Source organism: Massilia rhizosphaerae (assembly GCF_016093545.1).
Classification (GTDB): domain Bacteria; phylum Pseudomonadota; class Gammaproteobacteria; order Burkholderiales; family Burkholderiaceae_D; genus Telluria; species Telluria rhizosphaerae.
Map to the genome: position 1 here is coordinate 171,694 of NZ_JADKYX010000010.1, position 50,130 is coordinate 221,823.

General features: G+C 68.2%; 35 protein-coding genes and 1 pseudogene (1 of these 36 only partly in view). 16 read left to right on the forward strand and 20 right to left on the reverse strand.

Features of this window, described 5'->3' with window-relative positions:
- The 4 genes from ISF28_RS16390 to ISF28_RS16405 all read right to left on the reverse strand — a co-directional run.
- A protein-coding gene (locus ISF28_RS16390) for a glycoside hydrolase family 88/105 protein (protein ID WP_229519134.1) crosses the window boundary here: on the reverse strand, positions 1-182 show its 5' end (the start). It extends 1,060 nt beyond the left edge of the window; only the first 182 of its 1,242 coding nucleotides appear in the window; it begins with the start codon at positions 180-182; its stop codon lies beyond the left edge, outside the window.
- Positions 179-2,887 carry a glycosyl hydrolase gene (locus ISF28_RS16395; protein WP_198118241.1) on the reverse strand — a complete coding sequence of 903 codons (2,709 nt, stop codon included), beginning with the start codon at positions 2,885-2,887 and terminating at the stop codon, positions 179-181. Before ISF28_RS16395 ends, ISF28_RS16390 begins: the two co-directional genes overlap by 4 nt.
- Before the next feature lie 70 nt (positions 2,888-2,957).
- Positions 2,958-4,253 (reverse strand): L-rhamnose catabolism isomerase, encoded by a 1,296-nt coding sequence (gene rhaI / locus ISF28_RS16400; RefSeq protein ID WP_198118242.1) that lies wholly within the window; start codon positions 4,251-4,253, stop codon positions 2,958-2,960.
- 77 nt (positions 4,254-4,330) lie between these two features.
- Positions 4,331-6,439, reverse strand: a complete 2,109-nt coding sequence (locus ISF28_RS16405) for a bifunctional rhamnulose-1-phosphate aldolase/short-chain dehydrogenase (RefSeq protein WP_198118243.1) — start codon at positions 6,437-6,439, stop codon at positions 4,331-4,333.
- Between the two features lie 341 nt (positions 6,440-6,780).
- Between ISF28_RS16405 and ISF28_RS16410 the strand changes: the two genes are divergently transcribed.
- The 6 genes from ISF28_RS16410 to ISF28_RS16435 all read left to right on the forward strand — a co-directional run bounded on the left by ISF28_RS16410 (position 6,781) and on the right by ISF28_RS16435 (position 13,755).
- Positions 6,781-7,683 (forward strand): DeoR/GlpR family DNA-binding transcription regulator, encoded by a 903-nt coding sequence (locus ISF28_RS16410; RefSeq protein WP_198118244.1) that lies wholly within the window; start codon positions 6,781-6,783, stop codon positions 7,681-7,683.
- Positions 7,680-8,687: a rhamnose ABC transporter substrate-binding protein gene (gene rhaS, locus ISF28_RS16415; protein WP_198118245.1), complete on the forward strand. Its 1,008-nt coding sequence runs from the start codon at positions 7,680-7,682 to the stop codon at positions 8,685-8,687. The genes ISF28_RS16410 and rhaS overlap by 4 nt, the downstream gene beginning before the upstream one ends.
- Before the next feature lie 157 nt (positions 8,688-8,844).
- Positions 8,845-10,395, forward strand: coding sequence for a sugar ABC transporter ATP-binding protein (locus ISF28_RS16420; protein WP_198118246.1), 1,551 nt, complete (start codon positions 8,845-8,847; stop codon positions 10,393-10,395).
- Positions 10,392-11,390 carry an ABC transporter permease gene (locus ISF28_RS16425; protein ID WP_198118247.1) on the forward strand — a complete coding sequence of 333 codons (999 nt, stop codon included), beginning with the start codon at positions 10,392-10,394 and terminating at the stop codon, positions 11,388-11,390. Before ISF28_RS16420 ends, ISF28_RS16425 begins: the two co-directional genes overlap by 4 nt.
- The gene (locus ISF28_RS16430) at positions 11,387-12,406 is read left to right on the forward strand and encodes an ABC transporter permease (RefSeq protein ID WP_370663448.1); all 1,020 of its coding nucleotides are present in this window, start codon (positions 11,387-11,389) and stop codon (positions 12,404-12,406) included. The genes ISF28_RS16425 and ISF28_RS16430 overlap by 4 nt, the downstream gene beginning before the upstream one ends.
- Positions 12,407-12,411: 5 nt before the next feature.
- Complete coding sequence (locus ISF28_RS16435; RefSeq protein ID WP_198118248.1) at positions 12,412-13,755, forward strand: FGGY-family carbohydrate kinase; 1,344 nt, start codon at positions 12,412-12,414, stop codon at positions 13,753-13,755.
- Positions 13,756-13,830: 75 nt separating this feature from the next.
- Here ISF28_RS16435 and ISF28_RS16440 read toward each other — a convergent pair whose 3' ends face one another.
- From ISF28_RS16440 to ISF28_RS16450, 3 genes are read right to left on the reverse strand one after another with little or no spacing between them, the layout of a single operon-like run.
- Positions 13,831-14,241, reverse strand: a complete 411-nt coding sequence (locus ISF28_RS16440; RefSeq protein WP_198118249.1) for an STY0301 family protein — start codon at positions 14,239-14,241, stop codon at positions 13,831-13,833.
- A complete protein-coding gene (locus ISF28_RS16445) occupies positions 14,238-14,723 on the reverse strand; it encodes a BPSL0067 family protein (RefSeq protein ID WP_198118250.1) in 486 nt (161 codons plus the stop codon). The genes ISF28_RS16440 and ISF28_RS16445 overlap by 4 nt, the downstream gene beginning before the upstream one ends.
- A 12-nt stretch (positions 14,724-14,735) precedes the next feature.
- Positions 14,736-15,230: an Hcp family type VI secretion system effector gene (locus tag ISF28_RS16450; RefSeq protein ID WP_198118251.1), complete on the reverse strand. Its 495-nt coding sequence runs from the start codon at positions 15,228-15,230 to the stop codon at positions 14,736-14,738.
- A 172-nt stretch (positions 15,231-15,402) separates the two neighbouring features.
- Here ISF28_RS16450 and ISF28_RS16455 point away from each other — a divergent pair, with 172 nt between their 5' ends.
- The gene (locus ISF28_RS16455; protein ID WP_198118252.1) at positions 15,403-15,879 is read left to right on the forward strand and encodes a YbaK/EbsC family protein; all 477 of its coding nucleotides are present in this window, start codon (positions 15,403-15,405) and stop codon (positions 15,877-15,879) included.
- Positions 15,880-15,885: 6 nt separating this feature from the next.
- Here ISF28_RS16455 and ISF28_RS16460 read toward each other — a convergent pair whose 3' ends face one another.
- Together ISF28_RS16460 and ISF28_RS16465 are read right to left on the reverse strand one after the other, a co-directional pair.
- Positions 15,886-18,168, reverse strand: coding sequence for a putative bifunctional diguanylate cyclase/phosphodiesterase (locus ISF28_RS16460; protein ID WP_198118253.1), 2,283 nt, complete (start codon positions 18,166-18,168; stop codon positions 15,886-15,888).
- Positions 18,169-18,299: 131 nt separating this feature from the next.
- A complete protein-coding gene (locus tag ISF28_RS16465) occupies positions 18,300-22,109 on the reverse strand; it encodes a beta-galactosidase (protein WP_370663449.1) in 3,810 nt (1,269 codons plus the stop codon).
- A 231-nt stretch (positions 22,110-22,340) separates the two neighbouring features.
- On the opposite strand from ISF28_RS16465, the gene ISF28_RS16470 reads away from it, so the two are divergent.
- The 5 genes from ISF28_RS16470 to ISF28_RS16490 all read left to right on the forward strand — a co-directional run bounded on the left by ISF28_RS16470 (position 22,341) and on the right by ISF28_RS16490 (position 28,246).
- Positions 22,341-25,334: a TonB-dependent receptor gene (locus ISF28_RS16470; RefSeq protein ID WP_198118254.1), complete on the forward strand. Its 2,994-nt coding sequence runs from the start codon at positions 22,341-22,343 to the stop codon at positions 25,332-25,334.
- Positions 25,335-25,404: 70 nt separating this feature from the next.
- Positions 25,405-25,785, forward strand: a complete 381-nt coding sequence (locus ISF28_RS16475; RefSeq protein ID WP_198118255.1) for a glyoxalase superfamily protein — start codon at positions 25,405-25,407, stop codon at positions 25,783-25,785.
- Between the two features lie 116 nt (positions 25,786-25,901).
- Entirely contained in the window at positions 25,902-26,774 is an 873-nt protein-coding gene (locus ISF28_RS16480) for a PhzF family phenazine biosynthesis protein (protein WP_198118256.1), read from the forward strand.
- Between the two features lie 66 nt (positions 26,775-26,840).
- Positions 26,841-27,197: a TfoX/Sxy family protein gene (locus tag ISF28_RS16485; protein WP_198118257.1), complete on the forward strand. Its 357-nt coding sequence runs from the start codon at positions 26,841-26,843 to the stop codon at positions 27,195-27,197.
- 71 nt (positions 27,198-27,268) lie between these two features.
- Positions 27,269-28,246, forward strand: a complete 978-nt coding sequence (locus ISF28_RS16490) for a family 43 glycosylhydrolase (protein ID WP_198118258.1) — start codon at positions 27,269-27,271, stop codon at positions 28,244-28,246.
- 15 nt (positions 28,247-28,261) lie between these two features.
- Here the strand turns inward: ISF28_RS16490 and ISF28_RS16495 are convergent, their stop codons facing one another.
- From ISF28_RS16495 to ISF28_RS16505, 3 genes are read right to left on the reverse strand one after another with little or no spacing between them, the layout of a single operon-like run.
- The gene (locus ISF28_RS16495; RefSeq protein ID WP_198118259.1) at positions 28,262-29,026 is read right to left on the reverse strand and encodes a hypothetical protein; all 765 of its coding nucleotides are present in this window, start codon (positions 29,024-29,026) and stop codon (positions 28,262-28,264) included.
- Positions 29,027-29,066: 40 nt separating this feature from the next.
- Positions 29,067-29,852, reverse strand: a complete 786-nt coding sequence (locus ISF28_RS16500; protein WP_198118260.1) for a DUF2491 family protein — start codon at positions 29,850-29,852, stop codon at positions 29,067-29,069.
- A 5-nt stretch (positions 29,853-29,857) separates the two neighbouring features.
- A complete protein-coding gene (locus ISF28_RS16505) occupies positions 29,858-30,637 on the reverse strand; it encodes a hypothetical protein (protein ID WP_198118261.1) in 780 nt (259 codons plus the stop codon).
- Between the two features lie 82 nt (positions 30,638-30,719).
- Here ISF28_RS16505 and ISF28_RS16510 point away from each other — a divergent pair, with 82 nt between their 5' ends.
- Positions 30,720-31,211, forward strand: a complete 492-nt coding sequence (locus ISF28_RS16510) for a phage regulatory CII family protein (protein ID WP_198118262.1) — start codon at positions 30,720-30,722, stop codon at positions 31,209-31,211.
- Here ISF28_RS16510 and ISF28_RS16515 read toward each other — a convergent pair whose 3' ends face one another.
- The 7 genes from ISF28_RS16515 to ISF28_RS16545 form a co-directional block, all read right to left on the reverse strand.
- Positions 31,212-31,640, reverse strand: a complete 429-nt coding sequence (locus ISF28_RS16515) for a hypothetical protein (protein ID WP_198118263.1) — start codon at positions 31,638-31,640, stop codon at positions 31,212-31,214.
- 96 nt (positions 31,641-31,736) lie between these two features.
- Entirely contained in the window at positions 31,737-32,765 is a 1,029-nt protein-coding gene (locus ISF28_RS16520; protein WP_198118264.1) for a glycoside hydrolase family 43 protein, read from the reverse strand.
- Positions 32,766-32,781: 16 nt separating this feature from the next.
- The gene (locus ISF28_RS16525) at positions 32,782-33,828 is read right to left on the reverse strand and encodes a family 43 glycosylhydrolase (protein ID WP_198118265.1); all 1,047 of its coding nucleotides are present in this window, start codon (positions 33,826-33,828) and stop codon (positions 32,782-32,784) included.
- 122 nt (positions 33,829-33,950) lie between these two features.
- The gene (locus ISF28_RS16530; protein ID WP_198118266.1) at positions 33,951-37,259 is read right to left on the reverse strand and encodes a DUF8487 domain-containing protein; all 3,309 of its coding nucleotides are present in this window, start codon (positions 37,257-37,259) and stop codon (positions 33,951-33,953) included.
- A gap of 2 nt (positions 37,260-37,261) precedes the next feature.
- Positions 37,262-40,978 carry a TonB-dependent receptor gene (locus ISF28_RS16535; RefSeq protein WP_198118267.1) on the reverse strand — a complete coding sequence of 1,239 codons (3,717 nt, stop codon included), beginning with the start codon at positions 40,976-40,978 and terminating at the stop codon, positions 37,262-37,264.
- A gap of 259 nt (positions 40,979-41,237) precedes the next feature.
- Positions 41,238-41,951, reverse strand: a complete 714-nt coding sequence (locus ISF28_RS16540) for a GntR family transcriptional regulator (protein ID WP_198118268.1) — start codon at positions 41,949-41,951, stop codon at positions 41,238-41,240.
- Between the two features lie 3 nt (positions 41,952-41,954).
- Complete coding sequence (locus ISF28_RS16545; protein WP_198118269.1) at positions 41,955-44,879, reverse strand: glycoside hydrolase family 2 protein; 2,925 nt, start codon at positions 44,877-44,879, stop codon at positions 41,955-41,957.
- 227 nt (positions 44,880-45,106) lie between these two features.
- Here ISF28_RS16545 and ISF28_RS16550 point away from each other — a divergent pair, with 227 nt between their 5' ends.
- A complete protein-coding gene (locus ISF28_RS16550) occupies positions 45,107-45,916 on the forward strand; it encodes an NAD-dependent epimerase/dehydratase family protein (RefSeq protein WP_198118270.1) in 810 nt (269 codons plus the stop codon).
- A gap of 165 nt (positions 45,917-46,081) precedes the next feature.
- On the forward strand, positions 46,082-46,831 hold the full coding sequence (locus ISF28_RS16555) for a FadR/GntR family transcriptional regulator (protein WP_198118271.1): 750 nt from the start codon (positions 46,082-46,084) through the stop codon (positions 46,829-46,831).
- A 7-nt stretch (positions 46,832-46,838) separates the two neighbouring features.
- Here the strand turns inward: ISF28_RS16555 and ISF28_RS16560 are convergent, their stop codons facing one another.
- Positions 46,839-49,748, reverse strand: a complete 2,910-nt coding sequence (locus ISF28_RS16560) for a TonB-dependent receptor plug domain-containing protein (protein WP_198118272.1) — start codon at positions 49,746-49,748, stop codon at positions 46,839-46,841.
- A 286-nt stretch (positions 49,749-50,034) separates the two neighbouring features.
- On the opposite strand from ISF28_RS16560, the pseudogene ISF28_RS16565 reads away from it, so the two are divergent.
- Positions 50,035-50,130, forward strand: a pseudogene (locus ISF28_RS16565) (5-dehydro-4-deoxyglucarate dehydratase); the annotation flags it as partial.

The window sequence follows — 50,130 nt, forward strand, 5'->3', positions numbered from 1 at the left end:
TCGCCGAAGTGGCGGGCCGTGTCCTTGTCGATGACGGCCTGCATGGCCGGCGTGGGCAGCGGGTAGCCGGGTGCGGCGTCGGCCAATGCCGGCAGCGCCAGCGCCAGCGCGACGTGCGCGGCCAGCAGGGTAAGTCGTCGGGTCGAGTTCATGTCGTTCCTGTCCTGATTCGTGTGGATCATCGTGCGTCCGCGCCCAGCAACTTGACGGGCCCCAGCAGCCCCGCCGGCTGCGGCGCGACCAGCGCCGTGTCCTGCGGGACGAAACGCTGGCCGTAGCGGGCCCACAGCAGGCGGTAGTCCGGCAGCGCATGGCCAGCGAGGGCATTCAGCGCGAGATTGCCCACGCGGACCTCGATGCGGTTGCGGCCCCGCTGCAGAAGACCGGTAACGTCGACGGCATACGGCGGATGCCAGACGGCGCCCGCGTGACGACCATTCACATAGACCTGGGCCGCCTCGCGCACGGGGCTGTCGAACATCGCGCGCATGCCGGCCGGGACCTTCGGCGTCGAGTCGAGGGGCGTGCCGGGGCCGAAATCGAGCACGATGCGGGGCGACTTCAGTTGCGCGGCCGTGAGTTCGACGTCTTTCTCGTAAGTGGCGACGCCGGAAAAATTGCGCGTGGCCGCATCGATCGTCCACGAGCGCAGCGTGTCCAGATGCCGCGCTTGCGCCTGGCAGGGAAAGTGCAGCGACCAGCCGCGGCCCAGGTCCGCGATCTCCGTCGTGGCGGCGACGGGGGCGCGTGGCGCGGCCGGCAATGCGTCGGCCAGCACGAGCACGCGCGATTCGTAGGGGGCGAGGTCGAGCCGGGCCGGCAAGGTGGCGGCCGTCATGCGGCCGCTGTCCGGATCGATCCAGGCTGCCGCGCGGCGCGCCGACGCGAAAGTGGCCTCCGCATGCACGGGGCGGTTGCTCGTGTTGGCGATGAAGTAAAGGTCCGCGTCGCGCAGCTTGCGGCGCACGAAGCCGACGTCGGACGTCTGCGCGGACAGCTTCATCTCCGGCGCCAGCATGGCCGCCAGCGCCGCGCCGACGGCCTCGTCGTCCGCCACGACGCGCACGTTCGGCTGCGCGAACAAGGCCTTCGCCTTGGCCGCGACGCTGGCCGAGACGCGCGCCGCGTCGAGATAGCCGGGCGCCAGCGACGGCGCGCCGCCCACCGCGACGATCTTGCCGCCGCCGCGCACGTAGGCCGCCAGCTTGTCGATCACCTCGGGCGCGAGCCGCGTCACGTGCGGCATCACGAGCACGGGATAGTGCACGCCCAGCGCGAGGATCGCCTCGGCATCGATATAGTCGAGGTTCTGGCCCGCGTCGAGGATCTGCGCGGTGAGCGCCGGCGTCACGTAGGCGTGCATCTCGGCCGACAGCGACACCTTGCCCGGAACGAGGGCCGCGTACACGTCGTCGTTCGGCAGCAGCACGGCGACCTGGTTCGCGGGCTCGCCCTGGCGCATCAGCCAGCTCATGCGCGTCAGGTAGCCCGTCACGTCGGGCATCACGTTCCACCACGGGTTGTGGTCGTTGAAGACGGCGGCCGCGTAGAAGGAATAGCCCGGCTCCGGCGTGCCCGGCGGCGTGTACGGCCAGCCATGGCCGACGAACTGGTTGACGCCCTCGAGCAGCATGCGGTCCGCTTCCGCCTTCATGTCCAGCGGCGTCGCGGCGAACGCGGGCGAGTGCAGCCACGTCCACGTCTCGGCCGAGATCACGGGACGGCCGTACAGATGCCCGGCGGACGTGGCCAGGCGGGTGAACGAGAACTGGCGGAACTGCGGCCCCTCGCCTTCCGGCAGCGCGACGAGGCGGTTGCTGGACAACGACACGGCCGGCTCGCCATACGTCTGCGAACGGAACCGGGTGCCGTGGGCCTTCGCCCAGTCGTCGATGGGCGTCAGATAGCACTCGTTGGCCAGCTCCGTCTGCGTCAGCGCCCAGTCGTGGCGCACGGCCGCCGCATCCGGCCCCTGCCCCGTGAACACGGCCGGCAGGTGCGGCACGATGTCGTAGCCGCGCCGCCGCTGGAATTCGGCTGCGAAGTCGTCGGTCCAATCCGTGTTGTAGACCTCGAGGCTGTCAGAGAACACGGCATACGGCGGCGTGTCGCCGAACGCCTTCATCAGCGGTTCGGCCACGGCGGCGAGGTGGTGCTCGACGGCCTTGCGGCTCAGGTGATCGAGCACGAAACCTTCCGCGCCCACGGCCGCGCGCTTGACCTGCTGGCCCGTGCGGCTGGCGATGTAGGCGACGACCTTGCGCGGCCGGTCCGCCGGCGCGATCGACACGCGCCCGTCCGGCCCGCCCTTGACCTGCAGCGGCTTCAACGCCTCAGGCATCAAGTCCGCGCCGACGAACGCCGCGACCAGGTGCTCGCCGCCCATCACGGCCGGCAGCGCGAAACTGGAAGCGCCCGCCGGCACGTCGACGACGGCCTGGCGCAGGCGCGACGCAGCCTCGTCGACCGTGACGTGCGGTCCGCCGTACGGCCAGCCGCTGGCCAGCGTCATGTCGACGCGCAGGCCGTTGGCGCGGCCCGTGCGGTTGGCGAAGCTCACGGCGTCGAGGAATTCGGGCGACAGGTAGGGCGCGTTATGGATGCCGCGCGCGGCGTCGTCCAGCGCCATCGGATACACGGGCTGGATCTCGAAGCCGCCGATGCCGCCGGCCTTCATCGCGAGGATCTCGCGTTCCAGCTCGGGTTTCGCGACGGCGGGGCCGAACCACCACCAGCGCATCATGGGGCGGGCGTCCGGTGGGGGCGCCCCCAGGTGCGCGGCGACGTCGGCGAAGCCGGCCGACGGCGCGGCGTGCACGGTGTGTGCGGCAAGGGCGCACGACAGCGCGCCCGCCAGTAATGCGATGCGCGGGAAGCGCTGGCTCATGCGGGAACTCCTGGGACGGTGGGCGAAAAGCGCCGCGGCGAGCGGCACCTGCTGCATGAACGGCAGCGCGTTACACGATCCCGCTGCCGCTCGCCCCCGCCTTGGCCGGACGGTTTGCCGCCGCGCGGTCGCGGTAGCCGCTCTCCCGGTAGCATGCCACCGGGTCCGCCGCGCCGCCCGCGCGCACGCGCGCCATCGCGAGGATCGGCGACACGTCCGTGCGGAACGCGGCCTTGAGCGCCTGCGCGCACGACAGCACGTCGTTGGCTTCCTGCAGCGCGGCCAGCTCGGCGCGGTCGACGAGCGCCGCCTGTACGTATGCGCGCTGCACCTCGACGGCGCTGCTCATCAGGCTTTCGATGGGGTCCGTCACGTTGTGCGACTGGTCCAGCATGTACGCCGGCGCGAACGACGGGCCTTCGCGCAGCGCGGCGTCGGCCAGCTCGTTGAAGACCAGGAACAGCTGGAACGGATTGATCGAACCCGAATCCAGGTCGTCGTCGCCGTATTTGCTGTCGTTGAAATGGAAGCCGCCCAGCTTGCCGAACTGCGCGAGGCGCGCGACGATCATCTCGATGTTCGTGTTCGGCGCGTGGTGGCCCAGGTCGACGAGGCATTTCGCCTTGGGCCCCAGCGCCGTCGCGCACGCGAAGCTCGTGCCCCAGTCGGCGATGGTCGTGGCGTAGAAGGCCGGCTCGAACAGCTTGTGCTCGATGAAGACGTTCCAGTCGTCCGGCAGCGCGGCGTAGATCGAGCACATGCTGTCCAGGTAGCGTTCCAGCGCGCCGCGCAGATTGTGCTGGCCGGGGAAGTTGGCGCCGTCGCCGACCCACACGGTCAGCGCCTTCGACCCGAGCGCGCGGCCCAGTTCGATGCAGTCGATGTTGTGGGCGACGGCCTGCGCGCGGGTGGCGCTGCTGGTGGCCGTCAGGCTGCCGTATTTATACGTGTGTTCCTGGCTCTGCTGGTCCTGGAAGGTGTTCGAGTTCACGGCGTCGAATGCGAGACCCAGCGCATCCGCCTGCTGGCGCAGCTCGTTCGCGTCCGTCGGCCGGTCCCACGGGAAGTGCAGCGACACGGACGGCGTCGCGCGCGTGAGCTGGTTGATCGCGGCGCAGTCGTCCAGTTTCTCGAACACGTTGCGCGGCTCGCCGCGGCCGGGAAAGCGCGCGAAGCGGGTGCCGCCCGTGCCCACGCCCCAGCTGGGCACGGCCACGGCGAAGCGCTGCGCGAGCGCCGTCAGCGCCTCGATGTCCCGGCCGCGCCGCGCCAGCATGCTGCCCAGCGCGTCATAATCGGCCTGCAGCCCGGACGCGAGCTTGTCGTTGTGTGCCGCCACCAGTCCGGCATCGATGAGGGTCGTCATGTCGTCTCCTGTCGTCGGCGGCGCCGCGACCTGCGGCACCGCGCGTTTTTTTGAATATATCTTATCGCGTGAATATCTTATCGCGTGAACGCCGCCGCGTTGCCGGCATCGACGTTCAGCACGTTGCCCGTGCTCTTGCCCGACTTTTCGCTGGCGAAGAAATACACGGCTTCGGCGATATCTTCCGGGAACACGCTCTTTTTCAGCATGCTGCGCTTGCGGTAGAACTCCTCGACGTCGTCCAGGTCGATCTTGTTGGACGCCGCGCGCTCTTCCTTCCACTTGCCGTCCCAGATGCGCGAGCCGCGGATGACGGCGTCCGGATTGACGACGTTGACGCGGATGCCGTGCTCCGCGCCTTCCAGCGCGATGCAGCGGGCCAGGTGGATCTCGGCCGCCTTCGCCGTGCAGTAGGCGGACGCGCCGGCGGAGGCGACGAGGCCGTTCTTGCTGCCCACGAAGATGATGCTGCCGCCCAGGCGCTGCTGCTTCATGATCTGGAACGCGTTGCGGCTGACGAGGAAGTAGCCGGTGACGAGGATGTCCTGGTTGCGCTTCCAGACGTCCAGCGACGTCTCGTCCAGCGGCGCGGCCGACGCGATGCCGGCGTTCGACACGAGCAGGTCGACGCCGCCGAAACGCAGCGCGGCGGCGGCGAGCATGCCGCCCACCTCGTCCTCGCTCGTGACGTTGGCCTGCACGATCGCGACGTTGTCGCCGCCGGCCACCTTGACGAGGTCCTGGCGGGCCGCGTCCAGCGCATCGCCGTCGATATCGGTCAGCATCACGCACGCGCCTTCCTGCAGCAGCTGGCGCGCCACGGCCTGGCCGATGCCGCCCGCGCCGCCCGTCACGAGCGCGATGCGGCCCGCGAGGCTCTTCGGCTTGGGCATGCGCTGCAGCTTCGCCTCTTCCAGCAGCCAGTATTCGATGTCGAACGCTTCCTGTTCCGGCAGGCCGACGTATTCGTCGACGCCGTTCGCGCCGCGCATCACGTTGATCGCGTTGACGTAGAATTCGCCCGCGATGCGCGCCGTCGCCTTGTCCTTCGCGAACGACAGCATGCCCACGCCCGGGATCAGGTAGATGATCGGATTCGCGTCGCGGACCTTCGGCGAGGTGGCGCGCTTGCAGCGCTCGTAGTACGCCGTGTAGTCGGCGCGGTAATCGCTCAATGCCTGATCGAGGCCACCCACCAGACGATCGAAATCGGGCGCGGCCGGATCGAAGTCGAGCACCAGCGGACGGATCTTCGTGCGCAGGAAGTGGTCCGGGCACGAGGTGCCCAGCGCGGCCAGCGGCGCCAGGTCGGCGCTGCAGACGAATTCCAGCACGGCGTCGGAATCGTCGAAGTGACCGAGCTTGTACTCCTGCTGGCTGATCTTCCCGCGCAGCAGCGGCATCAGGCGGGTGACGAGGGCCGCGCGCGCGTCGGCCGCCAAGGGCGTGGCGACCTGGCCGCCGAACACGGGCTGCTTCACGTTCGCGTCCAGCCATTCCTCGGCGCGCTTGATCATCGCCAGCGTCGTCTCGTAGCACGACTTGGCGGTGTCGCCCCAGGTGAACAGGCCGTGGCCTTCCAGGATGATGCCCTTCAGGTGCGGCTGTTCCTGCGACAGCTTCTCCAGTTTCAGCCCGAGGTCGTAGCCGGGACGCTGCCACGGCAGCCATCCCAGTTCGCCCTCGAAGATCTTGTCGGTCAGCGCGCGGCTGTTCCTGCACGCGGCGATCGCGATGACCGCGTCGGGATGCATGTGGTCGACGTGTCGACGCGCGATGTAGGCATGCAGCGGCGTGTCGATCGACGCCGCGCGCGGGTTCAGGTTGAACGTGCAGTGCGGCAGGTAGCCGACCATCTCGTCCTCGTGTGCGAGGCCGCGGTAGCGCGCCTTCAGGGCCTGCAGCTTGTCCATGTACAGGGTCGAAAAGCCGTCCAGCTTGATCGAACCCAGGTCGCCGCCCGAGCCCTTCACCCACAACACCTCGACCTGCTCGCCGCTGAGCGGATCCGTCATCGCGATCTTGGCCGACGTATTGCCGCCGCCGAAGTTCGTGATGCGCAGGTCGGAACCGAGCAGGTTGGAACGGTACAGCAGTAGTTCCGGTTCGCTCAGCGTTGCCGCGTGCTGGTCGTCCCAGCGCGACGCGATCGGTTCCTTGTGCCTAGTGTCGCTCATTGCACCCATTAATAACTCTCCATATGCGTTGTGTGTCGTCGCTCGACGGCGATCCCGTCTCCTTCGGCCGCCGTGGCGCTCCACGGTCGCGGCATCCGGCACAGTAGAATTCAGCGGCCCAAGCAGTGTCAACGCGGAATCGCTCAACATCGTGAGCAAGAACGATTTAATCATCCGGTTGATCGAAACGCGCGTTTGCGCGCTGCCGGACGGCCAAATAATCAATTGTTTGATCATTTAACGATTGACGACCTTTCAACTCCTCATTACTCTTTTTCCCAGACAGCGCGGCCACCGGCAAGACGCTGTTCCGCCGCAACACAAAAACAGACGGCATCAGGAGGAGACAAATGGTGAATCACAAACGCCGCAAGCGTTTGCTGAAACTGCTCGCCGAGCATCAGACGGCGACGGTCCAGCAGCTCGTCGAATGGCTCAACGCGTCGCCGGCGACGGTCCGGCGCGACATCAGCTGGCTCGCAGCCCGCAACCTGCTCACCCGCACCCGTGGCGGCGCGGAGAACCTGCTTCCCAAGAAGCGCCAGTTCCCGCTGTCGAGCGAAACGTTCCAGAACAACATCCAGTGCTATGCCGCCCGCAAGCGGGCCATCGCGCGCCACGCGGCCGGCATGTGCACGGAAGGCGAAACGATCATCATCAACGGCGGCACGACGACGTTCATGATGGCCGAGTTCCTGGCCGATAAACATCTGAAGATCCTGACCAATTCGTTCCTGATGGCCGAGCGCCTGCTCGTCTCCAGCGAGAACGAGATCATCGTCCCGGGCGGGAAAGTCTACCGCGAGCAGAACGTGATCCTGTCGCCGTTCGACAACGACATCACCCAGCACCACTACGCCGGCAAGATGTTCATGAGCGTCTACGGCCTGTCCCTGCTGGGCCTCATGGAAGCGGACCCGCTGCTGATCCAGGCCGAGAAGCGCCTGATCAGCCAGGCCGAGGAACTGATCGTGCTGGCCGACAGCTCCAAGTTCGCGCGCAAGGCGGGCCTGATTTTGTGCGGCCTCGATCGCGTGTCGACCGTCATCACGGACACGGGCGCCTCCGACAAGGCCGTGCAAACGCTCGAACAATACGGCGTCAAGGTCGTCACCGTCGAACCCGACGAAGTGGCGCCGGACGTCGGTGCACCTTTTTTTAACCCGCAGTTCGACCTGCAGTCGGCCGCGCTGTTCCACCTGGACGCGCAGCTCGACCCGCGGCTGGATTCGCAACTGGAGGCCGCGCATTGAAAGTCAAACACCTGTTGGTCGCGCTGGCGGCCGTCGGCATCGTGGCCGGCCTTGCGGCCTGCGGCCAGAAGAAGCCTGAAAAGACGCGCATCGCGATGGTCGTCAAGAACCTCGGCAACGGCTTTTTCGACGCGGCCCACACGGGCGCCGACGAAGCCGCGAAGCAGCTCGGGGACGTCGAGGTGATCTACACCGGCCCGACGACGCCCAGCGCCGAGGGCCAGATCGAGATCATCAACTCGCTGATCAGCCAGAAGGTCGACGCCATCGTCATCTCCGCCAACGACCCCAACGCGCTGGTGCCGATCGCGAAGAAGGCGATGCAGCGCGGGATCAAGGTCGTCTCGTTCGACAGCGGCATCGCGCCCGAGGGCCGCCAGATGCAGCTGGATCCGTCGAACGCGGACCTGATCGGCGCAAAGCTGATCCAGATGGCGGCCGACGAGAGCGGCGGCGCGGGCGAGATCGCGATCCTGTCCGCCTCGGCCCAGGCCACGAACCAGAACATCTGGATCGGCGTGATGAAGAAGGTTCTGGAGAAGCCCGAGCACGCCAAGCTCAAGCTGGTGGCGACCGTGTACGGCGACGACCAGTCCGACAAGAGCTACCGCGAAGCGATCGGCCTGCTGCGCAGCCACCCGGATCTGAAGGTCATCATCGCCCCGACCACGGTGGGCATCGTCGCCGCCAGCAAGGCGGTGGCCGACGAACACCTGATCGGCAAGGTCTACGTGACGGGCCTCGGCCTGCCGTCCGAAATGGCGGGCCACGTGAAGAGCGGCGCCGTGAAGGAATTCGCGATCTGGAACCCGATCGACCTGGGCTACGCGGCCACGTACGCCGCCGACCAGTTCGTGAAGGGCAAGGCCGAGGCGAAGCCGGGCGCCAGCGTGTCCGTCGGACGCCTGGGCAGCGTGACGCTGGACGCCAACCGCGAAGCCGCGCTGGGCCCGCCGTTCACGTACGACGCGACCAACGTCGACAAGTTCGCGAAGCTGTTCTAAGAGCTTATCCGAGTAGGGTGGGCGGCCCCCCGCCCACCAAACGTATGCGTCGCCGTAACGCATGGTGGGCACAGGGGTGCCCACCCCACTGGGATACCCTCTAAGCCGTACGTAAAAAAACACGGTCGTTCATGCGCCAACAAATACGCATTTCCTTATGCCAGCCACCTACACTCCAAGCCCCGAAGCTGATGCGCCCCCGGTCCTGCAACTGACCGGCATCAGCAAACGCTTCAACGGCATCCACGCCCTGAACGGCGTGAACATCACGATCCGCGCCGGCGAATGCATGGCCCTGGTCGGAGAGAACGGCGCCGGCAAGTCCACGCTCGTCAAGACCCTCACCGGCATCTACCGGCCCGACGCCGGCGCGATGGCGCTGGACGGCCGCGCCGTGTCGTTCGCGAGCCCGCAGGAAGCGATGGCCGCCGGGATCACGGCCGTGCACCAGGAAACCGTCATGTTCGACGAATTGTCGGTGGCCGAGAACATCTACGTCGGCCGCCAGCCCGTGCGGGCGGGACGCATCGACTGGGGCCGCATCGAGGCCGAGGCAGAGGCCCTGTTCGCCCGGCTGGAAGTCGCGCTGCCCGTCAAGGCGCGGGTGAAGGACCTGTCCGTCGCCCAGCGCCACTTCGTCGAAATCGCCCGCGCCCTCGCCCAGGATGCGCGCGTCGTCATCATGGACGAGCCGACGGCCGCCCTGTCGCAGCGCGAGATCCGCGAGCTGTATCGCATCATCGAACAACTCAAGGCCGCCGGCACGGCCGTCATCTTCATCTCGCACAAATTCGACGAGATCTTCGAAGTGGCCGACTGCTACACCGTGCTGCGCGACGGCCAGTTCGTCGCCGAGGGGCGCCTGGCCGACATCACGGAGCAGGAACTGGTCGCGCTGATGGTGGGCCGCGCCGTGCACCAGGCCTACCCGAAGCTCGACGCCGAGATCGGCGCGCCGCTGCTCGTCGTGCAGAACCTGTCGCACCCCACCGAATTCGACGACGTCAGCTTCACCCTGCGGCGCGGCGAGATCCTCGGCTTCTACGGACTGGTCGGCGCCGGCCGCTCGGAAGTGATGCAGGCCCTGTTCGGCCTGACGCCGGACGTCACCGGCTGCATCACGCTGGACGGCAAGCCGGTGACGCCGCGCTCGCCCAGCGACGCGATCCGGCTCGGCCTCGCCTACGTGCCGGAAGACCGCCAGCACCACGGCGCCCACCTCACGCTGCCGATCCAGCACAACATCACGCTGCCGATCCTGTCGCGCCTCGGCTTCTTCCTGCGCCGCCACGCGAAGCAGGAAACCGCCATCGCGCGCCATTTCGCGGAACAGCTGGAGCTTAAGGCGAGCCACCTCACGCAGCACGTGGCCGAGCTCTCCGGCGGCAACCAGCAGAAGGTCGTCCTCGGCAAATGGCTGGCGACGGATCCGAAAGTGATCATCCTCGACGAGCCGACGAAGGGCATCGACATCGGCTCGAAAGCGGCCGTGCACCGTTTCATCGGCCAGCTGGTGGCGCGCGGCCTGTCCGTGATCCTCGTGTCGTCCGAACTGCCGGAAGTGCTGGGCATGGCGGACCGCATCGTCGTCATGCACCACGGCCGCGTGCAGCGCGAATTCCTGCGCGGCGAGGCGACGCCGGAAGCCGTCGTCGCCGCCGCCTCGGGCCTGGCCCTCGACCCAACCACGGCACCGGAGGCCGCATGAACCTCTTCAAGCAAAGAGAACCGCTGCTGGCCGCGATGATCGTGCTGCTGGTGCTGGCCGTCGGCCTGCGCGAGCCCGCGTTCCTTTCCCTCGATTCGCTGGCCAACGTCGTCACCGACAGCACCTTGCTCGTGATGCTGGCGCTGACGCAGATGCTCGTCATCGTCACGCGCGGCGTGGACCTGTCCGTCGCGTCGAACCTGGCGCTGTCCGGCATGGTCGCCGCGATGCTCGGCGCCCACGTGCCCGGCCTGCCGCTGCCCGTCATCATGCTGGCCGCCGTCGGCACGGGCCTCTTGCTCGGTCTCGTCAACGGCTGGCTGATCGGCTACCTGGAACTGCCGCCCATCGTCGTCACGTTGGGCACGATGAGCGTCTACCGCGGCGCCGTGTTCGTGCTGTCCGGCGGCGCGTGGGTGTCGGCGCACCAGATGCCCGCCCACTTCATCGCGTTCCCGCTGGACAGCCTACTCGGCCTGCCGCACCTCGTGTGGATCGCGGCCGGCACGGTCGCCGTCATGGCCTGGGTGGCACGGAGCACCCGCTTCGGGCGCGACCTGTACGCCATCGGCAATGCGCCGCAGTGCGCCGGCTACATCGGCATCGCCAGCAACAAGCGCCTGCTGTGGACGTACGCGCTGTCCGGCGCCGTCGCGGGTCTGTGCGGCTACCTGTGGGTGGCGCGCTATGCCGTCGCCTACACGGAGATCGCCTACGGCTTCGAATTCACCGTGATCGCCGCGTGCGTGATCGGGGGCGTTTCCATCGGCGGCGGCGTCGGCACGGTGCTCGGCGCCACCCTGGGCGCCCTGTTCCTCACCGTGATCGGCAACGCGCTGCCCGTGCTGCAAGTCTCGCCGTTCTGGCAGAGCGCCCTCACCGGCCTCGTGATCCTCGTCGCCGTCCTGATCAACGCCCGCGGCGCCGGCCGCCGCAGCCGCCAGATCCTGCCGCTGCACGGCACCGAGGCCCAACCCAACCGGAGTGCCGCGTGAACCCGACCACCGCCATGCCAACCGATTCCAAGCCGTCCTCGCGCTACACCATCCTCGACCGCGAAACGCCGCGCCTGAAACACGTCCTCGCGCGCTGGGAAACCCTATTGGGGCTGCTGTTCGTGGCCGTCTTCGCCGCCGACAGCATCGTGCTGCCGCACTTCCTCGACCTGTACAACCTGTTGGACGGCACCCAGAACTTCAGCGAGAAAGCGTTGATCGCGCTGCCGATGGCCTTGTTGATCATCTGCCGCGAGATCGACATCTCGGTCGCCGGCACGCTCGCGCTGTCGTCCGTCGCGATGGGTCTCGCGCACGGCGCGGGCTTCCCGCCCGCCAGCCTGCCTCTCGTCGCGCTGGCGACGGGCACCGCGTGCGGCTTCCTGAACGGGGTGCTCGTCACGCGCTTCGCGCTGCCGTCGATCGTCGTCACCATCGGCACCGTGTCGCTGTTCCGGGGCCTGGCCAGCGTCGTCCTCGGCGACAAGGCGTTCACCGGCTATCCGCAGCTGATGGCCGACTGGGGCCAGGGCTACTTCTTCGGCATCGTGCCGCGCGAATTCGTCGTGCTGCTCGTGTGCGCCGCGCTGTTCGCGCTGCTGCTGCACACGACGCGCTGGGGCCGCCGCATCTACGCCATCGGAAACAACCCGGAAGCGGCGCGCTTTTCCGGCATCGCCGTCGACCGCTACCGCCTCGCGCTGTTCATGCTGACGGGCGCGATGGCCGGCCTCGCCGCCTTCCTGCTGACGGGGCGCATCGGCAGCACGCGTCCGAACATCGCCACCGGCTGGGAGCTGGAAGTGATCACGATGGTGATCCTGGGCGGCGTCAGCATCGCGGGCGGGTCCGGCACGATCGCCGGCGTGATGCTCGCCGTGCTCACGATGGGTACCGTCACGTACGGGCTGGCGCTCGCCAACATCCCCGGCATCTACATGACGATCGTCGTCGGCGTGCTGCTGCTCGCGACCATCGCGCTGCCGAAACTGCTGCGCATGCGGCGCGCGAGGTAGCTTCCATGCACGACGCCCTGATCGTCCTCGACATCGGCAAGACGAACGCCAAGCTGGCGCTGATCGACGCCACCGGCCGCGTGCTCGCGGAACGGCGCCGCCCGAACGCCGTGCGCACGGACGGACCGTATCCGCACCTCGACACGGACGGCCTGTGGGACTGGCTGCTGACCGCGTGCCGCGCCTTCGCCGCGCAGGCGCGCGTGACGGCCATCGTTCCCGTCACGCACGGCGCGACGGCCGCGCTGGTCGACGACACGGGCCTCGTGCTGCCCGTGCCCGACTACGAGGCCGAGTTGCCGGGCCTGGACTACGCCGCGCTGCGCCCGCCGTTCGAGGAGACGCTGTCGCCGGGGCTGCCCGCGGGCCTGAACCTGGGCCGCCAGCTCGCCTGGCTGCAGGCGCGCTTCCCGGACGCGTTCCGGCGCGCGCGCCACATCCTCATGTATCCGCAATACTGGGCCTGGCGCCTGTGCGGCGCGGCCGCGTCGGAAGCGACGTCGCTGGGCTGCCATACCGACTTGTGGAATCCGCGCACCCAGGCGTATTCGAGCCTCGTGGACCGCATGGGCTGGACGGCCCTCATGCCGCCGCCGGCGTCGGCGCACGCCGTCCTGGGCACGCTCCGTCCCGAAGTCGCCGCCGCCACGTGGCTGCCACCCGATTGCGCCGTCCTGTGCGGCATCCACGACAGCAACGCGTCGCTGCTGCGCTACCTGGGCAAGGGCGAAGGCACCGTGCTGTCGACCGGCACGTGGGTGATCGCCGCCGCCTTCGGCACCTCGCTGGACAATCTGCGCGAACAAGCGGACATGCTGGCCAACACGAACGCGCTGGGCCGGCCCGTCGCCTGCATGCGCTTCATGGGCGGGCGCGAATTCGGCGAGCTGGCCGGCGCGTCTCCCGTACCGTGCGATTTCGCGGACGTCGAACGCCTCGTCGCGCGCGGCACGCTGGCGCTGCCCTGCTTCGCATCGACCGGCGGCCCGTTCGCGGGCCGCGCCGGCCGCATCGACGGTCCGCCGCCCGCGGACGCGCGCGAACGCTATGCGCTGGCCACGTTGTACTGCGTGCTGGTGACGGACTACTGTCTCGACGCGCTGGGAGCAAAGGGCCCGCTGGCCGTCGAAGGCAGTTTCACGGCGAACCCGTGGTTCGGGCCCCTGCTGGCGACGCTGCGGCCGGCGCAGCCGGTGTCCTATTCGGACGACGCGAGCGGCACCACGTGCGGCGGCTGGATGCTGCGCTACCGGGACGCCGCGCCGCCGGGGGCGAGTACCGCGATCGCGGCGCGGGCGCCGTCAGGACTGGACGTGTATCGGGCGCGCTGGCGCGCCGCATTGGGCTGAACGCGGTGACGGATTTCGTAGAGACATCGGTACTCGTGCGGATTCGACTTTCATCTGATGTGAATATCATCGAAGTCATTGGTGTACGCAGGTAGCGGTAGCTGTCCAAGTGCTCTTGGCCGGTGCCTGGTTTTTGCCCACCCGAACCCGTACGGTGCAGCGTCCAACTTGAGGTGCGAGCTTCATCCACCATTGGGTTCCCGGCCATCCCATGTCGGCTTTGGTGCGCTTCCTGCCACCGTACAGGCATATTAGCCATGCTTGTTCATCATCAGCGAAACCGTAGCGAGCATCGTACCCGCCTGCGACCTTCTCTTCGTCGCCATGAAGAAAACCGTTGCCGTGAAGTTCACCCGACATCATTGAAGCGCCAGTTAACGGCATTGTGGCGGCATTCTTGCCGGGATAGACCTGCGGACAAGTGTAGACTTCCGCATTCACAACTGTACAAGAGAACGCCAATACCGCGGACAAGAGCGTCTTCACGGAACCTCCACGACGTAAAAATCATTCGCATTGTCACAAGGCGATCTGCCACTTAGCCTTGCCTGTTCGGGCGTAAAAGCCCGTACTGGGCGCGGACCAGGCACATGCGGCAGCGCCCCGGAACTCCATTGGTCGAACATCCAAATCCGACTAGGCTTTCCTGTCGCAACGCTGTAACCGTCGCCTCCCATGAACAACGTCGCGTGATATCCGTGGGCGTTCGGATAGATCATTTTGCCGTCCGTGGACACAAAATTGGCGATAACAGTACCGGGCTTTAAGGTTCTGGCGACATCAACCACGCGCTCCCCCGGTCGCCATCGACTAGTGTGCCCGACGCTCGTTAATTCCTGCGGGAGCCTGGCACATTGCCCATCAGCGATGAACGTCTGTACATGGGCCTTTTCATCCTTGGCCTGCTGCTCTGCCCATTTCTTCAACAGCGCACTAAAGTCACCAGAGTACACAACCGGGTGTGGCATATTGCCTCCCGGTTAAGCGGCGACCTTGTTCGCGGCTGAATCCCAGCCGCCTGCCGTGCTACCACCTGCGCCGCCCGAAATCTTCTGCTGGGTGTATGTACATTTAAACTTGGAGGATGCCAAATGCACGTTTTCCGTAATAATCCCTCCGCTACTGCTGGTCGGAGTGACGTTGGAAATCATGACGTTCTCAAGCACGATTTCAAAATACTTGACGCGAGCACCATCGCCATCGGCCCGGAAGAACTCGAATTTGGCTTGCGGGATGGTTTTCCCCATCGCGCAGGTCTGGAAGAGCACTGGGGATGTAATATCTGCCAGCTTTTCAAAGCTGACTTCGTGAATATCAGCCTTGCCGCTCGTATGCCCTCCAGCCGTCGAGACGGCCGTGGCTCTCGGCTGGCTTACGCCCCATCGCACGTTGTGAATCTCTATCCATCCGCGATGTTTGTCGTCTTGCGATTCGCCCTTGATGTCCCCGATCTGAAGATAAGCGTCGATTGCCATGTTTGCCCCCATGAGAAGTTGAGCAACGATTCTTGCCCAGCTACGTTGATGCAACATTAATAGAGGACAGAAAGGGGAGAGAGGCGGATCAAGCAGCACATTACCGTTTCACATACGATTGTAGCGTGGTCCCGATGGTAGACTGGAGGGATTTCACATCCCCGCCATCCCGATGAGCCTCGCCTCCGTCACCACCTTCTTCGCCGCCCACGCGCCCGACATCGCCGTCGAGCGCTATGCCGCCAGCACCGCGACCGTCGCCCTCGCCGCCGCCGCGTTGGGCGTGACGCCTGGCCAGATCGCCAAGACGCTGTCGCTGCGCCTGGACGACGAGGTCGTGCTGCTGGTCGCGCGCGGCGACGCCCGCGTGGACAACCGCAAGTACAAGGATCGCTTCGGCCAGAAGGCCCGTATGCTGAACCTGGACGAGGTGGAACGGGAGACCGGCCACCCCGTCGGCGGCGTGTGCCCGTTCGGCCTGGCGCGGCCGCTGCGCGTGTTCTGCGACGTGTCGCTGCGCGCGTTCGATGTCGTGTTTCCCGCCGCCGGCGCGCCCGATGCGGCCGTGCGCGTGACGCCCGACAGGCTGGCGTTGCTCACGCACGCCGAGTGGGTCGACGTGATGCAGGCCGTGGCCGTCGCGGCGTAGGCCGCGTCAGACGCCGCGGCCCAGCCGCGCGATCAGGTCCGCCAGCGGCAACGGCCGGCAATACAGATACCCCTGCATGCACGGCCGCCCGTTCTCCGCGAGGAAGCGCGCCTGCGCTTCCGTCTCGATGCCTTCCGCCACGACGCGCAGGCCCAGGTGGTCGGCCATCGCGAGGATCGTCTGCACGATCGCCGTGCCGTTGGCGTCGTGCGGCGTGTCGCGCATGAAGCTCTTGTCGATCTTGAGTTCGTACAGCGGCATCTTCTTGAGGTAGCCCAGGCTCGAATAGCCGGTGCCGAAATCGTCGATCGAGAAGCGGATTCCCAGCGCCGCCAGCTCGCGCATCTTCTCCGTGATGACGTCGAAGTCTTCGACGAGCAGGCCCTCCGTCACCTCGAACACGAAGGCCTGCGGCGCCACGCCCGACTGCTCGAGCGCGGCGCACACCTGCGCCACGAACTCGGGCTGGCGGAACTGGCGCGGGCTGACGTTGATGGACAGTTGCAGCGGATGCCCGGCCTGCTCCAGCGCCAGGCGCGCCTCGCAGGCCTGGCGCAGCACCCACAGGCCGAGGGGCACGATCAGGCCCGTCGTCTCCGCCACCGGAATGAAGATGTCGGGCGGGACGAACGTGCCGTCGGCGCGGCGCCAGCGCATCAGCATCTCGGCGCCGACCGGCTGGCCCGCATGGTCGACCTGCAGCTGCAGGTGCATCGCCAGCTCGCCGTTGTCGAGCGCCGCGGACAGGTCGCGGCCCAGGGTCAGCTGGCGTTCGGCCGCGGCCAGCATCGGCGTCTCGAACATGGCCACGCCGTTGCGGCCCGCGGCCTTGGCATGGTACATGGCGAGGTCGGCATCGCGCAGCAGGTCGGCGACCGACTGGCCCGCACGCGTGGGCAGCGCGACGCCGATGCTGGCGGTGGAGTGGTAGCTCTGGTCGTCGATGACGACGTCCTCGGCCAGCGCCGCGCAGATCTTGTCGGACACGGCCAGCGCGGCGGCCGTCGCCGCGGCGGCGTCCTGACCGAGGCCGTCGAGCAGCACGACGAATTCGTCGCCGCCCAGGCGCGCCACCGTGTCGCCCTTGCGCACCAGGTTGGCGAGACGCTTCGCCATGTGCTTGAGCAGGGCGTCGCCCGTCGCGTGGCCGCGCGCGTCGTTCACGTGCTTGAAGTTGTCCAGGTCGATGTACAGCACGGCGCCCAGCCCGCGGCCGCCATTGGCCGCCCCGACCATCGCATCCAGCCGCTCCGTCATCAGGCGCCGGTTCGGCAGGCCCGTGAGGACGTCGTAGTACGCGAGGCGGTGGATGGCGTCGGCCGAGTGGCGGCGCTCGGTGATGTCGCGGCCCACCACGACCCAGTGGCTGATGCGGTTCGCGTCGTCCATGAACGGCATCAGTTCCATCTCGACCCAGTACGGATCGCCGGACTTCGTGTAGTTGACCAGTTCCGCCGTCGCGCGCTGGCCGTTGCGCATCGATTCGACGATGCGGTCCACGACGGCCGGATCCGTGCCCGGGCCGTGCAGCACACGCATGCTGCGGCCGACGATGTCGGCGTCGCTGTAACCCGTGCGGCGCTGGAACGCTTCGTTGGAAAAGATGATGGGCTGTTCGCGGTCGGGCGTGTCCACCGCCTTCGCGATGAGCACCATGTCGTTCAGGCGCGCCAACGCGGCCGACGTCAGGCGCAGTTCCGCGTTCAGCGCCTGCAGCGCGTCCTGGCCCCGCTCGAGCGACTTGGCGAAGCCGCGCGCATCGTCCAGCGACCGCGACAACCCCTTGAGCAGGGTGCCGCACGTGAGCGTGAGCAGCGCGCCCACGCAGGTGAAATTCAAGGTCACGAGGAGCGCCGTCACGAACGGGTCGTGGCCCATGTCCACGAGCGCGGACGGGAAGTGGCCGATCCCGAGGACGAGGATCACGGCGCTCGCCGCCAGCGCCACCAGGGACGGCGCGGTGCCGAGCAGGATCGCCGCCAGCACGGGCGGCGCCATCAGGTAGTTCTGGCTGATCGGCCCCACCTTGAGCATGAGGCAGATGGCCACCATGTAGATGATGGCGAGGAAGTTCAGGACGCGGAACGTGTACGGCAGCCGCTCCAGCCGCCACAGCGCGCACAGCCACGCGAGCGCGACGCCGTCCATCACCGCCACCGCCCAGACGCCGTGGCGCAGCACCACCGTCACGCTGGGCACGGCGGCGATCGTGCCGAGGACGAGCACTATCGCCAACAGACGCGAGAAGATCCGCGCGCGCCATTGTGCGATATCGTCTAACCCTAGCATCAACCAGTATCCTCGCGGCGCGCCCGGAGGATCCGGCCCGGCCAATGTTCTTGTGAAGAAACATTGTAAGGGCCGCCCCCAGGGCTGTCACCTTCTTTGCCGCGGGGTGTTGCTGCGGTGTGACTGGCAGTTCAATAACTCGCGCCGGACCGCCCGCTTCCCGCGTCGGCCGCCACGCCGCCCCGCACCGCGCGCAACACCACGAGCCGCACCGGCTCCAGCGCGTTGGCGGGCTTGCCGTCCGTCGTCACGGCGAGCGCGATCGTGTTGTCGCCGTCGGGATGCAGGATGCCGGGCGGGATCACGAACACGCGCTGCGGCCCCACGTGGGCGATGAACTGCCCCATGTTCCAGCCGTTCACGAAGATCAGCGCGCGGTTCTCGCGGCCGGAACGGGGGCGGCGCGTGTCGCCGAACGCGAGGCCCAGCTGCACGTCGTGTCCGCGCGGCAGGTCCAGCTTCACGTGCGTGCGCAGCCAGTAGGTGCCGGGACCGGGCGGCGCGGCGCCGACGCGCGTCCGCATCCATCCGTCTTCGCGCGCGCCCGGCAGGTGCCAGCCGGCGCGTTCGCCGTACAAGCCGCCGTCGTTGAGCGGACCGCGCATGCGGTCGACGCTGTCCTCGCCGCCAGGATTGCCCTGGATGCGCCAGCGGATCGGCACGGCGAAGCGCGCACCGCCCGGGGACGTCAGCGACGCGGCGATCAGGCCGCGCGCCTCGCGGTGCGCGTCGTCCGCCATCAGGTCCCAGTTGTGCGAATCGTTGCGCACCATGACGGCGACGACGTGCGGTCCGGGCGCCAGCCGGCCGAGGTCGAAGCGCACGCTGTCCGTCGTTTCCGGGAACGAGCGTCCGGTATCCAGCTCGTGCTGGCCGAGGAAGCGCCCGTCGACCCACGCCTGCAGCATGCCCGCGCCGCCGCCGCCGTAGAACAGGTCCAGCCGGTTGGCGGCGGGATCGGCCGCGTCGAAGCGGCCGCGGTACCACACGTCGCCGTGGTGGAAGCCGTAGTCGCTCATCGCCAGCGTCGGCTGGCCGCGTTCCGGCTGGGTCCACGTCTGCGCGGCCGACGGATGATTGTCCACGCGCTGCCAGGCGGCGTCGTCGAAGCCCGGCTGCGCTTCCGGGCTGTCCATGCGCCGCACCCATGTCAGCTTGCCCAGGTCGGGGACCGTCACCCGCGCCGGTCCCGCCAGCGTGCCCGCGCGCAGGCTGCCGTCCGGCTGGCGCGTCAATGTCAGGTCCGCGCCGTTGAAACTCGCCGCGTCGATGGCGGGTCCCCAGATCTCGAGCGGACTGTCGTGCTCCGTGTCACCTGTCAGATGCAGCCGGCCGCCATCGATGCGCGCCGTGCGCACGAGCGCCGGCGTCAGTTCGAGCACGCGGCCGGCCGCGGTGTCCTGGGTCCAGAAGCGCTGCGACGTGGCCTCGTCCGCGATCAGCAACAGCAGCGGCGCGCGCCCGCCGCCCGTGACGCGCACGCGCGCCAGGCCCGTGTGTACGTAGTCGAGCTTCAAATCGCCGCGCGCCGCGTCGAACGCCGCCTGCACGTCGCCGGCCAGCACCTCGACCCTGGGCGCGGACGCGTAGCGCAGCACGGTTTCGCCGGCCTCGCCGTCGCGGCCGTGCAGCAGGACGATGTCGCGCGCGCCGTCGCGCATCTGCGCCTGCAGCTCGGACGTCGAGAACACGAGATGCTGACGCTCCATGTCGTACGCCGCCAGCAGCATCTTCGCGTCCTGGCCGTTCAGGCGCGACGCCACGCGGTAGCGGCCGTCGCGCGTCTCGAGATCGAACGCGAACGCGTCGTCCGTCAGCAGGTCGGAGGGGCCGTGCACGGCGAACAGCACGTGCGCGCCCAGTTCCGCGTTGACGTTGTGGTAGAGCCGCATGCGCGGCGACGTCGTCGCGATCGCCGGCCCCTTGTCCATGCGGGCCAGCACGGCGCCGGCGGCCTGCACGAACATGCCCTGCTGCTTGAGCGCCAGCGCCTTCGGGCGCAGGCCGCGGTCTTCGGAAATCGGCGCGCCGTAGTCGTAGGACGTGTACACGATGGGGCCCGGCAGCCAGCCCCACGACGTGCCGCCGAACGCCATGTAGAGATTGTGGATCGTGATGCGGTTGATGAGGTTCGTCCCGTAGAACACGCGCTCGTAGCCCTTGCCCTGGCGCCGCGCCGTGCAATCGTAGGTGCCGTTCGAGCCCCAGTAGTCGAACCAGCCCGCGCCCACCTCGGCCGCGAAGCCCGGCGTGCCGGGAGAACTCCGCGCGCCGGCCTTCGGTCCCGGCGCCGCGTAGATGCCCCAGTCGGGCGCCTTGTTCGGCCGCGCCGGATCGGCGTGGACGTCGCAGCTGCCGCCCGGATAGCCGTCGAACGCGTACAGGTCCGTCGGTCCCGGATGCGCCCACGGCGCGCTGGAATCGCGCGGCGTCCAGTCGGGCAGGCGGCCGGCGGCGTTGTGGAAGAACGGGACCGTGATGCCGTCCGCGCGCGCCTTGGCGGCCAGGTGCGCCATCTGGCGCGCATGCTTGGGCTCGACCTTGCCCAGCTCGTTCTCGAGCTGGTAGGCGATGACGGTGCCGCCGCCCGTCGTGATCTGGTGGCGCGCGACGATGGCGTCGATCTGCGTCATCCATTCGTCGACGGCCGAGAGATAGGCCGGATCGTCCGTGCGCGCTTCGGCGCGGCTGCGGAACATCCAGCCGGGGAAGCCGCCGCCGGACAGTTCGGCGTTGACGTACGGGCCCGTGCGCGCGATCACGTACATGCCCTCTTCCTCCGCCATCTCCAACAACCGCTCGACGTTGCGCACGCCGGAAAAATCGTACGCGCCCGGCGCCGGCGAGTGGTACGCCCAGTCGAAGTAGAACGATACGGCATTGAAGCCCAGCGCCTTCATCTTCTGGAGCACGTCGCGCCAGCGCGCGGGATCGGGCAGCCGGAACGGGTGGAACTCGCCCGACCAGACGACCACGCGCTTGCCGCCGATGGTGAGCGAGTACGGATCCCAGCCGACCCGCTGCGGCACGCCGGCGGGACGCACTGCAGCCGCGACCTCGTCCGCCCGCGCCGCCAGCAGGTCCGGCGCGGCGACGTCCGCCGCGACGCCGCGCAATGCCCGCTTCGGCGACCACGTGCGCAGCCCGTCCCGGCTGTCGGCCTGCCAGGCGTGGCCGGCGGCGTCGGCGAAGACGGCGCGCCAGCTCCCGTCGGGCAGGCGCGCGAGGCTGGCGCCGCCGGCCGTGGATCCCCAAGCGTCGATGCCGCGCTCCACGGTCCACGGACCGGCCGCGTCGCGCGCCCGCGCCAGCGTGAGGACACCGTCGCCGCGTCGCCGCGCCAGCGCCACATAGCCCTCGCCGTCGGCCGCGACGGCCGCGTCCTCGAAACCGTCCTGCAGTCCGGCCATCGGCTGGGGCGCCGGCCACGCCGCCAGCGCGGCATCGGGCGTCAAGAGCCATGGCCGGAACGCCGCGCCGCCTTGCGCCAGCGCCACGACGAGCCGCAAGCTGCCGTCGCGCGCCAGCAGCCAGCACGGCGCGCGCACCTGTCCCGGCAGCGGCACGGTACGCACGAAGGTCCAGTGCCGCAGGTCGGTCGACCGCGCCAGGCCGATTTCCGCGCCGGCGCCGCCCGCGTACGCGACCCAGTACGCCCCGTCGTGGCGCACGATGGCGGGGTCGCGCAGCATGCCGCGCGGCGGCGCGTACGCCTCGGAGGCCTGCGTGACGAATGCGCCGCCGGCGTCCGAGCGGAACACGCTCAGGCGGTCCGGCAAGCCCGGCGCGACGGCGGCCATCAGCCACACAGTGTCCGCCGCGGCGCGTGCGTCCTGCGGTTGCGCCGTCGCCGCCACGCACAGGACGGCCGCGCACATGGCGGCGAAGAAGCGTGCGAGGCCGGCACGCGGCAGCGCGCGCCGTGACGGGGAACTGGGCACTGATCGTCTCCTTTGCTGGTGGATCGCGCACGCGCTGAGCGCAAACGCATGCGGGCTGCCCGTATTGTGCAGCCTGCGCGAGCACCGTTGTCGATTCGCCATGCAAGCGCTCAAGAACGTGATTATTACCGCGAACGCCTGGCCGCGACGATTCGCGGCGCGATGCTTGGCGCTACCATGCCCCGGCAATATGACCATCCGAGTCATCGATAACAACATGGAGACTGCACGATGCATTTGACTGGACACCCTCGAACCCTGCAACCGCGCGCACGCCGCACCGGCATCAGCCTGGGCGTGCTGGCGATGCTGGCCTCGCTGCATGCGCACGGCCAGGAAACGGCCGCCGCCGCCGATGCCGCCGGCAAGGCGCCGGAAAGCGTCGTCGTCGTGACGGGCTTTCGCGCGAGCCTGAACAGCGCCCTCAACACGAAGAAGAACAGCGACGGCATCGTCGACGTCATCAAGGCCGAGGACATCGCCAAGTTCCCCGACGCGAACCTGGCGGAATCGCTGCAGCGCGTGCCCGGCGTGGCGCTGGCGCGCGGGGACGGCGGCGAAGGCAAGCAGATCACCGTGCGCGGCCTGAACGCGGGCTTCACGCGCGTGCGCATCAACGGCATCGAGGGCGTGGCGGCGACCGGCGCGTCCGACATCAACGGCAGCACGAACCGCGGCCGCGGCTTCGACTTTTCCGTATTCGCATCGGAGCTGTTCAACAGCCTCGAGGTGCGCAAGACGTCGGAGGCGGACATCGAGGAAGGGTCGCTCGGCGCCACGGTCGACCTGCGCACGGCGCGGCCGTTCGACTTCAAGGGACGCACGTTCAGCGTGGGCGGCCAGGAAAGCCACAACTCCGTCTCCGGCAAGACCCAGCCCCGCGTGACGGCGCTGCTGTCGGACCGCTGGGACACGGGCATCGGCAAGGTCGGCGCGCTGCTGTCCGCCGCGTACTCGAAGCGCCGCGCCACCGAGGAAGGCTACGAGGCCGTGGACCTGCTCAGCGCGAGCTTCGACGGCGGATTCTGTTCGCCCGTCGGCGTCGCGCCGCAGAACCCGCGCGACGACGCCGTCAAGGGCATCACGGCGACGACGTGCGGCACGGGCATGCCGCGCGCGACGGATCCGACCGCGTACAACGACGTCATGGGCCGCAAGGACAATTACGGCGGCACGGTCGCCAATCCGGCCGCCGGCTCGGGCGCGTTCGCCCCGCGCATCCCGCGCTACCGCCGCTCGCAGACGGATTACGAACGCACGGGCATCACCAACTCCTACCAGTGGCGCAACCGGGACAGCGAGCTGAATCTGGATCTCATGGTCGGCAAGTTCGCCAACAAGCGCTACGACAACTACATCGAGGCGATCTCGTTCGGCCGCAACCTGGGCTCGAACGGCAAGCCGCAGACGTCGATCCTGGACGCGCACTTCGACCAGAACGGCAGCTGGGACTACGGCAAGTTCGACGGCGTCGACGTGCGCACCGAGGGCCTGCTGGACGTCTACACGACCAAGTTCCGCCAGCACGTCCTGTCCGGCAGCCACCGCTTCAGCGACACCGTGAAGGCCGACTTCATGGCCGGTAACTCGAACTCGAACCTGAACGAGCCGACGCGCGCCACCGTGCAGTTCGACGCGCCGAACGTGAACGGCTTCTCGTGGGACTTCCGCGACAACCGCAACGTACCGGCCCTGAATTTCGGCATGGACGTCGCGAACCCCGCCAGCTTCCAGTTCGCCCCGCCGGACGCCGCCGGCAACGTGCGCGGCATGTTCGTCGGCCGCTACCTGGACACGACCAACAAGCTGCAGACCCAGGCCGCCAACCTGCACTGGGAAATCAACGACCACCTGACGAGCCACTTCGGCATCTCGAGCCGCAAGAACATCTGGACCAACTACGAGGTCGGCGACAGCGCCACCGGCGTGGCGCTGCCGGCCGGCGTGTCGATGGCCGACATCTCGCGCCAGATCAGCGGCTTCGGGTCCGGCCTGGACGGCGCCGGCGTGCCGTCGTCGTGGGCGGCCGTCGACCTGCCCAAATTCCTCGGCGTCGTCAACACCGAATGCCATTGCGACGCGGTGCTGGGGTCGCAATACAACTACCTCACGCAGACGAACCGCCGCGTGGAAGAAGACATCGACGCGCTGTACGGCATGGTCGACTACAACTACGACTTCGCGGGCATCACGTGGCGCGGCAACGTCGGCGTGCGCGGCGCCGAGACCAAGGCGACGTCCACGGCGATGATCAACGTGCAGGGCCGGCTGCAGCCCAACACGGGCACGAAGAAATACCGCGACTGGCTGCCCGCCTTCAACCTGACGGCCCAGCTGCCGAAGAACGTGTACCTGCGCTTCTCGGCCGGGAAGACGCTGTCGCGTCCCGAGTACACCGACCTCGCGCCGAACGCCACCGTGTCGCCGATTTCGCAATCGGTCTCGATCGGCAACCCGAACCTGGATCCGATCCGCGCCAACACGTACGACTTGCAAGCCGAGTGGTATTACGCGAAAAACGCGATGGTCTCGCTCGGGCACTTCCGCAAGGACATCAAGAGCTTCATCCAGAGCGTCAACGAGCGCGTGCCCTACAACACGCTCGGCCTGCCGAACGAACTGCTGATCCTGAACGGCTGCTCGCTGACGGGCGCCCCGATCTGCCAGACCTTGCCCACGACGGAGGTCAACGTGAGCCGCAAGGTCAACACGGCGGGCGGTCCGCTCAAGGGCTGGGAATTCAATCTGCAGGCGCCGTTCAGCTTCCTGCCCGGCTTCTGGAGCAATTTCGGCCTGCTCGCGAACGCGACGCGCGTGAAGTCGCGCATCACCTACATCACCCGCGTGGACAATCCGGCCACGCCGCAGAACGAGCAGCTGACGCAGGTGGCGGACTTCACGGGCCTGTCGCCGCGCACCCACAACCTCACGCTGTACTACGAGGACGCGAAGTTCAGCGCGCGCGTGTCGGCAGCGCACCGCTCCCGCTATATCTACGCCGTGCTGGGCGACGTCAGCGGCGCCGACTTCACGATGGTGGACGGCTCGACCAATATCGACATGAGCCTGTCGTACAACCTCACGCCGCAACTGCGGCTGTCGCTGGAAGGCCAGAACCTGACCGACACGCCGCTGCGCTACGGCCGCGACACGCAGCGCGACGACACGCTGCTGTACGTGCACTCCGGCCGCACGTTCGTGCTGGGGCTGAACTACAAGTACTGACGACCCAATCGGGCATGCGCGCGCGGAGATTCTGGTATCCTATCGTTTTTACTGCTTTCTCCCGCGCGCCATGTACACCTTGTCCCGCGTCACCCCCATCCTGCGCATCTTCGATGAAGCGAAAGCGCGCGAATTCTACGTCGATTTCCTCGGCTTCAAGGTCGACTGGGAGCACCGCTTCGACGAAGGCGATTTCCCCGTCTACATGCAGGTCTCGCTGGGCGATTGCGTGCTGCACCTGTCCGAGCACTACGGCGACGGCAGCCCGGGCGCGTCGATCCGCATCGCCGTGAAGGATCTCGACGGCTACCACGCCACCCTGCTGGCCAAGGAATTCAAGTATGCACGTCCGGGCATCCAGACGATGCCGTGGGGGACGCGCGAGATGACGGTCCGCGATCCGTCGTCGAACCGCCTGTCGTTCGAAGAAACGATCGCGCCCGCGGCCTGACCGGTACACTTTGCGCCGGACCGGCAGTACAGTGCCGGTGACATTCGGCCGACTGTTCCTGTCTGCGCCGCGCCCCGCCGCGTAGACTCTGCACATCCCGACACCGCGAGAGTCCCATGGCACGCCACCCCTTCAAGACCGTCGACGTTTTCACCGCCACCCCGTTCCAGGGCAATCCGCTCGCCGTCGTGTTCGACGCGGACGATCTCTCCACCGAACGGATGCAGCAAATCGCCAACTGGACGAACCTGTCCGAGACGACGTTCGTGCTGCGGCCGACACGGCCCGGCGCCGACTACCGCGTGCGCATCTTCACGCCCCACGCCGAGCTGCCGTTCGCCGGGCATCCCACGATCGGCACGGCGCATGCATTGCTGGAAGCCGGCGCGATCGCACCGCGCGCCGGCCGCCTCGTCCAGGAATGCGCGGCGGGCCTGGTCCCACTGGACGTGCGCCACGCGGACGACGGCGCGCGCTGGCTGTCGTTCACGCTGCCCCCGCACACGATCGCCCCGCTGGACGCCGCGCAGGCGGCCGAACTGGCGCAGATCCTCGGCACGCCCCTCGTCGCCCCGCCCTGCCTCGTCGACGCCGGCGCGCGCTGGGTCGTCGCGCAGCTGCCAAGCGCCGCCGCCGTGCTGGCCGCCGCGCCGGACCTCTACCGCATGAAGGCCAGCGACAGCGCGGCCGGACGCACGGGCGTGGTGGTCTTCGGCCCGCACGCGCCGGACGCCGCCGCCCGCATCGAAGTGCGCGCGTTCGCGCCGGCGCACGGCATCGATGAAGATCCGGTCTGCGGCAGCGGCAACGGCGCCGTCGCCGCCTACCTGCGCCACACGGGCCAGGCCGAGGCGTTCGGACGCGACTTCCTGTCCAGCCAGGGCGCCGCTGTCGGCCGCGCCGGCATCCTGCGCCTGACCATCGCCGCGGACGCGATCGGCGTCGGCGGCAGCGCCGTCACCTGCGTGGAAGGCCACCTCACGTTCTGATCGCACTTGATCGCAGGCCCCGTTCCGGCTAGGCTGGCGGCTCGATTCACGAGACCGGGGAACGGCATGGCAACGGACAAGAGCTTCATCGACTACGTGGCGGAAGTGGTGGGACTGGGCGCGCGGCTCACGCACCGGAAGATGTTCGGCGAGTACGCGCTGTACGTGGACGACAAGGTGGTGGCCTTCGCGTGCGACGGCAGCCTGTTCGTCAAGCCGTCCGAGGCGGCGGCGCGGCTCGCGCCCGACCTGCCGCAAGGGCCGCCCTATCCCGGCGCGAAGGATTATCCGATCGGCGACGAATTGCTCGACGACCCGGAGGCGCTGCGCCGCCTGCTGCTCGAAACGGCCGCGATCATGCCCCCGCCGAAGCCGAAGAAGCCGGCCGGGGCACGCGCAAAACGGACGCCCGGCCAATCTTAGTTATCGATATCATCCGGTACGCAACCTGTGCTAGCATGCGGGTTCGTTCACTTTTTCGCCCACGAGCCGCCATGCACATGTCACGCCGTCTGTTCACCTTCGCCGCCCTCGTTCCCGCCCTGTCGATCGCCCTGGCCGCGCACGCGGCCGCGCCGGAGACGGGCCGGCCCATCGCCTCCCGCTTCAACGCCGACCCGTCGCCCCACTGGTTCCCGGACGCGCACGGCGACAAGTTCTACCTCTACGCCACGGACGACGCGTCGAACTCCGGCAAGTACTGGGATTCCGTCACGTGGCGCCTGTACACGTCGCCGGACATGAAGACGTGGCATGACGCCGGCGTGCCGCTGGCCGTCACCGTGTTCAAATGGGCGCGGCCGGACGCCAAGGCCTGGGCGCCGGAGGCGGCGTACCGCAACGGGAAGTATTATTTCTATGCGCCCGTCGGCGGCGACAAGATCGGCGTCGCCGTGTCCAACCGGCCGGACGGCGGCTTCGCCGACGCGCGCGGCACGCCGCTCGTCGACCGGGAACGCGACGTGAACGCGGGCGACGAGCCGATCGATCCGGCCGTCTTCATCGACAAGGATGGGCAAGCCTATATGTACTTCGGCACGCGCGTGCCGAAGGTCGTGAAGCTCAAGCCCGACATGATCTCGCTGGACGGCCCGATCCGGATCGTGAAGATCGACGGCCTGTCCGCGTCCGACACGAAGAAGAAGTACGGCGAGGCGCCGTTCATGCACGAACACAACGGCGTCTACTACTTCACGTTCTCGTCCGGCTGGCCGGGCCAGATCCTGTACGCGACGGCCAGTTCGCCGATGGGCCCCTTCACGTACCGGGGCGTCGTCATCGACTACCTCAAGATCTCGACGAACCACCAGGCGATCCTGGAACACGGCGGCAAGAGCTGGATCTTCTACCACGACGCGCTGCTGCCGGGCGGCGGCGGCTACCGCCGCTCGATCGCCATCGCGCCGCTGGAATACGGCGCGGACGGCACGATCAAGCAGGTGGCGATCAAGCCCGGCCAGCCGAACGACTGACCGGGGGAGCGCCGGTCAGGCCGGCGCCTTGGCGGACAGGCGCTTGAGGCGCTCCAGCGCGCTCTCGCCGGCCGTCTCCGGCTGGCTGACGGACTTGCGGATCGCATCGAGTTCGGCCTGCTGGTCGAGCGGCTTCTGGCCGATGTCGGCGACGATGCGCAGGCCCGACGCTTCGTTCGTCACGGCCTCGGCGCGGCGGGTCAGCGCGGACAGCGCCGTCGAGTTGCCGCGCATGCTCGTCAGGCCGGCCAGCTGTTCCTGGCGTTCGAGACGCAGTTCCTGCAGCTCTTTCTGGGCCTTGGCCGCGGCCAGGGCCTGCATCGCCTTCTTCGCCTGGGCGTCGAATTCGGCCAGCTGCTTGGACAGCGCGTCGACGATCTTCTGCAGCTCGTCCATATAGGCCTTCGCGTCGGCCTCTTCCTGGATTTCCTGCGGCAGGCGCGCTTTGTTCGACTCCAGCTCGTCGCAGAACATGGTCACGGTGGCTTCCGAGATCGTGCCGGCGGACAGGCGCTCGGCCAGCTTCTCGGCGGCGCGTTCGTCGTTGGCGATCAGGTTCTGCAGGTTGACGACGTCGCCGTGCTCCTTGTCGAACGACGCGCGCGCCGTCGCCAGCAGTTGCGCCGTGTCGCGCAGGGTGGCGACCAGGCGGTCGCGGTCGGCCTCGGTCGCGGTCTCGGGGTCGAAGTTGGCGATGGCCTCGGCGATGCGATTGCCCAGGGCGCCGAAATGCTTCGTGACCAGCCGTGCGGTCAGGCCCCATCCACTAGCGTTGCTCATTGTTGTTCCTTTCGTGCGGTGAAGATAACGATTTAAATTACTACTGGATGACGATGCGTTCCTGCTCGACCGGGATGCCGACGACGAAATCGACGTGGATCCCGCGCTTGCCCGCATCGCCGTCGACGCTCTCCACGATCTCCGTCGTGATCAATAAATATTCGCGCGTGCCGTCCGCGAGGTTGCGCACGTACGGCATGAAATAGATCTCCTGGCGCAGGCCGTGCATGCCGGCGGCATCGTCGATGCGCGTCTCGCGGCCCTTGAACGGCGTGACGAATTGCGCGTCCGGCGCGCCCGCGTCGCGCGCATAGTCGACGCGGTCGGCGGCGCCGAACACGGATTCCAGCGTGGCCGCGTCCAGCATGTCGGCCAGCTGCTTGCGCCACAGCGTGTAGCTCGCGTCGCCCAGGCCGCAGCCCGCGACGCCCATATACGCGTCCTGGTCGTCCGCGGTTTCGGGAATCACGCGCGCCAGCTGGGTGCAGTACAGGACTTCGGCCACCTTGCCGTCGTCGCCGCAGAACACCTGCAGGAATTTCTCGTCCGCATCGTCGTCGCCCTTGTCGAGGTAGAGCCGGTACAGCTCCACGTCGGGCTGCAGGCGCATCTGCGACACCGCCAGGATGCGCGTGTCGCCGGCCGCCGGCATCGCGATCAGCGAGCCGTTCGCCTGCGCGCGCACGATCGGCGACACCTGCATCTGCACGACGCTGCCGATGCGCGCGCCCAGCGGCACGCCATCGTCGGCGTGATGGTCGCCCTGGGTGACACCCTTGTTGGCGGCGACGGCGCGCACGTAACTGAATACATCCTTCCAGGCCATGCTCGTCAATTCCTTTCGAACGAATAATTCGGTTTCTTCGCGTCGCGGCTGCGGCGCAGGCGGCGCCACGCGAAATACAGGGCCCAGCCGACGAGCGCCAGCACGCACAACGTCACGAACAGGCCGAGGAACGACGTGCCGCCGCCATGCGCCGCGGGCGTCGCAGGCGTCGTTGCGGCGCCCGGCGTGGCCGGATAGCCGCCCGGATAGCCGTTGTTGCGCGCACGCGCGCCGTGCATGGCGTTCGCGAGGACGGCGCCCGCGATCACGTGACCGAGGCCGCTGTCCTGGCGGACGACGATCGGCGCCTGCGGCTGCTGGACCGGTCCCTGCGTGTACGCCGGCGCGGGCTGCGGCGGCGCGCCGTGCTCGTAGCCGGGCACCGGGCGCGTGTCGCGCGCCGCGTCGGCCTGCGCCTGCCGGCGCGCGTCCAGGGTGCGCAGCGCGTTGGCTTCCGACGTACTCTTGTCCAGCTTTTGCGACAGCGCGGAATCCGATTTCTGCGCTGCCGTCCCGCCGCCGCCGAACGTGCCGAAGCCGCCCGATGAGCGGGCCGGCGCCGCCGGCTGGTCGGCGCTGCCGGTCGATGCCGGGTGCCGGCCGAACGAGCCGAAGCCGCCGGACTTCGCCGCCGAATACGACGGCCTGGCCGACGACGAACGGTGCGACGAGAAGCCGCTCTTGAAGGCACTCGACGACGTCGTGGGCCGCGCGTCGGCGCTGCCGACGTGCGCCAGCGGCAGCAGCAACGCGAGCACGAACGCAACTTGATTAGTCTTCAACATGGTCAGGAAAGCGATCGAAAGTTAGAATGAGCATAACGACCCGGATGGTCGCACGCATCGGTGAAATTAGCAAAGGATTACCATGACCCGCCGTTACCTCGACATGAACCAGCACGACGCGTTGTACACGATCGCGCGCAAGTACCCGGGCGGCATCGATGCGCTCGCACGCGAGCTGGGCATGTCGGCGAATGTGCTGCGCAATAAACTGTCGCCGACGATCGCGTCGCACTACCCGTCGTTCGAAGAGGTGTCGTTGATCGTCGAGTGCTGCCACAAGGCCGGCGTGCCGGACGCGCACCTGCCGCTGCACGCGCTGCTGGTGCGCCACGGGATGGCGGCCTTCGTCGTGCCGCAGCCGGAGGCGGCGCGCCAGGACGACCTGTCGCAAACGGTATGCCGCGTGATGAGCGACGTCGGCGCCGTGGCCGAGGCGGTGTCGAGCGCCCTGCTCGACGGCACCGTCACCCCGGCCGAGGCCGACCTGATCGAACGTAAATTCCATGCCGCGCTGTCCGCGCTGGGCGCCTGGCGCGCACGTCTGCGCCAGGAGACCGGGGCGGGCATCCGCTGATCAGGAACGCACGCGGCCCGCTGCCGCCGCTTCGTCCCGGGCCGCGCTGCGCAGCGACCGCAGGAACAGACCGAGGCCGCCGAACGCCAGCGCGAGGATGCAGATGAGTTCAAACGCGGGCATCGTGCGCAGCGCCATGTTCACGGACGCGATCACGCCGAACACCAGCGCGGCGAACGCGCCGACCGCCAGCAGCCAGCCGAAGGCGCTCCTGGCGTCGTAGAAGATCATGGCGATGCCGATCACGAGGGGGATCAGGACGATCCCGCCCGTGATGCCGTAGCCGCCCACGCCGAACAGGCGCGTGCCCAGGCCGAAGCTGGAACTGACCTCGACGCTGTTGAGCAGCAGGTAGAAGCCCCCGCACATCAGGATGAGCCCGAGGAAAAACTGGCCCGTTCCCCCACTCGTTCCGCCCGCACCGTTCATCGTGACCTCCGTCCGTGTTTTTGTTAAGACGGCGACAACAATACCAGAATTTCCGGTCACAATGCCAGTGTGCCGGGCGGTAAAGCAACGATCGCTTTACCGGGACCGCGGGTTGTCCGCGACGGGTTCGCCGAAATCCGGCATGCCGTCGGCACGCCAGTGGATGACCTGGGCGCGCGTGTTGCGGTTCGGATCGTGCAGCGAATCGCCCTGGATCTCGCGGTAGTTGCGCGCGTGGTAGACCAGCACGTCGGTCTTGCCGTCGGGCGTCGTCGTGAACGAATTATGGCCCGGGCCCCATTGGCCGTTCTTTGCGCTGCTCCGAAAGACGGGCTGCGGCAGCTTGGTCCACGACTTCGGATCGAGCAGGTCGGCGTTCGCCGGCGCGCTGGTCATGCCGAGGCAGTAGTTCTCATCCGTGGCGCTCGCCGAAAACGTGATGAATACGCGGCCGTGGCTGTCCAGCACGGCCGGGCCCTCGTCCACGGCGAACTTCACCTTCTCCCATGCATATTCCGGTTTCGACAGCAGCACGGCCGGGCCCTCGATCGACAGCGGCGTCTTCATCTTCGCGATGTAGATGTTGGTGCCCTTGCTCCCGTCCGGCGCCGTCTGCGTCCACACGAGGTAGCGCTGGCCGCGGTGTTCGAACGTGGTGGCGTCCAGCGAGAACGATTCCCAGCCGGTCTTGACCTGGCCGCGCTCCACCCATTCGCCGGTGAACGGGTCGGCGGACGCATTTTCCAGCGCGTACAGGCGGATTTCCCACGGATGCTCGGCGCTGCCGGCCGTGAAATAGATGTACCACTTGCCGTCGATGCGGTGCATTTCCGGCGCCCAGATGTGCGCGCCCATGACGCCCGTCGCGTGCTTGCGCCACACGGTCTTGGCCGGCGCCGCCCCCAGGTCGTCGAGCGACCGGGCGCGGCGGATCTCGATGCGGTCGTACTCGGGCACCGTCGCCGTGAAGTAGTACCAGCCGTCCGGCTGCAGGCTGACCTGCGGGTCGGCGCGCTGCAGCACGAGCGGATTGTGGAACACGGGTTCGCCCGCGCGGGCGGGCGCGCACGCGGCGGCGAGGCACAGGGCCAGCGCCGGCAAGGCGCGGAAGGTAAAGCGGACCATCGGATCTCCCAAAAAATTATGCCGGCGGATCGAGCCGGATGTGCACCGGCGCGTCGCGATCCGTGCGCACGATGCCGCCTTCTTCGATCAATTCGCTCACCTGGATCAGGCTGCGGCGCTGTTCAAGACCGTCGCGTTTCGCGTCCGGGCCCCGCCTGCCGGGATGGACGAAATAGAACACCCACGCGCGGCCGCCGCTGACGACGACGTCCGCGTGCCCGCCCATCACGCCGTCCTCAAGCCCATGGCCCGGCTGCTCCAGCAAGGTGGCGGCCTGCTTCTTCCACGTCAGCGCGTCGTCGGAGCGGAACACGGCCAGGCCATGCCACACGTCGACGATCATCCACCACGCGTCATGCCAGCGGAACACCTTGGGCCCTTCGCCGCGCTGGGCGACGGCGAGACCCCGGTCGGTCCAGTGCTCGAGGTCGGGGCTGTCGGCGTAGTAGATGGTCTTGCCATCGCGTTCGTTGTTGTACCACATGCGCCAGGTCCCGTCCGGCAAACGGGCCAGCGACGGGTCGATCACCTTGTCGTTAGCGAGCGGGATCTTGACGGGATGGCGCCACGTGCGCAGGTCGGTGCTCGTGAGGTGCACGATCACGCGCGGGTGCCCCCAGTCCGTGAACACGCCCGGCACGACCGTCAGGAACATGTGATACGTGCCGTCGCCGGCGCGCACGACGTCGGGCGCCCACTGCGTTGACTCGTTGCCGCCCAGTTCCGGCGGCAGCTCGACGTCGGCCGTGCCGACATAGGTCCAGTGCGCGCCGCCGTCCGCCGACTCGGTAATGCCGATGCGCGTGCCGTGCACCCACGACACGCCCGGCAGCCCCTGCGCCGTCGCGCGCCGGTTCGTGTAGAACATCCACCAGCGCTTGCGCGCCGCGTTCCACACGAGGGTCGGATCGGCGGCGCCGTCGTACACGGGGTCGCGGAACAGGGGCTTGGCGGCGACCGCGCCGGGCGGCACGGCGCGCTCCGCCGCGCACCCCGCGACGCCGGCCAGCGTCAACAACAGGGCCGCGGACATGGCCGCGAGCGGCCGCAACGTGGCTAACACATCGTCTCCTTCATGCGCGCGGTCTCGGTCCGCGGTCAACCGCAGGGATCATAGGCGGCGCTCGCCTGGCCGACCAATGAAATTTTTCGCGCGACCGATACCTTTTGCGCATGGCGGACGAACTACCTCTGCTTGCGCGCCCTGCGCGGCCCGTCGTCCATGCCCGCCTCGTCGACGTCCGCCGACGCCGAACGCGAGCGCTGGTATTCGAGCTCGCCCGCTTCGTCCGGCAGCGCGGGGCCCGTGTACATGACGGCGACGTCGGCCAGCGCGCTGGCGCGGTCCGGGCCGAAGCCGGACAGGGACGTCAGCCGCAGCCAGCGCGCGGTGACGGTCCGGTCGAACCGCACGGTCTGCGGATCGAACGTCGAAGCAAGCGTCGGCCGCGCCACGTCGCGCCAGGTCTGGCCGTCGTCGCTCGCCTCCACCCGCCATTCGCGCACGTCGCCCTCGTGGTCGCGCTGGTTCTGGCGCGGCATCAGCACAAGACCGTCGAACGGCACGGCCGCGGCGAAGGCGATCGTCAGCACCGGCTGCGGACGGGGCGCATCGCCCTTCACCGCGACGAGGCTGTACGTGTTCGGATCGCCGTCGACGACGTTCGCCGCGTCCGGCCAGCCGCTGGCCACCGCGCCGAGCTTCTTCATCACGCGCGTGTCGAACAGGCTGGCGCGCAGCGCGGCCGGATCGACGGCCGTCGCCGGCCGGAAACGCGGGCCCGCCATGTAGTCCAGCAGCGAGCGGCGCAGCTGGCGCGCGGCGGGACGCTCGTCCAGCCGGGTCTCCAGGTCGAACGTCGACACGAGCAGGCGCCCGCCGCCCACCGTCGCCTCGAACACGGCACCGAGACGGTAGTTGCGGTTCCAGTCGTCGATGGGCTGCACGATCGGCATGAGGCCCGCCGGCAGGCGCGCCAGGTTGAACGCGCGCGCGCCTTGCACGAGGTCGCTCCACTGCCAGTCCATGTGGTCGGCCGTCGGAAATCCGGCCAGCGCAGGGTGGGCGCGGTCGACCCACAGGCCCAGCATGCGCGACCAGGCGGGATTCATCAGGCGGTTCCAGAACACCGGGACGTCGGCGAGCGGCGGCGACGTCCAGTCCAGGTCCGCCTTGCGCGGCAGGTACAGGACGCTGCCGCCCTGCGCGAGGCGGGCCTCGGCCTCCGGCCACGCATGCGTCACCAGCACGCCGGCGGGGACGGCCGCGTCGACCTTGTCCGGGTACAGCCAGAAGTTCCAGTCGTTGGCGACGGCGGTGCCGTCGAGTCCCACGACGAGCTTGTAGTGCGCGGGCGCCGGCAGCCGGGCCAGGTCAGCCTGGACGCGGCCCAGCGGGATGTTCTTGCCGATGGCGATGTCGCGCGCGGCGAACCGGCCTTGCGCGACCGCGCGCCCGCCATCGTCCTCGATGCGCCACCACGGCCGCGCGCCGGCCAGCGGTGCCGGGCCGTAGTGCGCGATCTCGACCGGGACGTCGAACGTATCCGCCGTCGTGAACACGGCATGCGTGAGCCGGGCCAGCGGCACCGTCGGGCCGTTGAAGCGGCGGAACGCTTCCGGCGTCGCATCGCCCTTCGCGTCCCAGAACGTGTCGAGGATGCCGACGAGCGCCGTGCCCTGGCCGAGATAGTCATGCAGGTCCAGCAGCTGGTAGCCGCTCATGCCCTTCGTGCGCAGCGCCGCCTCGATCTCTTCCTTGTAGCACGCGCGCTGCCACTGTCCGGACGCGAGCGCGAAGTCGTGGTCGCGCGCGAGCACGCCGTGGCGGCGCGCGGAATCGCGGAAGATCTCGTAGTTCCCGGGCCGCAGATACCCGGTGAACTTGTCGATGACGGAAAAATCGGGATACGCGACCCACTGCCCCATCTCGTGGGCGATGACGGGTACCGCGATGCCGTCCAGCGACGCGCCGTAGTCGCGGCCGAACCAGCCCGTCTTGTTGCGCAGGGGTTTGGGGCCGATGCGCTGCACGGCCAGGTAGTCCGTGTCCTTGTCGAGGTCCGGCACGACGCGTTCCGTGTGGCCCGTGCCGTTCGTGTACAGGCGGCGCGGGTCTTCCGCGCGGAAGCGCGCGATCCACGGCCCGAACACGTCCTTCCAGTGGCCCGACGGTTCGTTGCTGGGACTCAGCAGGAGGAACGACGGGTGGTTGCCGTAGGCGCGGATCAGGCGCTCCGTCTCGTCGAACAGCATCGCCGCGATGGGGGAACCGGGCTCGAAGCGGTTCCACATGCCGGGCTCGATCTGCAGGTAGATGCCGGTTTCGTCGGCCGCCTGGAACGCGGCTTCCGGCGGCGTGAACGAGTGGAAGCGGACGTGGTTGATGCCCCACGCCTTGTTGATGGCGAAGATCTTCTTCCAGTACGCGACGTCCGTCGGCGGATAGCCGGTGAGCGGGAAGTCGCCGCCGTGGTGGGTCCCGCGCAGGAATACGGGGCGGCCGTTGACGAGGATGTCGGTGCCGCGCGCCGCCACCTGCACGAAGCCGAACGACACGGTACGGGCATCGTTCGCGCCGGGGCCGGCCAGGCGCAGCTTCAGCTTCTGCAGCACGGGATGGAATTCGTCCCACGTCGGCGCGTCCTTCGGATATTGCACGCGCAGCTCGGCGCTGCCGCCCTGCGCCGTCCAGCGCACGGGGATGCCGTGCCCGTTCGCGAACAGCGTCCCCTGCCCGGCCCGGCCGCCGCCGCCGTTGCCGTTGCCGACCTTGACCTTGACCTTCACGAGCACGCTGCGATCGGCGACGTCCGGAAAGACCTGCGCGTCGTCGATGTACACCGGCGACGTCGCCCGCAGCTCGGTCTTGCCGACGATGCCGTTCCAGCTCATGCCCAGCGAATCGGAGATGCTGTGCGAGTCGGGCCGGTACGCCATCAGCACGCGCGAATCGACGCGCACCGTCACGCGGTGCCGGCCCGGCGCCAGCAGGCCGACGTCGTAGTCGTGCGGCGCCACGAGGCTCAGGTTGGAGCCGAGCGCGCGGCCGTCGATCCATGCGCTCGAGCCCCAGCGGGGCCGCTCCAGGTGCAGCACCACGTGCTTGCCGGCCCAGGTCCGCGGCACGTCGACGTCGCGCTGGTACCAGGCGGCGCCCAGGTAGTGGCGCGGGGGCTGGCTCAGGAACGGCACCTTGACGTCGCCCGGCGCCGTGTACGCCCGGTAGTCCGCGCGCAGGTTCCAGTGCTTGTCGTACAGCGACAGCACCCACGGCGTCTGCGCCGTGACCGCGTCGCCGTAGCCCTGCGCGTTGAGGATGCCGGGGATGCGGATCCGGTCCGGCAGCGCGCGCTCGTCCCAGTGCTCGGCCACGCCGGCGTCGGCGCGGTCGAGCGCGAAGCGCCAGTCGCCGGCCAGGTCCAGCACGTCGGCGGCATGCGCGGACGCCGCGCCGGCCAGCAGGCCGGCCGCGACGAGGCGGCCCAACGTCATCGTCAACCGCCGAACCGGAAGTTGGCGCCCGCCATGATGCGGCGGCCGGCGTAGCTGTAGTCCAGGATGCTCGGGGCGCCGCTGGAGAACGGCACGTAGGAACCCTGGCTGTCGCTGATCGCGGCGTTGTTCAAGTTGCGGCCTTCCAGGAACACCTCGACGTTCGGGGTGATCTTGTAGCTGACCTTCGCGTCGACGTAGCGGGTCGCGTCCTTGAAGTTCGGCGAGCCCGGATTGTAGGCCGGCGGACGCGTGTTGCCGCTGGCGTTCGGGTAGTTGTTCAACGCATTGCCCGTCCAGCCCGCGATGTTGGCGAAGTAGCTCGCCACGCCCTGCACCGCGATGCGCGCCTGGAAGCGGCCGTCGTCGTACCACAGCGCCCAGTTGTACTGGAACTTCGATTCGCGCAGCGGCGGCATCGGGGTGCCGGTCAACAGGTCGACGATGTTCTGCGTGGACGTGACCGAACCGAGTTTCGTGTAGTTGCCGTCGAAGCCGAAATTGCCCAGGAGGCCAGGCAGGAACGTGAACGCGGCCTTGGTGCCGAACTCCCAGCCGGTACGGGTCGTCGGCACGCCGTTCTGGTACGTCGAGAACGAGAACGGCAAGTTGGTCAGCGCCTGGCCGGTGGTCGGGTCGGTCAACGCCATGCCCAGCGTGCCGTTGGACGACTGCACGATGGCCGGGCCGATGATCCCTTTCTGCTTGAAGTAGGACAGCGAAAACATCGTGTCCTTGTTCGGATAGTACTCGGCGCTCCAGTTCTGGTTCAGGTTCTTCTGGGCCTGCAGGGCCGGGTTGCCGATCTTCGACGTGCAGCGCTGGCTGTCGTCTTCGCTCAGGCGCTCGTCGTAGCGGCACAGGCCCTGCGGCAGCAGGTAATTCACCGGCGGGCGCGCCACCGTGCGGGCGCGGTTGTAGCGCAGCACGAGCTGGTCCGGTACGAACCACATGGCCAAGTTATAGATCGGCAGGAAGTCGTGGGTGGTGGCGTCGATCGCCGTGTTGGTCGTCACCGTGACGTCGTCGACGCCGTTCGGCGAACCCGGATTGAGGGGGTCGAAGTTGGCGTTCTTCGTGATCGACTCGAACGACATCTGGCCCACGCCGTGCACCTTGGTGCGGATGTAGCGATAACCCAGATTGCCTTCCAGTTGCCAGCCGAACGGCAGCGCGCGGCTCGTGAACGGGATATGGTCGATGTTGAAGTCGCCCATCAGGTACAGCGCCTCGGAGCGCTCGCTCATGCGCGTTCCCGGCTGCTCGTAGGTCTTGCCGTCCGACCCCACGCAGCTGTAGATGCAGTTCAGGTTGGCGTTCGGGACGCCGGACAGCTGGAACACCTTCTGCACGTCGATGTTCGGCCAGTTGGTCAGGGCGCTGCCGAATTCGCCGTTGGCGCCGTTGAAGAACCGGGTCTGCGTGATATTCCCCGTGAGCGACTGCGCGATGATGTCCTGGAACTGCTGCGGCGTGACGGTCACGGTGCCGGAACCCAGGCGGTTGTACGAATTGCCCTGCACGAAGCCGTACTGGCACTTGTTGCCGCCGGCGCCCAGCGATCCCGGGGTGTCCTGGCATCCGACCAGGGAACTGCGGACGATCGACGGCTGGACCCAGACGTTCGGATCCGTGCTCGCCTGGTAGCCGTTGCCGTAGGCGCCGGGGTAGTAGTAGCGCGTGTCGCGGAAGTTGAAGCCGGTCTTGAATCGGGTGAAGAAGGGAACCGACTCCGGGGTCGCCCACGTGACGTCGGCCTTGGCCGTGCGTTCCCCGGTTTCGCCCACCGACGGGTTGTAGGTGAGCTGCGGCTGCGAGAAGGTGACCAGCGGCTGCTGTGCGGTCGAATACGCCGGCACGCCGTGGATGGTGGTGCTGCTGGCGTTGACGGCCTTGGACGCCGCCTGCTGCACCAGTTGCACGTAGTTGGCCGGATTGTACAGGTTGAAGTTGGAGCCGGACGGGAAGCTGTACGTCCACAGCCCGTTCGGCTGCGCGGTCAGCTGGGCCGCGCCGTAGTGGGTGGCGAACGTGGTGCGGAATTGCTCGCTCGCGTACTTCGACTTGGCGTCGCCGACCAGCCACTCGGCCGTCAGGCCGCCGCGCCGCCATTCGCCGCCGGTCTGGAAGTACCGGGTCACGGTCGACGCCTTCTGGAAGATCTGGTCGACGCCCGCGCTGCCGTCGCTGATGCCGAAGCTGGTGACGTGGTGGCTGGCGTCGACGGTGACGGATGCCGGGTCGACGTTGGTGACGGCGCCCTGTACCGCCGGGCCGTTGGCCAGGTAGCTGGTCGTGGTCGGGTACAAATAGTAGTTGCTCAGGCCGGGGACGACCGCGCGCACGCCGTTCTTGTCCGCGAAGGTCGAGGCCACGTTGACGTTCATGCCGCCCAGGTTGAGGAAGGACGTGTTGTTCTCGGTCGCCCGTTTCGAATAACTGCCCTTGAGGTAGACGGTCAGTTCGCGGTTGACCTTGAAGTCGCCGCGCAGGTCGAGGTCCTGGCGCTTGTCGATCTCCGTCTGGACCTTGTTGCGGACCAGCGAAGGCGTGTAGTCGTTCCACTGGTTCAGGCAGCTGATCAATTCGTTCTGGCGCTCGTTCACCGCGTTGTTGCGGTTCGTCGAGCTCAGGTTCTTCAGCGTGGCGTCGGCGGTGGTCAGCTGCGGGAAGGCCGCGTAGCATTCGGCCTTGGTCTTGGCCGCGGCCGACTTGGTCAGGATCTCCTGGGGCGTCGCCGTCATGTAGCTGCCGGTGCCGCTCGTGTACGGGTAGATGCCTACCGACCCGAGCGCCGGGCCGGCCGGCGTCGTCGACGCCGGATCCGCCATGTTCAAGGTCGACGGATTGTAGGTGAAGGTCTTGTCCGGCGAGTTGTCGAAGTCGATCGCGCGGGCATAACCCGCGTTCGCACTGGTCGCGACCTGCATCTGGTGCTGCTCGTTCTGGGCCGTCGACTTCGACGCGTTCAGGATCACGCCCAGGCGGTTGTCCATGAACTTGCGCGTCAGGATGACGTTGGTGTCCGGCTCCCACTTCTTGTTCAGGTTATTGGTGGTGCCGGACACCCGGACGGCGGCGAACGGCTCCTTGAAATCCAGGCCCGTGCGCGTCTTGATGATGATGCCGCCGCCCAGCGAGCCCTCGACCATGTCGGCCGTCGAGCCCTTGACCACGTCCACGCTCTTGATCAGGTCCGCCGACAGCTGGCGGAACTCGCTGCCGCGGCCGCTGGTGCCGGGCCCGACGCTGTTCGCCGACTGCACGGCCATGCCGTCGATCTCGACGCGGGTCAGGTCCGGGCCGTTGCCGCGCACGGCGACGGTGACGCCCTCACCGAAGTCGCCGCGGTCCAGCGCGACGCCGGCCATGCGCGAGATCGCCTCGCCGATGTTCCGGTCCGGCAGCGAGCCGACGTCTTCCGCCACGATCGAATCGATCGCGGTGGCCGCGTTCTTCTTGCGGGCGATCGACGATTGCTGCGATTTGCGGGTCGACACGATCACCGTCGCGATCCCGGCCGCGACCGCGTGGTTGCCCTGCGCGGCCGCGGCCGTGCCGCTGCCGGCCGCGGTGCCGGGCGCCTGCGCATTGGTCGCGTCCTGCGCCGGCGGTGTGTCCTGCGCCAGCGCGCCGGGACTCGCCATCAACGAGGCGAGCGCCAGCGAGACGGCGTAGGCGAGGCGTGTGGGACGGATGACTGTTCGGATGTCGTGCATGTCTGTCTCCTAGGTGGACCGCGCTGTGCGGTCTGTTTTTTTCGCGGCGGCGCCGCTGTTCTGATGCTGCGGTCGTCGACTCATCGGCGTGGGAACAGTGTAGGATGATGGGCAGGCGCTGTGATATATCACTGGGAAATACTCATCGAAGTGAGCGAAGCGTGTGCGCAATCGACACAGGTTTCGCTCAACGGCGCGATTGCGATGCCGATTTTGCGCGGTTTTGCGGGTTCGTCGCGGCGCCGGTTATCGCAACGCGTCAGCGCCCGGGCGCATAATCCGCCGGCAGCAGCATGTCGGGGAAGCGCGCACGCAGCTCGTCCAGTGCCTGCAGGGTGCCGGACAAGTGCTGGCGCACGGCGCGCTGGGCGCCGGCCGCGTCGCCCTCGGCGATGCAGCGCGCGATCCGGTCGTGCTGGCGCAGGATCGACAGCGCCTTGCCGTTCAGCGGCAGGTGCAGCCGGCGCAGGCGGTCCAGGTTGCCGCTGCAGCTGCGCATCATCGCCCACAGGTCCGGCAGTTCGGACGCATCGTACATGCGCTTGTGGAAGGCCATGTCGATGCGCGTGAACCGTTCGAAGTCGCCGGCCTCCAGGCAACCGCGCTGGCGCGCGACGATGTCCGTCAACTGCTGGCCCAGCGCGACCCTGGGCGCCCGCGCCAGCACCCACGCGATCTCCAGTTCCACGGACAAGCGGAAGAAATGCGCCTGGCGCGCGGCCGCCAGGTCGATCGCGCGCACCCGCGTCTGGTGCTGGGGATAGATGTCGACGAGGCGCTCTTCCTCCAGCCGCAGCAGCGCCTCGCGGATCGGGCTTTGCGACAGCTGGAAGTAGTCGCACAACGCGGGCCGCGCCAGCACCGTGCCCGGCTTCAAGGTCAGGCCGACGATCTGCGCGCGCAGGTGCTCGAACACCTGCTCGGTCGCGCTGCGCGCACGGTTCAGGCGGAACGGGACGGCGCCGGCGCTCATCGGTCACGGCCTCTCGTAGAACTCCGCCTCGACGATGGACAGCGTGGACGCCGGCACGCCGCGGGTCCCCGTCGCCGTATTCGCCTGGTTGGCGACCTCCGTCAGGCGCATCCCGCCGCCCTCCTCCGCGCGGCCTTCCAGCGTGACGCGCACGGTGCGGCCCAGGACGGGCTTCAACGGCAGCGTCACGTACCCCAGGCTCGTCGGCGTCACGCCGCGCCACGCTTCCTGGCCGTCCACGTCGATCCGGAGCGGATAACGGCGCTCGCGCCAGCCCGTCAGCTTCAGCACCACTTCCGCCAGGCGCGCCGGCCGCGCCAAGGTGTACGCGATCGCGGGCGCGGCGCCGGGCCGGCTCGTCCAGGCGGTCGTCTCGTCGTCGTCGATGGAGCGCATCCCGTCCGGCGCGTCGACCGACGCCACCGGCACGGCCACGCGCGACACCGTGAACGACGGCGTGGCCGGGGTCGGGCCGCGGTCCAGGTGCGCGGACGGCGCGGGCGCAAGCGCGGCCAGCCCGTCCTGCACGGCGACCGGCGCCGACACCAGGGTCAGCTCGGCCGGCGCGAGTCCCCTGGCGCGGGCGCGGATCACGATGCGGCCGGCCGCGGGCGTGGTGCGCAGCAGCACGCGATTGACGCCGCCTTCGACGGGCAGCGCATGCGCGAGGATGAAATTGTCCGGCCCCTGCGCGATCCCGCCGCGCCATTCGGCCGGGCCCTCCACGTCGAAGTCGACCAGGTCCAGCGCCAGCGGGTTGCGGCGGCCGGCGGCATCGACGACCTCCACCTGCACGAGCGCCATGTCGGCGCCGTCGGCGCGCAGGCCCTGCGGCGACACGATGGGCGTCAGGCGGAGCGCGGCCGGGGCGCCGGCCGTCGCCAGGGTCGTCGCGCACACCTGCGTGCCGTGCGCGTCGTAGCCGACCGCCCTGAGTTCGCCCGGCGCCCACGCCACCTGGTCGAAGGTGAACAGGAAGCGCGCGCGCTGCACCGCCGGCCCCACCTCTTTCCCGTTCAGGAACAGCTTCACGTGATCCGCGCTGGAGACGACGGTGACCGGCTTGACCGTCCCCGCCGGGTAGTTCCAGTGCCCGATGATGTGGGCGCGCGGGTGCTCGACGTCCACCCAGCCGTCCCACATCACCTGGTGCGCGTACCACGCCTCTTTCGGGATGCGCATGGCGTCGACCTCGCCGCTGCGGCGGTAGTTCTCGGCGCCGCGGTGGTGCGTGTTGGAGTCCGAGAACACGATGTTCACGCCGCCGCTGGACACGCGCGTGCCGGTGCCCGGCCGCTCGCGCCAATAGTCGTACCAGCGCAGGACGTCCTCGACGGCGAAGCTGTCCTGGTTGCGGTTGTAGACGCTCGCGTCCTGGCCGCGGTACGGCGGGCCGTCGCCGTCCTTGTGGTAAGGCGGGCTGAGTTCATCCCAGTACTTGCGCAGCGCCTCGTCGCGGCAATACTCCATCGCCCACATCGGCATGCCCGCGCTCTTGTCTATGTACAGCATCTCGCCGCCGTATTCCGCGATGCCCCGCAGTTCCCGGCTCAGCATCTCGCGGCTGCCGGCCGCGCGGCCGCCGTACGGATCGAATTCGTCGCGCAGCGCCTTCATTGCGCGCATGTGGTCCGCGCCGACGCCCTTGTTGCCGGCCTCGTAGAACACGATGCTCGGGTTGTTGCGGTTGTAGACGATGGCGTCGCGCATCGCCTCCAGGCGCTGGCCCCAGCGGCGGTCCTTGACGTCGCCCTCCGAATCGCCGGCCGGCATCGCCTCCATCAGGCCCAGTCGGTCGAGCGATTCGACGTCCTGCTTCCACGGCGTCACGTGCATCCAGCGGATCAGGTTCGCATTGCTCGCCAGCGCCTGGCCATTGCTGTAATCGGACAGCCACGCGGGCACGGCGCTGCCCACCGCGGGCCATTCGTTCGTCGTGCGCTGCGCATAGCCGTGCACCTGGATCGCGCGGTCGTTCAACGCGATCATGCCGTTGCCGAAAGCGGTCTTGCGAAAGCCGGTGCGGGTCGTCACGGCGTCGAGCGGCTTGCCGTCGACCTTCAGGGTCGTCACGACGTCGTACAGATAGCCATAGCCCCAGCTCCAGAAATGCAGGCCCGCGACGGGGGCGCTCGCCTTCAACGTGACCGTGGCGCCGGGCGCGATCGCTTGCGCCGGCGCCGCGAAGTGCGCGACGGGCTTGCCGTCGCGGTCGCGCAGCTCGACGTCGTACGCGACCCGTTGCGGCTTCCCGGACGCGTTGCGCACCTGCGATTCGGCGTGGACGGTCGCCCTGCCGTGCGCGATGTCGAAGTCGCGCGCATACACGTACACGCCCGTCGTGCCGAGGCTCGCGTACAGGGGCAGCGTCTGGTAGACCGGCTCCATCACGTGCAGGTGCACGTTTTTCGGCAAGCCGCCGTAATTGGCGTAGAAATTCTTGTCGTTCCACTGGAAGCGCTGGCCCGTCGCCTGCTCGCGGTAGTCCCAGCGGTTGTCGGTGCGGACGGCCACGACATTCTCGCCGGCGACGAGCACGTCCGAGATGTCGACACCGAACGCATTGACGCCGTTCTCGTACAGTCCCAAGCGCTTGCCGTTGACGAACACCTCGGCCGCCTGGCGCGCCCCTTCGAATTCGAGGAACGCCTTGCCGCCCGGCTTCAGGCCGGGCACCTTGAAATGCTTGCGATACCACGCGATGCCGGTCGACAGGTCGGCGATGTCCTTGCGGAACGCGTCGTCCTCGTTCCACGCATGCGGCAGGGTGACGGCCTTCCACGCGCCGTCGTCGAAGCCGGGGCGCGCGGCGTCCGGCGGGTCGCCGACGTCCAGCTTCCAGCCGGGATTGAAATCGTACAGCGCGCGCGCGGCGTGCGCCGGCGCGGCGGCGGCCAGCGCCGCCAGCAGGACAAGACGAAGGTTCATGACGTCGGGACGCAGAGATGTCGGTCGCTGAGATATTAGCAGCGGCATCTGCGGCCTTTGCGCGGCCGCCCCAATTACTCAACTTGCTGAGCGTTCGCCGCGCCTGTTCGCCGGCCGCGCGCCCGACTCCCGACGGACTGGCCAACGGCACGGGAAGGCTGTTAGCATGGCGGCACGCGGGCCGACCGCGTGTCCGCCTTTCCTTTCCCGTATCAATGCAAACAACGATGACGAAACCATTCAAACGCATCCTGTTCACCGGCGCCGCCGGTAACTTGGGCCGCCGCCTGCGCGCGCGCCTGCACGAATTCGCCGACATCGTGCGCCTGTCCGACGTGGCCGATTTCGGCCCGGCCGAGCCGCACGAAGAGATCGTACTGTGCGACCTGGGCGACCGCGACGCCGTCATGCGCATGTGCGAAGGCGTCGACGCCATCCTGCACTTCGGCGGCATCTCCACCGAAGAAGAGTGGGCGCCGATCATGCAGGCCAACATCCTCGGCATGGTCAACCTGTACGAGGCCGTGCACAAGCTGGGCATCCGCCGCGTCGTCTTCGCCAGCACCAACCACACGATGGGCATGTACAAGACGACGGACCTCGTCGACGCCACCATGCCGCCGCGCGCGGACGGCTACTACGGCGTGTCCAAGGTGTTCGGCGAGACGCTGTCGCGGTATTACTGGGACCGTTTCGGCGTCGAGACCGTGTGCATCCGCATCGGCTACTGCTGGCCGGAAGCGACCAACTACCGCCAGATGGTGACGTGGCTCTCGCTCGACGACCTGGTGCAGCTGCTGCACCGCTCGCTCACTGCACCGCGCGTGGGACACACGATCACGTTCGGCATCTCCGACAACGAGGGCCGCTGGTGGGACGACCGCCACGCCGCCTTCCTGCGCTACCGGCCGAAGGACAGCTCGCAGCAGTTCGCTCACAAGCTGCCGGACACGGTGGAGTATCCGCCCGCCGACGACATCACGACCTTCTACCAGGGCGGCGTGTTCCTGCACAACGGGCCGAAGTACCGGCCGTAAACGCCCGTCCGGCGCGCCTCGTCGCGCCGGATGTCGTCTGACGTCCGATCTCATCCGGCACGGGCTCTACCTGCGCCGTGTGCACATTTTTTTTGCAAACTTGTCAGACAAGTGAATCCGCACGGCTATAATCATGTCCTGGACCCACTGTTTGCCACCGCCCGCATGAACTCGCCGACCGCCCTGCTGCCCGCCCGCAAGAAATACCGCAACCTCGCCCAGGGCGTCGTGGAAGAACTCAGCGGCCGCATCCGCCGCTCCGAATTCAACCCGGGCGACAAGCTGCCGCCGGAATCGGCCATCATGGAAGCCTACGGCGTCAGCCGCACCGTCGTGCGCGAGGCGATCTCGCAGCTGCAGGCGGCCGGCCTGGTGCAGACGCGCCACGGCATCGGCACCTTCGTCCTCGAGCCGCCGGCGGCGACGCTGGGCATCGGCACAGACAGTGTCGTGACGGTGCGCGACGTGCTCGCGATCCTCGAGCTGCGCATCAGCATGGAGACGGAAGCCGCGTGGCTGGCCGCGTCGCGCCGCACCGACGAACAGGTGGCGCGCATGGGCGAGGCGCTGGCCGAGATGCAGCACGCGCTGGAGAACGGCCGCACGTCCGTCGAGGCCGACGTGCGCTTCCACCACCTGATCGCGGAAGCGACGGACAACCGCTATTTCGTCGAGCTGCTGGGCCAACTGGGCAGCGCGATCATCCCGCGCGCCCGCCTGAACACGCCCGGCCTGGGCGAGGACAAGCCGGCCGACTACCTGGAACGGGTCAACCGCGAGCACGAGGACATCTACAAGGCGATCCTGCGGCGCGACCCGGAAGCGGCGCGCGCCGCCATGCGCACCCATTTGTCGAACAGCCGCGAGCGGCTCCGCGAAGCGCAGCAGCGCCTGCAGGAGCAGCCGGCGGCATAGGCCGGGTTCAGAACGTCATGCGCACGCCGGCACGATAGGTCCGGCCAATCACGTCGTAGATGCCCGGGTTGATGCCGATGCTCAGGTTGGTCTGCGGGACGAGGACGGCGCCGCGGTCGGCCAGGTTGTCGATCTTGAAGTACAGCATGGACTCCTTGGCGAAACGATAGGTCGCGCCGAAGTCGACGTAGGTGGCGCCCGCGATGTGGTTGTCGTAGATGGTCGGATGCGCCGCCGTCGGCAACGGGCAATCGGTCTGGCATTCGATGAATTCATTGCTGAACACACCGGCGCTGACCCAGCGCTCCGTCAGGCTGACGCCCAGCTTGCCGTCGTCCCACGATTCCGTCACCAGCGCCTTCCACTTGGGCGTGCTGCCCGTCATGGCGCCCGCGCCTTCGCTCGGCGTGGTGCCGGGCACGCCGGGGTCGGACACCGAGTGGATCGTGCGCGTGGCCATCCCGCGCAGCGTGAACGCGCCCGGCAGGCCGTAGTCGCGCAGGTTCGTGCGGTACGCGGTCTCGAGGTCCACGCCGCGCGTGTGCAGCGACGCGAAGTTGAAGCTCTGCGCCAGCACGTAGTTGGTGCCGGCCGGACCGTTGATCGACACGGCCGCGCACACGTTCTGGTAACCGGCGTAGCACAGGTCGACTTCCTGTTGCGGGCCCAGCGAGTTGATCACGTTCCTGACCTTGATATCGTAGTAGTCGACCGACAGGTTGAAGCCGCGCGCCCAGCGCGGTTGGCTCAGCACGATGCCGAACGAATTGTTGCGGGCCACCTCCGGCGCGAGGTCCGGGTTGCCGACGTTGCGCTGCTGGACCTGGACCGACGAGCCTTGCGCATTGTTCACCGCCTGGTTCGTGACCGTCATCGCGGCATACAGCTCCGACAGGTTCGGCGCGCGCACGTCCTTCGAGCTCACGGCGCGCAGGCGCAGGCCGTCGACCGGCGTCTTCCACGTCGCGCCGATCTTCCACGCGTTGGCGTTGCCGGCCGTGCTGTACTTCTCCTGGCGGTCGGCCACGTTCAGGTTGGCCTCGCCCCACGCGGCGGATTTCAGGAACGGAACGTTGAACTCGACATAGGCTTCCTTGACGTTGAACGCGCCGCGGCCGTTGTGGTAGTTCCCCGCGAACCAGTTGTCGCCACCCGCCGCGAGCGTCGTGTCGAGCGGATAATCGGGGCCGTAGCGCGACTGCAGGTCGACGCCGGCGCCGTACGGGTCGCCGTACACCGAGTAATCCTCGCGGCGCCACTCGGCGCCGGCCGCCATCGAGATCGGGCCGGCCCAGGCCTCGAGCACGTCGCCGTGCACGTTGGCGCTGACGACGTTCTGGCTCGAATCCGTGTGCTGCAGCGGCCCGTTCAGCGGCGCGATGTACGACCAGCCGGCCATATTGATCGGCACGTCGCCGAAGATGTCGATCGGCTGGCAGCCGTTGGCGCGCGCGGCGGCGTCGCGGCAGACGACGTTGCCGCTCGCGTCGCGGACGGCGTCGATCGCGTAGTTGTAGCGGCGGTTGAGCGTGATGTCGCGCACGCGCAGCACGGTCGTGTTCTCGCCGTGCTCGGCGTACGCGTCGTACGACCAGTCCTTGCCGAACAGGCCGAAGCGGCCGTCGGCGCCCAGCACGAAGCGACGCTGGGTCCGCGTCGGGTGCACGGTGATATTGGCGGGGAATTCCGCGTTCGCGGTTCCGACCTGCATCACGCCGTTCGGGTAACCGGACGCGCAGTCCGCCGCGACCGACGCCGGCAGGTAGGCGTTGTCGCACTTGATGCCGAGATTCGCCTGCTTGGCCGCGCCCGGGTTCGGCGAGAACACGGACTTCACCTGCGCCCAGTTGCCCGTCACGTAGATCTCGTTGTCCGCGTCGAGATCCCACGACAGCCGGGTGTAGGCGACCTGGCGCTTGAGGTCCATCGCGAGGTTCGTGCCCGCGCCCACGCTGCCGGACAGGTCGCCGCCCACGCAGAAGTTGCCGACGCAGTTCGTCCCGTACTGGAACGGATGGGGCGTGCCGCCCGGACCGAACGCCGTGCCCTTCAGCGGGCCGCTCGTGATCAGGCCGTACTTCGCGTACTGCACGTGCTGCGCATGCAGGATGCTCTTGTAGCGGGGCGCGCCCGCGGCCTGCATCGCCTTCGTGGACTCCTGCAGGGCCGGGTTCATGAACCAGGTGCGGCCGTTCGCGCCGACTTCGCCGAAGCCGGGCGAATCGATGCCGTTCTCCTTCGTGAATTCGCCACTGACCTCGACGTGCAGCCGGTCGTTCGCGAAGCCGCGGCCCCACGCCGCCTGCAGCGTGCCGTTCTTGTCGTCGTGGTATTTGGTCATCCCACCTTCCGCGTTGAACTTGAAGCCGTTGAACTTCTTGTCCGTGATGAAGTTGACGACGCCGCCCACGGCATCCGAACCGTACGACGCCGACGCGCCGCCCGTGACGACGTCGACGCGCTTGACGAGCAGTTGCGGGAACTGGCTCACGTCCGTCACGCCCGTCACGTTGGCGCCGACGACGCGCTGGCCGTCCAGCAGGGTCAGGGTCCGGATCGTCCCGAGGCCGCGCAGCGACAACGAGGACAATCCCTGGACGCCGCTCGACGTGCTGTAGGTGAAGGTCGTGCGGCCCGTGCTGCCCTGCAGGGCCGGCAATTCGATCAAGGTTTCGAACAGGTTCGGCTTGGCGGCCTTGGCGAGGTCGTCCGCCGTCAAGGTCGTCGTCGGCGTCGGCTGGCTGAAGCCGCGCGCCGCGATGCGCGAGCCGGACACGACGACGGTCGTGACGCCGTCGGCCGCGGCGGGCGCCGGGGCCGGGGCCTGGGCCTCCTGGGCGTGGCCCGGGATGGCGAGAGCGCCGCATGCACTGGCGACGGCGAGTTGGATCAGGGTCTTGCGAAACTGCGTTGGCATATCGTCTCCGTTTTATTGTGTCGGTATGGTTCGGTGCCTCTGCTGCTGTTCCAAGTGGTGCGATGCGCGATGATAACGCTACCTGTTAACGCTATCATTGCACGGTTCGCATTTTTAATCGATCGGTAAATACCCGTCCAATTACTTTTATTAATCGAGCAATGCCGACGTCATATCCAGACAAGACGACTCCCCATTTTTCCCTTGCCCTTTTCACGATCGACTTGTACGATGACTGACGATTATCGTCACTGCATTGCGTCGACGCCCTCTTTCTGGAGCCCCCATGAATCCGCAAGAACTCAAACAGGTCATGTCGTCCGGCCTGCTGTCCTTCCCCATCACCGACTTCGATGCCGAAGGCAATTTCCGCCCCAGCACC

Coding starts and splice junctions, on each gene's coding strand:
- ISF28_RS16410 (WP_198118244.1), top strand. CDS start 6,781: ATGGTGAATCACAAACGCCGCAAGCGTTTGCTGAAACTGCTCGCCGAG.
- ISF28_RS16515 (WP_198118263.1), bottom strand. CDS start 31,640: ATGAACGGTGCGGGCGGAACGAGTGGGGGAACGGGCCAGTTTTTCCTC.
- ISF28_RS16535 (WP_198118267.1), bottom strand. CDS start 40,978: ATGCACGACATCCGAACAGTCATCCGTCCCACACGCCTCGCCTACGCC.
- ISF28_RS16445 (WP_198118250.1), bottom strand. CDS start 14,723: ATGCCACACCCGGTTGTGTACTCTGGTGACTTTAGTGCGCTGTTGAAG.
- ISF28_RS16550 (WP_198118270.1), top strand. CDS start 45,107: ATGACGAAACCATTCAAACGCATCCTGTTCACCGGCGCCGCCGGTAAC.
- ISF28_RS16495 (WP_198118259.1), bottom strand. CDS start 29,026: ATGAGCAACGCTAGTGGATGGGGCCTGACCGCACGGCTGGTCACGAAG.
- ISF28_RS16435 (WP_198118248.1), top strand. CDS start 12,412: ATGCACGACGCCCTGATCGTCCTCGACATCGGCAAGACGAACGCCAAG.
- ISF28_RS16470 (WP_198118254.1), top strand. CDS start 22,341: ATGCATTTGACTGGACACCCTCGAACCCTGCAACCGCGCGCACGCCGC.
- ISF28_RS16460 (WP_198118253.1), bottom strand. CDS start 18,168: ATGCTAGGGTTAGACGATATCGCACAATGGCGCGCGCGGATCTTCTCG.
- ISF28_RS16520 (WP_198118264.1), bottom strand. CDS start 32,765: ATGGTCCGCTTTACCTTCCGCGCCTTGCCGGCGCTGGCCCTGTGCCTC.
- ISF28_RS16505 (WP_198118261.1), bottom strand. CDS start 30,637: ATGTTGAAGACTAATCAAGTTGCGTTCGTGCTCGCGTTGCTGCTGCCG.
- ISF28_RS16530 (WP_198118266.1), bottom strand. CDS start 37,259: ATGACGTTGGGCCGCCTCGTCGCGGCCGGCCTGCTGGCCGGCGCGGCG.
- ISF28_RS16555 (WP_198118271.1), top strand. CDS start 46,082: ATGAACTCGCCGACCGCCCTGCTGCCCGCCCGCAAGAAATACCGCAAC.
- ISF28_RS16545 (WP_198118269.1), bottom strand. CDS start 44,879: ATGAACCTTCGTCTTGTCCTGCTGGCGGCGCTGGCCGCCGCCGCGCCG.
- rhaI (WP_198118242.1), bottom strand. CDS start 4,253: ATGACGACCCTCATCGATGCCGGACTGGTGGCGGCACACAACGACAAG.
- ISF28_RS16395 (WP_198118241.1), bottom strand. CDS start 2,887: ATGAGCCAGCGCTTCCCGCGCATCGCATTACTGGCGGGCGCGCTGTCG.
- ISF28_RS16510 (WP_198118262.1), top strand. CDS start 30,720: ATGACCCGCCGTTACCTCGACATGAACCAGCACGACGCGTTGTACACG.
- ISF28_RS16540 (WP_198118268.1), bottom strand. CDS start 41,951: ATGAGCGCCGGCGCCGTCCCGTTCCGCCTGAACCGTGCGCGCAGCGCG.
- ISF28_RS16490 (WP_198118258.1), top strand. CDS start 27,269: ATGCACATGTCACGCCGTCTGTTCACCTTCGCCGCCCTCGTTCCCGCC.
- ISF28_RS16455 (WP_198118252.1), top strand. CDS start 15,403: ATGAGCCTCGCCTCCGTCACCACCTTCTTCGCCGCCCACGCGCCCGAC.
- ISF28_RS16485 (WP_198118257.1), top strand. CDS start 26,841: ATGGCAACGGACAAGAGCTTCATCGACTACGTGGCGGAAGTGGTGGGA.
- ISF28_RS16480 (WP_198118256.1), top strand. CDS start 25,902: ATGGCACGCCACCCCTTCAAGACCGTCGACGTTTTCACCGCCACCCCG.
- ISF28_RS16475 (WP_198118255.1), top strand. CDS start 25,405: ATGTACACCTTGTCCCGCGTCACCCCCATCCTGCGCATCTTCGATGAA.
- ISF28_RS16420 (WP_198118246.1), top strand. CDS start 8,845: ATGCCAGCCACCTACACTCCAAGCCCCGAAGCTGATGCGCCCCCGGTC.
- ISF28_RS16425 (WP_198118247.1), top strand. CDS start 10,392: ATGAACCTCTTCAAGCAAAGAGAACCGCTGCTGGCCGCGATGATCGTG.
- ISF28_RS16450 (WP_198118251.1), bottom strand. CDS start 15,230: ATGGCAATCGACGCTTATCTTCAGATCGGGGACATCAAGGGCGAATCG.
- ISF28_RS16560 (WP_198118272.1), bottom strand. CDS start 49,748: ATGCCAACGCAGTTTCGCAAGACCCTGATCCAACTCGCCGTCGCCAGT.
- ISF28_RS16500 (WP_198118260.1), bottom strand. CDS start 29,852: ATGGCCTGGAAGGATGTATTCAGTTACGTGCGCGCCGTCGCCGCCAAC.
- ISF28_RS16405 (WP_198118243.1), bottom strand. CDS start 6,439: ATGGGTGCAATGAGCGACACTAGGCACAAGGAACCGATCGCGTCGCGC.